The 57,671-nt window shown below is 70.0% G+C and carries 43 protein-coding genes and 3 tRNA genes (1 of these 46 running past the window's edge); 12 read left to right on the plus strand and 34 right to left on the minus strand.

Annotated features, from left to right (window positions below; all coding sequences use genetic code 11):
• Positions 1–170 precede the first annotated feature (170 nt).
• The 3 genes from obgE to rplU all read right to left on the minus strand — a co-directional run bounded on the left by obgE (position 171) and on the right by rplU (position 2,309).
• Entirely contained in the window at positions 171–1,607 is a 1,437-nt protein-coding gene (gene obgE, locus ACFWBD_RS32650) for a GTPase ObgE (RefSeq protein WP_385674832.1), read from the minus strand.
• A 112-nt stretch (positions 1,608–1,719) separates the two neighbouring features.
• The gene (gene rpmA, locus ACFWBD_RS32655; RefSeq protein WP_007381992.1) at positions 1,720–1,974 is read right to left on the minus strand and encodes a 50S ribosomal protein L27; all 255 of its coding nucleotides are present in this window, start codon (positions 1,972–1,974) and stop codon (positions 1,720–1,722) included.
• Between the two features lie 14 nt (positions 1,975–1,988).
• Positions 1,989–2,309: a 50S ribosomal protein L21 gene (gene rplU / locus ACFWBD_RS32660; RefSeq protein WP_006374708.1), complete on the minus strand. Its 321-nt coding sequence runs from the start codon at positions 2,307–2,309 to the stop codon at positions 1,989–1,991.
• A gap of 633 nt (positions 2,310–2,942) precedes the next feature.
• Here rplU and ACFWBD_RS32665 point away from each other — a divergent pair.
• The 5 genes from ACFWBD_RS32665 (at position 2,943) to ACFWBD_RS32685 (ending at position 10,251) form a co-directional block, all read left to right on the plus strand.
• Entirely contained in the window at positions 2,943–4,613 is a 1,671-nt protein-coding gene (locus ACFWBD_RS32665; protein WP_385674835.1) for a D-glucuronyl C5-epimerase family protein, read from the plus strand.
• A 103-nt stretch (positions 4,614–4,716) separates the two neighbouring features.
• Positions 4,717–5,319: an acyltransferase gene (locus tag ACFWBD_RS32670; protein WP_385674838.1), complete on the plus strand. Its 603-nt coding sequence runs from the start codon at positions 4,717–4,719 to the stop codon at positions 5,317–5,319.
• Between the two features lie 233 nt (positions 5,320–5,552).
• Positions 5,553–6,656 (plus strand): non-hydrolyzing UDP-N-acetylglucosamine 2-epimerase, encoded by a 1,104-nt coding sequence (gene wecB, locus ACFWBD_RS32675; RefSeq protein ID WP_385674841.1) that lies wholly within the window; start codon positions 5,553–5,555, stop codon positions 6,654–6,656.
• A gap of 200 nt (positions 6,657–6,856) precedes the next feature.
• Positions 6,857–8,101, plus strand: a complete 1,245-nt coding sequence (locus tag ACFWBD_RS32680; RefSeq protein ID WP_385674946.1) for a glycosyltransferase — start codon at positions 6,857–6,859, stop codon at positions 8,099–8,101.
• A complete protein-coding gene (locus ACFWBD_RS32685; RefSeq protein WP_385674844.1) occupies positions 8,098–10,251 on the plus strand; it encodes a glycosyltransferase family 1 protein in 2,154 nt (717 codons plus the stop codon). Before ACFWBD_RS32680 ends, ACFWBD_RS32685 begins: the two co-directional genes overlap by 4 nt.
• Before the next feature lie 100 nt (positions 10,252–10,351).
• On the opposite strand, the gene galE is transcribed toward ACFWBD_RS32685, so the two are convergent.
• From galE to ACFWBD_RS32730, 9 genes are all read right to left on the minus strand, one after another.
• Entirely contained in the window at positions 10,352–11,320 is a 969-nt protein-coding gene (gene galE / locus ACFWBD_RS32690; protein WP_385674847.1) for a UDP-glucose 4-epimerase GalE, read from the minus strand.
• A 72-nt stretch (positions 11,321–11,392) separates the two neighbouring features.
• Positions 11,393–12,676: a nucleotide sugar dehydrogenase gene (locus tag ACFWBD_RS32695; RefSeq protein ID WP_385674850.1), complete on the minus strand. Its 1,284-nt coding sequence runs from the start codon at positions 12,674–12,676 to the stop codon at positions 11,393–11,395.
• Positions 12,677–12,685: 9 nt separating this feature from the next.
• The gene (locus ACFWBD_RS32700) at positions 12,686–14,395 is read right to left on the minus strand and encodes a glycosyltransferase family 2 protein (RefSeq protein WP_385674853.1); all 1,710 of its coding nucleotides are present in this window, start codon (positions 14,393–14,395) and stop codon (positions 12,686–12,688) included.
• Positions 14,396–14,505: 110 nt separating this feature from the next.
• Positions 14,506–15,531 carry a Gfo/Idh/MocA family protein gene (locus ACFWBD_RS32705; RefSeq protein WP_385674856.1) on the minus strand — a complete coding sequence of 342 codons (1,026 nt, stop codon included), beginning with the start codon at positions 15,529–15,531 and terminating at the stop codon, positions 14,506–14,508.
• The gene (locus tag ACFWBD_RS32710) at positions 15,528–16,643 is read right to left on the minus strand and encodes a DegT/DnrJ/EryC1/StrS family aminotransferase (protein ID WP_385674859.1); all 1,116 of its coding nucleotides are present in this window, start codon (positions 16,641–16,643) and stop codon (positions 15,528–15,530) included. The genes ACFWBD_RS32705 and ACFWBD_RS32710 overlap by 4 nt, the downstream gene beginning before the upstream one ends.
• A gap of 440 nt (positions 16,644–17,083) precedes the next feature.
• Positions 17,084–21,214 (minus strand): Rne/Rng family ribonuclease, encoded by a 4,131-nt coding sequence (locus ACFWBD_RS32715; RefSeq protein WP_385674862.1) that lies wholly within the window; start codon positions 21,212–21,214, stop codon positions 17,084–17,086.
• Positions 21,215–21,491: 277 nt separating this feature from the next.
• Positions 21,492–22,256: a TIGR03936 family radical SAM-associated protein gene (locus ACFWBD_RS32720; RefSeq protein ID WP_385674865.1), complete on the minus strand. Its 765-nt coding sequence runs from the start codon at positions 22,254–22,256 to the stop codon at positions 21,492–21,494.
• 48 nt (positions 22,257–22,304) lie between these two features.
• Positions 22,305–23,459, minus strand: a complete 1,155-nt coding sequence (locus tag ACFWBD_RS32725; protein WP_385674868.1) for a hypothetical protein — start codon at positions 23,457–23,459, stop codon at positions 22,305–22,307.
• A gap of 61 nt (positions 23,460–23,520) precedes the next feature.
• Positions 23,521–24,672: a glycosyltransferase gene (locus ACFWBD_RS32730; RefSeq protein WP_385674871.1), complete on the minus strand. Its 1,152-nt coding sequence runs from the start codon at positions 24,670–24,672 to the stop codon at positions 23,521–23,523.
• A 199-nt stretch (positions 24,673–24,871) separates the two neighbouring features.
• On the opposite strand from ACFWBD_RS32730, the gene ACFWBD_RS32735 reads away from it, so the two are divergent.
• A complete protein-coding gene (locus tag ACFWBD_RS32735) occupies positions 24,872–25,972 on the plus strand; it encodes a hypothetical protein (RefSeq protein WP_385674875.1) in 1,101 nt (366 codons plus the stop codon).
• Positions 25,973–26,248: 276 nt separating this feature from the next.
• On the opposite strand, the gene ACFWBD_RS32740 is transcribed toward ACFWBD_RS32735, so the two are convergent.
• Positions 26,249–26,611: a winged helix-turn-helix transcriptional regulator gene (locus ACFWBD_RS32740; RefSeq protein WP_385674877.1), complete on the minus strand. Its 363-nt coding sequence runs from the start codon at positions 26,609–26,611 to the stop codon at positions 26,249–26,251.
• A 96-nt stretch (positions 26,612–26,707) separates the two neighbouring features.
• Between ACFWBD_RS32740 and ACFWBD_RS32745 the strand changes: the two genes are divergently transcribed.
• Positions 26,708–27,589 carry an NAD(P)-dependent oxidoreductase gene (locus ACFWBD_RS32745; RefSeq protein WP_385674880.1) on the plus strand — a complete coding sequence of 294 codons (882 nt, stop codon included), beginning with the start codon at positions 26,708–26,710 and terminating at the stop codon, positions 27,587–27,589.
• A gap of 405 nt (positions 27,590–27,994) precedes the next feature.
• Here ACFWBD_RS32745 and ACFWBD_RS32750 read toward each other — a convergent pair whose 3' ends face one another.
• From ACFWBD_RS32750 to ACFWBD_RS32800, 11 genes are all read right to left on the minus strand, one after another.
• Positions 27,995–29,935 (minus strand): TIGR03960 family B12-binding radical SAM protein, encoded by a 1,941-nt coding sequence (locus ACFWBD_RS32750; RefSeq protein WP_385674883.1) that lies wholly within the window; start codon positions 29,933–29,935, stop codon positions 27,995–27,997.
• 91 nt (positions 29,936–30,026) lie between these two features.
• Positions 30,027–31,532: a CHAD domain-containing protein gene (locus ACFWBD_RS32755; RefSeq protein WP_385674887.1), complete on the minus strand. Its 1,506-nt coding sequence runs from the start codon at positions 31,530–31,532 to the stop codon at positions 30,027–30,029.
• A gap of 103 nt (positions 31,533–31,635) precedes the next feature.
• The gene (gene rodA / locus ACFWBD_RS32760) at positions 31,636–32,835 is read right to left on the minus strand and encodes a rod shape-determining protein RodA (RefSeq protein ID WP_385674890.1); all 1,200 of its coding nucleotides are present in this window, start codon (positions 32,833–32,835) and stop codon (positions 31,636–31,638) included.
• Positions 32,832–35,081, minus strand: a complete 2,250-nt coding sequence (gene mrdA, locus ACFWBD_RS32765; protein ID WP_385674893.1) for a penicillin-binding protein 2 — start codon at positions 35,079–35,081, stop codon at positions 32,832–32,834. The genes rodA and mrdA overlap by 4 nt, the downstream gene beginning before the upstream one ends.
• 175 nt (positions 35,082–35,256) lie before the next feature.
• Entirely contained in the window at positions 35,257–35,928 is a 672-nt protein-coding gene (gene mreD, locus ACFWBD_RS32770) for a rod shape-determining protein MreD (RefSeq protein ID WP_385674896.1), read from the minus strand.
• 14 nt (positions 35,929–35,942) lie between these two features.
• Positions 35,943–36,881, minus strand: a complete 939-nt coding sequence (mreC, locus tag ACFWBD_RS32775; RefSeq protein WP_385674899.1) for a rod shape-determining protein MreC — start codon at positions 36,879–36,881, stop codon at positions 35,943–35,945.
• Positions 36,882–37,070: 189 nt separating this feature from the next.
• Entirely contained in the window at positions 37,071–38,090 is a 1,020-nt protein-coding gene (locus ACFWBD_RS32780) for a rod shape-determining protein (protein WP_385674902.1), read from the minus strand.
• A 231-nt stretch (positions 38,091–38,321) separates the two neighbouring features.
• On the minus strand, positions 38,322–38,735 hold the full coding sequence (ndk, locus tag ACFWBD_RS32785; protein ID WP_385674905.1) for a nucleoside-diphosphate kinase: 414 nt from the start codon (positions 38,733–38,735) through the stop codon (positions 38,322–38,324).
• An 83-nt stretch (positions 38,736–38,818) separates the two neighbouring features.
• Positions 38,819–39,184: a DUF4233 domain-containing protein gene (locus ACFWBD_RS32790; RefSeq protein WP_171397247.1), complete on the minus strand. Its 366-nt coding sequence runs from the start codon at positions 39,182–39,184 to the stop codon at positions 38,819–38,821.
• Between the two features lie 11 nt (positions 39,185–39,195).
• On the minus strand, positions 39,196–40,722 hold the full coding sequence (locus ACFWBD_RS32795; RefSeq protein WP_385674908.1) for a bifunctional folylpolyglutamate synthase/dihydrofolate synthase: 1,527 nt from the start codon (positions 40,720–40,722) through the stop codon (positions 39,196–39,198).
• 97 nt (positions 40,723–40,819) lie between these two features.
• Positions 40,820–43,471, minus strand: coding sequence for a valine--tRNA ligase (locus tag ACFWBD_RS32800; protein WP_385674911.1), 2,652 nt, complete (start codon positions 43,469–43,471; stop codon positions 40,820–40,822).
• Between the two features lie 135 nt (positions 43,472–43,606).
• Here ACFWBD_RS32800 and ACFWBD_RS32805 point away from each other — a divergent pair, with 135 nt between their 5' ends.
• Entirely contained in the window at positions 43,607–44,614 is a 1,008-nt protein-coding gene (locus ACFWBD_RS32805) for a hypothetical protein (RefSeq protein WP_385674914.1), read from the plus strand.
• A gap of 76 nt (positions 44,615–44,690) precedes the next feature.
• Here the strand turns inward: ACFWBD_RS32805 and clpX are convergent, their stop codons facing one another.
• The 5 genes from clpX to ACFWBD_RS32830 all read right to left on the minus strand — a co-directional run bounded on the left by clpX (position 44,691) and on the right by ACFWBD_RS32830 (position 49,988).
• Complete coding sequence (gene clpX, locus ACFWBD_RS32810; RefSeq protein WP_351754030.1) at positions 44,691–45,980, minus strand: ATP-dependent Clp protease ATP-binding subunit ClpX; 1,290 nt, start codon at positions 45,978–45,980, stop codon at positions 44,691–44,693.
• A gap of 182 nt (positions 45,981–46,162) precedes the next feature.
• Complete coding sequence (locus ACFWBD_RS32815) at positions 46,163–46,843, minus strand: ATP-dependent Clp protease proteolytic subunit (protein WP_385674917.1); 681 nt, start codon at positions 46,841–46,843, stop codon at positions 46,163–46,165.
• A gap of 415 nt (positions 46,844–47,258) precedes the next feature.
• A complete protein-coding gene (locus tag ACFWBD_RS32820) occupies positions 47,259–47,864 on the minus strand; it encodes an ATP-dependent Clp protease proteolytic subunit (RefSeq protein WP_028806515.1) in 606 nt (201 codons plus the stop codon).
• A 415-nt stretch (positions 47,865–48,279) separates the two neighbouring features.
• Positions 48,280–49,665 (minus strand): trigger factor, encoded by a 1,386-nt coding sequence (gene tig, locus ACFWBD_RS32825; RefSeq protein ID WP_385674920.1) that lies wholly within the window; start codon positions 49,663–49,665, stop codon positions 48,280–48,282.
• Positions 49,666–49,911: 246 nt separating this feature from the next.
• A tRNA-Pro gene (locus ACFWBD_RS32830) sits at positions 49,912–49,988 on the minus strand.
• Positions 49,989–50,153: 165 nt separating this feature from the next.
• Between ACFWBD_RS32830 and ACFWBD_RS32835 the strand changes: the two genes are divergently transcribed.
• Positions 50,154–50,224 (plus strand) — tRNA-Gly (locus tag ACFWBD_RS32835).
• A gap of 898 nt (positions 50,225–51,122) precedes the next feature.
• On the opposite strand, the gene ACFWBD_RS32840 is transcribed toward ACFWBD_RS32835, so the two are convergent.
• A tRNA-OTHER gene (locus ACFWBD_RS32840) sits at positions 51,123–51,207 on the minus strand.
• A 316-nt stretch (positions 51,208–51,523) separates the two neighbouring features.
• Between ACFWBD_RS32840 and ACFWBD_RS32845 the strand changes: the two genes are divergently transcribed.
• Positions 51,524–51,856, plus strand: a complete 333-nt coding sequence (locus ACFWBD_RS32845) for a DUF6083 domain-containing protein (RefSeq protein ID WP_385674949.1) — start codon at positions 51,524–51,526, stop codon at positions 51,854–51,856.
• A 283-nt stretch (positions 51,857–52,139) separates the two neighbouring features.
• Here the strand turns inward: ACFWBD_RS32845 and ACFWBD_RS32850 are convergent, their stop codons facing one another.
• Positions 52,140–52,334, minus strand: a complete 195-nt coding sequence (locus ACFWBD_RS32850) for a hypothetical protein (protein ID WP_351754074.1) — start codon at positions 52,332–52,334, stop codon at positions 52,140–52,142.
• A gap of 403 nt (positions 52,335–52,737) precedes the next feature.
• Here ACFWBD_RS32850 and ACFWBD_RS32855 point away from each other — a divergent pair, with 403 nt between their 5' ends.
• Positions 52,738–53,946 (plus strand): acyltransferase family protein, encoded by a 1,209-nt coding sequence (locus ACFWBD_RS32855; RefSeq protein ID WP_385674923.1) that lies wholly within the window; start codon positions 52,738–52,740, stop codon positions 53,944–53,946.
• Here the strand turns inward: ACFWBD_RS32855 and ACFWBD_RS32860 are convergent.
• Complete coding sequence (locus ACFWBD_RS32860) at positions 53,943–54,401, minus strand: HD domain-containing protein (protein WP_385674926.1); 459 nt, start codon at positions 54,399–54,401, stop codon at positions 53,943–53,945. The genes ACFWBD_RS32855 and ACFWBD_RS32860 overlap by 4 nt on opposite strands.
• Positions 54,402–54,482: 81 nt before the next feature.
• Positions 54,483–55,667 (minus strand): PP2C family protein-serine/threonine phosphatase, encoded by a 1,185-nt coding sequence (locus ACFWBD_RS32865; protein ID WP_171397254.1) that lies wholly within the window; start codon positions 55,665–55,667, stop codon positions 54,483–54,485.
• Positions 55,668–55,902: 235 nt separating this feature from the next.
• On the opposite strand from ACFWBD_RS32865, the gene ACFWBD_RS32870 reads away from it, so the two are divergent.
• Positions 55,903–57,138: a GNAT family N-acetyltransferase gene (locus tag ACFWBD_RS32870; RefSeq protein WP_385674929.1), complete on the plus strand. Its 1,236-nt coding sequence runs from the start codon at positions 55,903–55,905 to the stop codon at positions 57,136–57,138.
• A 29-nt stretch (positions 57,139–57,167) separates the two neighbouring features.
• Here the strand turns inward: ACFWBD_RS32870 and ACFWBD_RS32875 are convergent, their stop codons facing one another.
• On the minus strand, positions 57,168–57,671 hold the 3' portion of the coding sequence (locus tag ACFWBD_RS32875; protein WP_385674932.1) for an Fpg/Nei family DNA glycosylase. It continues 303 nt past the right edge of the window; 504 of the gene's 807 nt are visible here — the last part of the coding sequence; the start codon falls outside the window, past its right edge; the stop codon is at positions 57,168–57,170.

The following is a 57,671-nucleotide window of genomic DNA, read 5'->3' on the forward strand; positions in this document are numbered from 1 at the left end:
TCTTTGGGCCGCGGTGATGGTTTGTTTTTTCCCCCCCCGGTGGTTCCCCCAACCCGCCCCCCCAGTTTGCCCGGGGGGGGGCGGGGCCGACGGACGGCCGGCCACCACGGGTCCGGAAGACGAAGCCGGAGGAACCGGCCGGCCCAGAAGGGCTAGAAGGCCCAGAAGGGCTAGAAGGGCTCGAAGCCCTCGAACTCCTCGGCCGCCTCGTCCCGTTCGGCCTGCTTGTCCCGGCGGCGCGTGGTCGCGGGACGCGGCTCCTCGAAGCGGTGGTCCTCGCCTCGGCGGCCGAGCATCTCGGCGCCGGCCGTCACCGACGGCTCCCAGTCGAAGACGACCGCGTTGTCCTCGGGACCGATGGCGACGCCGTCGCCGCCCCGGGCGCCCGCCTTCATCAACGCGGCCTCGACACCGAGGCGGTTGAGCCGGTCGGCGAGATAGCCGACGGCCTCGTCGTTGTTGAAGTCGGTCTGGCGCACCCAGCGTTCGGGCTTCTCGCCCCGGACGCGGTACAGGCCGTCCTCCTCCAGCGTGACGGTGAAGCCGGTGTCGTCGACCGCCTTCGGACGGATGACGATCCGGGTCGCCTCCTCCTTCGGCTTGGCCGCGCGCGCGGCGCCCACCATCTCGGCGATGGCGAAGGACAGCTCCTTCAGTCCCATGTGGGCGACCGCGGACACCTCGAAGACGCGGTAGCCGCGCGCCTCCAGATCCGGGCGGACCATCTCGGCGAGGTCCTTGCCGTCCGGTACGTCGATCTTGTTCAGCACCACGAGCCGCGGCCGGTTGCCGAGTCCGCCGTACTGCTTGAGCTCCTCCTCGATCATGTCGAGGTCGGAGAGCGGGTCGCGCTCGGACTCCAGGGTCGCCGTGTCCAGCACGTGCACGAGGACGCTGCACCGCTCGACGTGGCGCAGGAACTCCAGGCCCAGGCCCTTGCCCTGGCTGGCGCCCGGGATCAGGCCCGGCACGTCGGCGATCGTGTAGACCGTGGAGCCGGCCGTCACGACGCCCAGGTTCGGGACGAGGGTCGTGAACGGGTAGTCCGCGATCTTCGGCTTGGCGGCGGACAGGACGGAGATCAGCGAGGACTTGCCCGCGCTCGGGTAGCCGACGAGGGCCACGTCGGCGACCGTCTTCAGCTCCATGACGATGTCCTGGAGGTCACCGGGCACGCCGAGCAGCGCGAAGCCGGGCGCCTTGCGGCGGGCCGACGACAGCGCCGCGTTGCCGAGGCCGCCGCGGCCGCCCTGGGCGGCGATGTACGAGGTGCCGTGGCCGACCAGGTCCGCCAGCACGTTGCCGGCCTTGTCCTGGATCACGGTGCCGTCCGGGACCGGCAGGATCAGGTCCTGGCCGTCCTTGCCCGAGCGGTTGCCGCCCTCGCCGGGCTTGCCGTTGGTGGCGTTGCGGTGGGGCTTGTGGTGGTAGTCGAGGAGCGTGGTGACCGACTGGTCGACGACCAGGATCACATCGCCGCCACGGCCGCCGTTGCCCCCGTCGGGGCCACCGAGCGGCTTGAACTTCTCACGGTGGACGGAGGCACAGCCGTGGCCTCCGTTACCCGCGGCGACATGGAGTTCGACGCGGTCCACGAAGGTGGTCATGGTAGGTGCCTCCAGCACTGCGAAAACGTACGGGTTTCTTCTTGCCTAACACGCGAAAGGCGGACCCGCCTTCCCACACGGGAAGTGAGGTCCGCCTCGCGAAAGCTTCCGATCAGGCGACCGGAACGATGTTCACGACCTTGCGGCCACGGTGGGTACCGAACTCCACCGCACCGGCGTTCAGCGCGAACAGCGTGTCGTCGCCGCCACGGCCGACGCCCGCGCCGGGGTGGAAGTGCGTGCCGCGCTGGCGGACCAGGATCTCACCAGCGTTGACGACCTGACCGCCGAAGCGCTTCACGCCGAGCCGCTGGGCATTGGAGTCGCGACCGTTCCGGGTGGACGATGCGCCCTTCTTGTGTGCCATGTCTCCTCAGTCCCTTACTTCGCAGCCGCGGGGATCTCAGTGACCTTGATCGCCGTGTACTGCTGGCGGTGGCCCTGACGACGGCGGTAGCCGGTCTTGTTCTTGTAGCGAAGGATGTCGATCTTGACGCCCTTGTGGTGGTCCACGATCTCGGCCTGGACCTTGATGCCGGCCAGCACCCACGGGTCGCTGGTCACAGCGTCGCCGTCGACAACGAGCAGGGTCGAGAGCTCGACCGTGTCGCCAACCTTGGCAGTGGAAATCTTGTCAACCTCAACGATGTCGCCGACAGCAACCTTGTGCTGGCGACCACCGCTGCGCACGATGGCGTACACGCTGATCTCACTCTCTCGCTCTGGGACCGCATCCCCGCAGTCCAGCCGCCCGGGAACGAACACGGACGGCCTCTCCCGACCACCGGGGTAACCGGCACCCGGAAGGAAGAGGGTTTACGGGGATGTGACATGTCAGCCGACACGCCGAGGGTCAAGGCTACGGGCCCCGGCTTGAGGGGTCAAACCGGGCCCGATCCCGCCACCTCGGCTCTGATCGTCTTCCGGCCCCCCGGCCTCGCACGCAGGGGACATGCCGCCGTCGGGACCCTGCCGGAAACCGGAGCTCGGCGTTCCCGATCACCCGCGACACGCGCACGTCTCCACCATCAGCCTCTCCGCCAACCTCTCCGCCGGATCACGGTTCCATCACGGAACCCCCTCGGCCCTCGCCGGATATCCCGCGACGCACCGAAATGCCCCAACTGCCCCTCGATCCCCTTCGATTGAACTTCTCCTGACCGTCACGGAAACACACAGGTTTCACATACGATCCACATTCACTGTCAATCAAGATCAACTATTGATCATGGCCGATCAACACCCTTGGGGGGGACCAGAGTTATGGCTGGAAAGAGGCGTGCCGAAATCGGCCGGAGACGTTTCATACGGCTGGCCGGAGGAGGCGCCGCGGGGGTGGCGGTCGTGGGAGGCGGGGCCGTCACCGCGATGGCCACCGGGGTGTTCGAGTCACCGACGCCGCCGGACCCGTTCGCCAACATGCCGCGGTCGATCGCGCTGAGCCTGCCGTCCGGCACGGGCGGGGAGTCCATACCCGTACCGCCGCTGCCGGACCCGCTGGAAGGCGGCAGCGTCAGCGAGCCGAGCGCCGGCACGCGTATCCCGTACACGGGCGGCACGCCGACCGAGACGGACGTCCCGACCACCCTGCCGTTCGAGTTCCAGAAGGCCGGCTACCAGATCGCCCCCGATCTGCCGGAGGCCATGCGGCCGTGGCGCAACCGGGCCACCACCTGGGCCAACGCCAACCTCTCGGCGGGGGACTACCACCTGAACTCCGACGGCGTGTACATGAAGTACACGGCCGACGGGAAGTCCTACGACCACCCCGTGGGGCAGATCCAGTTCGGCCTCGGCTGCATCACCAGCTACCGCGTCGAGACGGACCCGGCCCGCAAGGCCGTGTTCCTCAAGCGCGCCAAGGCCCAGGCCGACCGGCTGATCGCCAAGCGGGTCGAGACCCGCGGCGCCTGGTACTTCCCGTACCCGTTCGACTTCACCCACGCCGAGCACAGCGGTGTCGTCTACAAGGCGCCCTGGTACTCCGGCATGGCTCAGGGCGAGGCGATCAGCCTCTTCGCCCAGCTCGCCGCCCTGGAGGACGGGCTCAGCGCGGACGAGCGGGCCCTGTACCGGACGGCGGCCGACGGTGCCTTCGCCTCCCTGCTGCGCGCCGACAACACGAACCCGTGGGTGGTGAACAAGGACAAGGCGGGCTACCTCTGGATCCAGGAGTACCCGTTCAAGACGGCCGGCACGGGCGACTACACGTACAACGGCATGATCTTCGCCATGTTCGGCGTCTGGGACTACCACCAGCTGACCGGCAACGAGCTCGCCGCCCAGCTGTACGACGGCGCCTGCACGACGATCGCCCGGTACTTCACCCTGCTGCGCAACCCGCGCTGGTTCTCGTACTACTGCCAGACGCACCGGATTCCGGCGAACACCTATCACCACCACCACATCACGCTGTGGCAGCAGCTGAACTGGCAGACCAACAGCTCGGTCTTCGCCCACCAGCTCGACATGCTGATCGAGGACGTCCCGCCGGGCGTGAAGTCCGGCTCGGTGATCGCGATCGCCGCCGGCACGCACACCCTGTACAAACTGGACACCAAGGCCGACGGCAGCTGGGTCAAGGCCAAGGCGGACAAGATCCTCAGCTCGAAGAAGGTCGTCTTCGCCCGGGCCACCCAGGCTCCGATCGACATGCGGCGGCGCATCCAGGGCGCGGGCGTCTGGTACCGGATCAACGCCGGAGCGTACAAGGGCTACTGGATCGGGGAGGCCTACCCGAAGGTGTTCCTGCGCGGTGAGCACGTCACCGTCGCCTACCGGGTGCCGCGCACGCTCACGATCGCCGCGAACGCCTCCGTCGAGGCGATCAGCTTCGGCACCAACGGTGTGGCCGGCACGCTCAAGACGCTGAAGTACTCCTCGGCGCACACCCTCCAGTTCGACCGCAGGGCGGTCGTGAACGGGCGGTCGATGCTGCGGATCGCCTCGGAGGAGTTCGCCGGGTACTGGATTCCCGCCAACCAGGTCACCACCGACGGACACTGATCGACACGGTTCGAGCCGGTACGCGTCAGGGGCCGCCCCCATCGAACGGGCGGCCCCTCCCCGTATGCTCGCGATGCGTAGCCAGACACCGGAAGGCGGAGAAGTGAACTACAGGGTCCAGCCCAGCGCCCAGGTCGACGCGGGTGCCGAGATCGGCGCCGGGAGCAGCGTGTGGGACCTCGCGCAGATCCGGGAGGGCGCGCGGCTCGGCGAGGGCTGCGTGGTCGGCCGTGGGGCGTACGTCGGTTCCGGTGTCCGCATGGGCGACAACTGCAAGCTCCAGAACTACGCGCTGGTCTACGAGCCGGCCGAGCTCGGCGACGGCGTCTTCATCGGCCCCGCCGTGGTCCTCACCAACGACCACAACCCGCGCTCCGTGGATCCCGAGGGCAAGCAGAAGCGCGGCGGCGACTGGGAGGCCGTCGGCGTGCGGATCTCCGACGGGGCGTCCATCGGGGCGCGTGCCGTGTGTGTCGCGCCCCTCACCGTCGGCCGCTGGGCGATGGTCGCCGCGGGCGCCGTCGTCACCAAGGACGTGCCGGACTTCGCGCTGGTCGTGGGCGTCCCGGCCCGCCGCGTGGGATGGGTCGGACGGGCCGGCGTCCGGCTCGTCGAACGAGAGGGTGAGCCCGGCGTGTGGGAGTGCCCGCAGAGCGGCGCCCTCTTCGACGAGAAGGACGGGACACTGGTCGAGCGCACCGCGTAACGACCCGTCCGTGTTGACCCGGTTTACGTACCTGTAAACGCAAGGTTCACGAAATCGTTATGCGAGTGAGCCGGAGCCCGAAAGCCGTGTTCTGACCACGGCTTGGACGGACATGGACAGGACGCGCTCCCCCCTCAGGGCAACCCACCGCGGATCCGACGCGTCCAACCCTTTGCCTACCATTCCCTTTGCTCACGAACCCCACCTTCCCGCCCCCAGTAGAAGAGTGCTCTGTGAAAGTCATCAGCATCGTCGGTGCCCGTCCCCAGTTGGTGAAGCTCGCCCCCATCGCGGCCGCCTTCGCGGGAACCGAGCACGAGCACGTCATCGTGCACACCGGGCAGCACTACGACGCCGACCTCTCGGACGTCTTCTTCTCCGGACTCGGCATCCCGGATCCCGACGTCCACCTCGGCGTCGGCTCCGGCAGCCACGGCGTGCAGACGGGCGCCGTCCTCTCCGCGCTCGACCCGGTCCTCGACCGTGAGCAGCCCGACTGGGTGCTCGTCTACGGCGACACCAACTCCACCATCGCCGGTGCGCTGTCGGCCGTGAAGATGCACCTGCCCGTGGCACACCTGGAGGCGGGCCTGCGCTCCTTCAACCGGCGGATGCCGGAGGAGCACAACCGCGTCCTCACCGACCACAGCGCCGACCTGCTCCTCGCACCGACCGAGGAGGCCATGCGCCACCTCGCGAACGAGGGCCTCGCCGACCGCGCCCGGCTGGCCGGCGACGTGATGGTCGACATCTGCCTGCGCATCCGCGACCAGGTCCGCGCCGGCGAGTTCCCCGCGCCGGAACTGCCCGAGGGCATCGACCCGACGCAGCCCTTCCTGCTGGCGACCCTGCACCGCCCGGACAACACCGACGACCCCGCGCGGCTCGCCCGGATCGTCGACTCGCTGGCCAAGCTGCCGGTGCCGGTGGCGCTCGCCGCCCACCCGAGGCTCGTCGCCCGCGCCCACGAGCACGGCATCGACCTGTCCCAGGGCAACCTGCACGTCGGCCGCCCGCTGCCGTACGCGAGCCTGGTCGCCGCCGTGCTGGCCTCCGTGGGCGTGGTGACGGACTCCGGCGGTCTCCAGAAGGAGGCGTTCCTGCTGGAGCGCATCTGCACCACGATCCGCCCGGAGACGGAGTGGGTGGAAACCGTCAACACCGGGTGGAACGTCCTTGTACCCGACCCGCACACGCTGTCGCCCCAGGAATGGGCCGAGACCGTGACCCGTGCCGTGCCGACCGACGACCCCGGCATCCCGTACGGCGACGGCCGCGCGGCGCACAACGTCGTCCGTCTCATGGAGGAATGGAAGGGGGGCAGCCGGCTCGCCTGACATGAGCAGCGGAACCGGGGAGCGTGGCCGTCCGCCTGCGAACGGCCACATGTGACCCACAGTCCGTGCATGTCAGCGTGCTAGCGTCAACCGCTATGTCATCGTCTCCCCCGTCCGGGCCGCCTGCGGAAGGCAAGCGACCGCACGTCATCTATCTCGCCATCGGCTTCCCGCCCGCCGCCAAGAGCTCCACCTACCGGATGCGCGAGACCGCCAACCAGTTCGTGAGGGTCGGCTGGGACGTCACGGTCGTCAACATCGCCCGGGAGTCCTGGGAACTCGACTCGGGCATCGACCTCTCGCTGCTGGACCAGGTCGATCCCCAGGTGAAGATCGTCGAGCTGCCGCTGGCGCGCGAGGATCTCGAGACGGACATCCGCCTCTTCGACGAGGCGCGTGCCCTCGACCCCAACGGCTGGGTCGCCAAGCTCCGCAAGCGCCAGACGGAGAACTTCCCCGAGCCGAACTTCGGTGAGTGGCGCGACGACCTCGAGCAGGCCGTGCTGCGCATCCACCGGGAGCACCCGGCGGACCTGGTGCTCGCCAGCTGTGTGCCGTACGTGAACCTCGCCGCGGCCTGGAAGCTGTGGGAGGACGCGAAGGTGCCGTACGCGGTGGACTTCCGCGACGGCTGGTCCATCGACGTCATCGACGGCGTCGAGGCCTTCGCCCGCGACTCCGCCGAGGGCCGCTGGGAGCAGAAGATCCTGGACCACGCGGCGTCGCTGTGGGTCGTCAACGACCCCATCGCCGAGCACTACCGGGCGCGTTACCCCGCGTTCGCGGACCGCGTGCACGTCGTCCGCAACGGCTACGACGCGGACAGCTCGCCGGGCCGGTCGCACAGCCCGGACCCCGACGCCGGACTCGTCTTCGGCTACCTCGGCACGGTCAACTTCACCGTCCCGCACCTGGAGACGGTGCTGAACGCCTGGCGTGCGGCCCGTGCGAAGGAGCCACTGCTGGCGAACGCGCGCTTCGAGCTGCGCGGCCATCTCGGCAACGGCGCCACCCGCGGGGCGAACCGGCACGCCGAGGTCTTCAAGGAGGCCGAGGCCGACGGCGTCGTCTTCGGCGGTCCCGCCGCCAAGGCCGAGGTCTCCTCGATCTACGCCCGCTGGGACGCCATGGTGCTGATCCTCATCGGCGGCCGGTTCGTGACCTCCGGCAAGGTGTACGAGTACATGGCGACCGGCCTGCCGATCGTGTCGGCGCACGCCGTCGAGCACGACGCCTCGAACGTGCTGAGGGGCCACCCGCTGTGGACCGGCGCCCCCGGCATCGACGAGGCGGGCCTGACCGAGTCCTTCATCAAGGCCGCCCGCATGGCGGTCGAGACCACCGACGAGGAGCACGCCGACGCGATGGCCCACGCCGACCAGTTCACTCGTGAGGCGCTGATGTCCGTCGCCGTCAAGAACCTTGTCGAGGAGCTCGCCAAGTGACCGAAGTCCTGCTCGTGGCGTCCGTCAGACCGAATTTCGGCGTGCTCGCCGACACGGTGCGCAAGTTCAACGCCCAGGGCGCGCGCGTGCACCTGGCGGGCATGTTCCACCTGGAGGCCGAGGGCGTCCCGGAGGAACTCGCCCAGGTCGAGCTGGCCGGTGCGCACCAGCTGCCGCGCACGCTCAAGCACCGCAGCCAGGCAGTGCGCCGCCGGCTCGGCAAGGCCCCGCGCGGCCTGCGCAACTGGACCCAGGTACGGAGCGACTCGTGGCTGCGCTCCCACGGCCGCAAGGCCGACGTGCTCGTCGCCCTGGACGTGGCCGCCGTGTACACGGTGTGGCGGCTCGCCGAGTACAACCGCACCGCCGCGGCCAGGTTCGGGCTCGCGCCCGCGCTGAAGGCCGTCGAGGAACTCAAGGCACAGGGCGGCACCACGGCCCGCCACTCCACCGTCCTGCCGCCGCTGAGCGCCGTCGCGCGTGATGTGAAGCGCTCGGTCGACCGGCTGCCCGCGCAGCTGGTGCGCACCGTTACCCCGCGGCCCGTGATGCGTTCCGGCGTCGGCGCCCGACTGTGGCGTTCGGCCGTGACCGCGCCCGGCATGCCCATAAAGGTGCGCGCCGCGACCTCGCGGTACGTCGCCGAGGGCATGCAGTGGGCGGGCCGCACCAGCGGTGCCGCGCTCACCCTCGCGGACGCCGCCTCGAAGATCCCCGACCTCCAGCTGCGGGCGGACCTCTACAACGAGGGCGTCATGCAGGAGCTGAAGAAGGGCATCAGCCCCCGCTTCCTGGGCAAGGCGGTCGCGGCCCAGCTCGCGAACGCCGACGCGCTCTTCGCCGAGGGCAGGACCGCCGAGGCGGCCGAGGCGCTCAACCGCACCCTGTTCCTGCACTTCCACCGGGTGCTGCACATCGACCAGTTGTCGTCGCCGCTGGCGAAGGACGCCGAGGGCTTCGTCGCCCCGCTGCACCGCTCCAAGGCGTTCCAGGCACTGAGCCGCCCGCGCGGCCGCAAGGTGCCCGCCGCGCCCGCCCCCACCGACCGCCCGCTGCGGCTGCTGGTGACGACGAGCGCCAACGACAACTTCCTGCACCTGATCAAGGAGCACTTCGCCGACCACCCCGGCGTCGAGCTGCGCTACCTCGACCTGGCCGCGAACAAGCACCTGAAGCGGATCTCCTGGGCGGCCCCGCGCATGCTCAAGGACCGGCTGACGGGCGACACGAGCGACTACCAGGAAGAGGTGGAGCGTCTGATGCGCCCGCACCTCGACTGGGCCGACACCGTGTTCCTGGAGTGGGCGGCCGGTCCGGCCGGCATGCTCACCTCGATCGACCCGGGCGACACCCGGATCGTCGTGCGCCTGCACAGCTACGAGGCGTTCACGCGCTGGCCGCACATGACGGACTTCTCCCGGATCGACGACCTCGTCTTCGTCGCCCCGCACGTGAAGGACCTGACCGCCTCGCTCGTGCCGACGCTGCGCGGCGAGCAGGCCCCGCGGTTCCACCTCATCGACAACGCCATGGACCTGTCGGGCTTCAACCGCGCGAAGCCGGCCGAGGCCCGCTTCAACCTCGGTCTGATCGGCATCAGCCAGGTCGCCAAGGACCCCAAGTGGGCCCTGGACGTCCTGGAGCGGGTCCGCAGGCACGACGAGCGCTACCGGCTGCTCCTGGTCGGCGGCGACATGGACCCGAAGACCAGCCAGGCCACCAAGGACTACCTGGCCGAGTTCGAGGAGCTGCTGGCCCCGCTGGAGGAGTCCGGCGCGGTGGTCCGGCTCGGCGCGACGGACGACGTCCCGTCGAAGCTCGTCGAGATCGGTACGGTCCTCAGCTCCTCGGTGCGCGAGGGCTGCCACGTCGGCGTGATGGAGGGCGCGGCCAGCGGTGCCGTCCCCGTCGTCCGCGACTGGCCGTTCTACGCGGGCAAGCCCAACAGCGCCCGCACCCTCTACCCCGAGGGCTGGGTCGTGGCCTCCCCCGCCGAGGCGGCCGAGCGGATCCTGAAGATCACGGCCACGGAGGAGTCCTGGCGCGGGGCGGGCAAGCTCGCCAACGAGCACGCGCTGACCGTGTGGGACTGGCCCGTGGTGCGGAAGCACTTCGAGAAGCTGTTCCTCGAAGCGGACCGGACCGGCTGAGAACGAGGCCGGCCCCTTCGCCGCATGAGTGAGGGCGCCGTATGAGTGAGGGCCCCCGGGATGATCCCGGGGGCCCTCACTCATACGCTCACTCGGGCGCTCACGGGTGCCGCAGCCGCCACCCCGCCCACGCCGACTCCACCATCTCCCGCACGCCGCGCTCCGCGCTCCAGCCGAGCTCCTGGTGGATGAGGTCGCCGGAGGCCACGACCCGGGCCGGGTCGCCCGGACGGCGGCCGGACACGTCGGGCTCGATCTCCGGGCGGCCGGCGACGTCCTGGATGACGCCGATCATCTCGGCGACCGAGACGCCCTCGCCACGGCCGATGTTGAGGACCAGCCGGGCTTCGGGATCGGCGGCCAGCCGGCGGGCGGCCGCGACATGCGCGGCCGCGATGTCCTCGACGTGGATGTAGTCGCGGACGCAGGTCCCGTCGGGGGTCGGATAGTCGTCACCGAAGATCCGGGGCGCCTCCCCCGCCTCGAGGCGCTCGAAGACCATCGGGACGAGGTTGAAGACGCCGTCGTCGCCCAGCTCGGGCGTGGCCGCGCCCGCCACGTTGAAGTAGCGCAGCGACGCGGTCGCCATCCCGTGCCGGGCGCCGACCGCCCCGACCAGCCACTCGCCGGCGAGCTTGGTCTCGCCGTAGGGGTTGATCGGCGCGCACGGCGTCTTCTCGGTGACGAGATCGACGTCGGGCATGCCGTACACGGCGGCGGACGAGGAGAACAGGAACCGGCCTACTCCCGCGGCGACGGCGGCGTCCAGCAGGACCCGCATGCCCTCGACGTTCTCGCGGTAGTAGTACAGCGGCCGGTCCACGGACTCGCCCACCTGCTTCTTGCCCGCGATGTGCACGATGCCGGTGATGCCGTGCTCGCGCAGCACCCGCTCGACGGTGTCGCCGTCGAGCACCGTGCCGACCTCCAGCACCACACCGTCCGGGAGCCGCTCGGCCCGGCCCGTGCTCAGGTCGTCGAGGACGACGACCCGCTCACCGGCGTCCGTCATCGCCTTCACGACATGCGAGCCGATGAAACCGGCGCCGCCCGTGATCAGCCAGGACATGGGAAAACCTTCCTGCACCAGGGCCCCGCCCCTGATACGGGACGGGGCCACGAGGTTGTTCGCGTACGAGCGTCAGCCGCCGATGACGACGCGGCGGACGCCCTTCCAGGCCTCCGGGTCCGTCGTACGGCGACCGTCGACCAGGACGGTGACGTCCGGCAGGTCGGCCGGGGTCAGCGTGCGGTACTCGGCGTGGTCGGCCTGGAGGATCGCCGCGGTGACCTTCTCGCCCGCGTGCGGGGTCAGGCCGTGGGCGGCGAGCTCCTCGTCGGTGTACATCGGGTCCGAGACGAAGGGCACCGCGCCCCGCGCCTTGAGGGCCTCGACGGTCGGGAAGACGCCGGAGAAGGCGGTCTCCTTCACGCCACCGCGGTAGGCGGCGCCCAGCACCAGCACGCCCACGCCGGTCAGGTCGCCGTAGGCGGCGGCCAGCAGGTCGACGGCGTACTCGGGCATCGCGGCGTTCGCCTCACGGGCGGAGCGCACGACGGTCGCGGCCGGGTCGTTCCACAGGTACATCCGCGGGTAGATCGGGATGCAGTGACCACCGACGGCGATGCCCGGCTGGTGGATGTGGCTGTAGGGCTGCGAGTTGCAGGCCTCGATGACCTTCTTGACGTCGATGCCGTTGCTGTCGGCGAAGCGCGCGAACTGGTTCGCCAGGCCGATGTTGACGTCCCGGTAGGTCGTCTCGGCGAGCTTGGCCAGCTCGGAGGCCTCGGCGGTGCCCAGGTCCCACACGCCGTTGGCCTGCGGCAGGTCGGCGCGCTCGTCGAAGTCCAGGACCTGCTCGTAGAACTCCACACCACGGGCGCTCGACGCCTCGTCGACGCCACCGACCAGCTTGGGGTAGCGGCGCAGGTCGGCGAAGACCCGGCCGGTCAGCACCCGCTCCGGGGAGAACACCAGGTGGAAGTCCTCGCCCGCGGTCAGCCCCGAGCCTTCGGCCAGCATCGGCGCCCAGCGGGTGCGGGTGGTGCCGACGGGCAGCGTGGTCTCGTAGCTGACGAGCGTGCCGGGCTTGAGGCCTTGGGCGATCGCCTTCGTCGCGGAGTCCATCCAGCCGAAGTCCGGGGTGCCCTCGGCGTCCACGAACAACGGGACGACCACGACGACGGCCTCGGACTCGGCGACGGCGGACGCGGTGTCCGTGGTCGCGCTCAGCAGGCCGGCGTCGACGGCCTGCTTCAGCTTGACGTCGAGGTCGTGCTCGCCGGGGAACGGCTCGACGCCGGCGTTGACCAGCTCGACGACCTTCTCGTTGACGTCCGCGCCGATGACCCGGTGGCCCTTGGAGGCGAACTGCACGGCCAGCGGCAGGCCGATCTTGCCGAGTGCTACTACACAGATGTTCATGGAGGGTCGCTACTTCCTTTTGGAACCGGTCGGCTTCTTGGAGCCGGTCGGCTTGGACTTCTTGGCGCCGGCGGCCCGCTTCAGGCGGCCGGCCCCGGACTTCAGTTTCCGCACGAGTCTCTCCAGCCCCCGGCGGAGCACCGTGATCTTCGGCGGGTACATCTGGGCCGTGTCGATCACGACACGCCCCTTGTCGTTCACCACGGCCGACGCCCGGTAGGGGTCCCCCTCCCGGCCCCACTGGCGGGCCAGCGGCATGGGCAGGTCCTTGCCCCGTACGGGAATCTCGTACGTCGAACCGGCCACGTCCAGGTATACCCGCACGCCCCGCTTCGCGGTGACGTACGCCAGCGGGATCCGGGCGTGCAGCACGGTGGCCGCGCCGTCCTCGGAAGGCTCGAGCGTGACCTCGCCCACCGGCGCCGGCAGGGCGTGGTCCGCCTTCAGCCGGCGCGCGCCGGGCTTGTTCGCCGACTTGGGCATGGCCTTGTCGGCGAGCCGCAGCACCGCGCCGTCGACGTCGCCGAGCACCGGCACCCGCACGGACAGCGTGTAGGTGAGCGCCTCGCCCTGCTGCTCCCAGGCGGAGGCCAGCAGCTCGGTGCCCTGGGCGAGACGGCCGGGCACGGACTCCCCGACCAGCTCGTAGACCCGGTCGGCCAGGCCGATGCGCGGGTCGCGGAAGCCGGCGTACCGGGCGTAGGCGCGTTCGCCCTCGAGGACGAACGGCGGCGCCCCGTGCTCCTTCTCCGAGCTGATCGCCTCGGCGAGCTCGTCGATCGCGCCGGCCCGGGCGAGTGCTATGCGTACCCGCCGCTTGACGTCCATCGCGTCGCGGATGCCGTCGGTGAAGTAGAGGTCGGCGAGCCGCGCGATGCCCGCGCAGATCTGCCGCTGGAGTTCGCGGTCCAGGCCGGGGAAGTCGTCCTGGACGAGCTTGGCGAGCTCCCAGGTGAAGTGCCGGCGCAGCAGCGCGTCCCGCTGGGGGCCCGCCTCGACGAGACCGGCCGTGAACTCCATGATCTCGGCTGCGGCCCGCAGCCGAGCCAGGTGGTCGGCGCGGTACGTGATGTTGCTGGCGTCACCGCGCTTGACCGCGTAGTAGCAGGTGTAGTCGGCCACCACCGAGATCTTCTTCGCGCGGACGCACGCCTCGATGGTGAACGGCTGGTCGCTGCCCACGGGCAGGTGCTCGGGGAAGCGCAGCTTGTACTTCTCGACCAGGTCCCGGCGGAACAACTTGGTGTTGGCCAGCGTGAAGGGCAGCGCGGAGTCGTACAGGCTGACGTCCGGGTCGTTCGCCTTGTACAGCGCCTGGTGCACGTACCGGCCGTTGGTGCCGACCATCTTGCCGACCACGACGTCGGAGCCGTGCTGGTCGGCGCAGTCCACCATCCGCTCCAGCGCTTCCTCACCGAGGTAGTCGTCGGAGCCGATGAAGTACACGTAACGGCCGGTGGCCACGTCCAGCGCCCGGTTGCTGGGCGCGGCCGGGCCGCCGGAGTTCGGCTGGTGCAGCACCTTGACGGTGTCCGGGTACAGCGCGGCGAATCGGTCCAGTTCGGTGCCGCTGTCGTCGGTGGAGCCGTCGTCGACGGCGACGATCTCCAGCCGCTCACGGCCGATGCTCTGCCCGACGAGGGAGTTCAGGCACTCCGTCAGGTACGGCATCGTGTTGTAGACGGCAACGACGACGCTGACGTCAGGCGCAGCACACATTCTCCGGCTCCTGGTCTCCGACAGCCGACGGCCGGCTGGGTCCTGCGGGGAAAGTCTCACAGAACATAGGAGTCCTGCCGAGCACGCACCGTTCCCCCGATGTGTGATGCTCAGCTGCCATCTGCGGCCAGATCCTCCGGCTGAAGGGACACGGTGCGGTTGCTGGTCGCCGACTCGAGGACCGCGGCCGCCACCTCGACGGTACGCATGCCCTGGCGCAGGGTACAGATGTCGGCCTGCTTGCCGAGCACCGCGTCCCGGAACAGCTCGTGCTCGACCTGGAGCGGCTCGCGCTTCGGGATGGCGTACCGGATCATGTCGCCCTCGGACACCCCGCGGAACGCCCGCAGGGCCTCCCACTCGGTGGTCACGGCGGCGTTGGAGTGGAACGTGAGGTCGGCGGTGAGCGTGTCGGCGATGAAGCAGCCCCGGTCACCGGTCACCGAGGTGAACCGCTCCTTGAGCGGGCTCAGCCAGTTCACCAGGTGGTTGACCATGGTGCCGTCGTCGAGCCGCCCCACCGCGGAGACCATGTCCTCGTGCTCACGGCCGCTCTTGGAGACGGTGTGCGCGGCGATGGACGCGTACTGGCGTCCGGTCACCCAGCCGGTGAGGTCGATGTCGTGGGTGGCGAGGTCCTTGACGACGCCGACGTCCGCGATGCGGTGCGGGAAGGGTCCCTGGCGGCGGGTGACGACCTGGTAGACGTCACCGAGCTCACCGGCCTCCAGCCGGGCACGCAGCGACATCAGCGCCGGGTTGCAGCGCTCGATGTGACCGACACCGGCCACCAGACCGCGCGACTCGAACGCCTCGACGAGACGACGGGCGCCGTCGACGGTGTCGGCGACCGGCTTCTCGACCAGCGCGCACACGCCGGCCTCGGCGAGCGCCAGACCGACCGGCTCGTGCAGAGCGGTGGGGCAGGCCACGACGGCGTAGTCCACGCCGAGGGCGATGAGCTCCTCGACGGTGTTCAGGATCGGCGCGCCCTGGGCGGCACCGAACTTGTCGCCCATCGGGTCGACGACGCCGACGAGGTCGACGCCCTCCAGACCCGACAGGACGCGGGCGTGGTGACGCCCCATGGAACCGAGGCCGACGAGTCCCGCTCGCAGCGACTTCCCGGTACTCACAGTTGCTCCCCCAGAGCATTGACGGCGGTGACGATGCGCTCCAGGTCCTGTGCGGACAGGGCCGGGTGCACGGGCAGGGACACGACCTGGGCGGCCGCGCGGTCCGTCTCGGGCAGGTCCCAGTCACGGCCCGCCTTCTGGTCCGGCTCCCAGTACGGCTTCAGCCGGTGGATGGGAGTCGGGTAGTACACGGCGTTGCCGATGCCGGCCTCGGTCAGCTTGGCCATGGCGGCGTCGCGGTCACCCAGGACGCGCAACGTGTACTGGTGGTAGATGTGCCGAGCGCCCTCGGCGACCTTCGGCGTGACCACGTTGGGCGCGGTGATGTGCTCGGTGAGGTACGCGGCGTTGGCGATGCGCTGCTCGGTCCAGCCGGTCAGCTTGCCGCGCTGGACGCGGCCGATGGCGGCGGACACGTCCGTCATGCGCACGTTGGCGCCGACGATCTCGTTGGCGTAGCGCTTCTCCATGCCCTGGTTGCGCAGCAGGCGCAGGGTGCGGGCGGTCTCCGCGTCCCCGGTGGAGATCATGCCGCCCTCGAGGCTGTGCATGTTCTTCGTCGGGTAGAAGCTGAAGGTGCCCGCGGCGCCGAAGGCGCCGACCGGGGTGCCGTGCAGCGCGGCCGCGTGGGCCTGGCAGGCGTCCTCGATCACGGCGAGCCCGTGCTGCTCGGCGATCGCCATGATCTTGTCCATGGCGGCCGGGTGACCGTACAGGTGCACCGGCATGATCGCGGCGGTGCGCGGCGACAGGGCGGCCTCGACCGCGGCCGGGTCCAGGCAGTACGTCTCCGGGTCGATGTCGACGAAGACCACGTCGGCGCCGACCAGCCGCACCGCGTTGGCGGAGGCGGCGAAGGAGAACGACGGCACGATGACCTCGTCGCCCGGGCCGAGACCGAGGGCGAGGAGCGAAAGGTGCAGCGCGGAGGTTCCGGAGTTGACCGCGACGCAGTGACGCCCGTCGACGAACTCCGAGAACTCCTCCTCGAAGGCGGCCACCTCGGGCCCCTGGACGACCATGCCGCTGCGCAGCACGCGCACCGCGGCCTCGATCTCCTCCTCGCCGATCACGGGTTTGGCGGCCGGTATGAACTCATGGGCGTCGGTCATCGACATCCCCTCCTCTACGGCGACCTCTTAGCCGCACCACGTCTTGCATGGTCGGGAAGAGACCGTGTCGATGCTCAGCACGGCCGCATCCCTGGTTGTCCGCCGATGCCGGTGAGCGGGGCGGACGGGTTGTACACAGGACCCCGCCCCCTGAGGGCTCCTTGCGGGAAGTCGGCCGTGTCCGGTTGGAAGACCGGATGTGCTCATCGGCCGGGGTCACGGTGTGCATGTCATTGGCCACCGGGACCACAGTGCACGTTACCAGCACGCGGACGGCGATTTTCCCTAGGGTTACCACAGTGAAACTCACAGAGAGCGTGCGCTCCGTCACAAGCGAGAACCGGACGACACAGAGTAACTCGCTGCTGAACGCAATGCGACGCGGGCACCCGGAGGATACCGGTTGCCCGCGCCGCATCAGAGCCGGAGCGAAGCGGAGGTCACTCCTGCGTCGATACCGAGACGGTCGGGTGGCTCTGCTGGGCCGCCGACGTCGTCGTCTTCGACACCGCCTTCGCGGCCTTCTTCGCCGTCGTCTTCTTGGCGACGGTCTTCTTCGCCGTCGTCTTCTTCGCCGCCGCCGTCTTCTTGGTGGCGGCCTTCTTCGCCGTGGCCTTCTTCGCCGTCTTGCGGGCGGCCGCCTTCTTCGCCGGAGCGGCCTCCGCCTCCTCGGCGGGCGCCTCGCTCTCCTCGACGACGGTCTCCGCCACGACCGACGGCACGACCACGACGGCCGTCTCCTCGGACGCGGTCGGCGCGGTGGCCTTGCGCACGGCACGGCGCCGCGGGCGGGCCGGAGCCGCACTCTCGACGACGGGCTCGGCGACCTGCTCCGCCTCGGGCTGCTCCACCGGAGCGGCCTCGGCGGCCGGGGCCGGCGCGACCGGCTCGGCGACCGTCAGCACGGCGGCCTCCGCCCCGGCGGGCGAACCGGCCGGCGCGGACACCTTGCGGGTGGCGCGACGACGGGCCCGGCCCTTGGGCGCGGCCTCGTCGACGACCGGGGCCTCGACGACCGGCGCCTCGACGACCGGGTCCTCGACGGCGACCGGCTCGGCCTGGGCGGTGACCGCCTCGGCCGGCTGCACCGGACGCTCGGTCTCCGCCTCGGCGGTGACGTCCTGCGCGGTGGGCGCCTCGACGACCGCCTCCGCGGCAGCCTCGGCGGACTCCTCCGCGGCGCTCGCCTCGGAGCCGCCCGCCCTGCGCGACGCGCCGCCCCTCGGCGCACCCGCCGGAGCGGACGCCCGGCGGCTCGCCCGGCGACGGCCCCGGCCACGCGTGGCAGCGGCCTCCGCCTCGGCGATGCTGCTGTACAGCTCCTCGTCCGGCGCGAACTCGGGGGCCTCGAGCGCGACCGGCTCGGCCACCTCCGCGGCGACCTCGGCCTCGCTCTCCGTTTCCTGCCCGACGCCCACGAACGGCTCGACGACATCGGCCGTCACCGTCTCGTGCTCGTGGTCCTGTCCGTCGCCGCCGCGGCCGCGCTTCTTGCGTTTGCCGCCGCCACCGACCGCGGTCGGCTGCTCCATGTGGACGATGACCCCGCGCCCGTTGCAGTGCACACAGGTCTCGGAGAAGGACTCCAGCAGCCCCTGGCCCACCCGCTTGCGGGTCATCTGCACGAGCCCCAGCGAGGTCACCTCGGCGACCTGGTGCTTCGTGCGGTCACGGCCCAGGCACTCCAGCAGGCGCCGCATCACCAGGTCCCGGTTGGACTCCAGCACCATGTCGATGAAGTCGATCACGATGATGCCGCCGAGGTCGCGCAGCCGCAGCTGACGCACGATCTCCTCGGCCGCCTCCAGGTTGTTCCTGGTGACCGTCTCCTCGAGGTTGCCGCCCTGTCCGGTGAACTTGCCGGTGTTGACGTCGACGACGACCATCGCCTCGGTCCGGTCGATCACCAGCGAACCGCCGCTGGGCAGCCAGACCTTGCGGTCCAGCGCCTTGGCGAGCTGCTCGTCGATCCGGTACGTGGCGAAGACGTCGACCTCGGAGGTCCACCTGGACAGGCGGACGGCCAGGTCGGGCGCGACGTGCGAGACGTACCCGTGGATGGTCGACCAGGCCTCGTCACCGCTGACGATGACCTTGGAGAAGTCCTCGTTGAAGATGTCGCGCACGACCCGGACGGTCATGTCCGGCTCGCCGTACAGCAGCGTCGGGGCGTTGCCGCCGTTCTTCGCCTTCTTCTGGATGTCCTCCCACTGCCCCTGCAGACGCTCGACGTCGCGGCGCAGCTCGTCCTCGCTCGCGCCCTCGGCGGCGGTGCGCACGATGACGCCCGCGTCCTCGGGGACGATCTTCTTGAGGATCGTCTTCAGCCGGGCCCGCTCGGTGTCGGGCAGCTTGCGGCTGATACCGGTCATCGAGCCCTCGGGCACGTACACGAGGTAGCGGCCCGGCAGCGAGACCTGGCTGGTCAGCCGGGCGCCCTTGTGGCCCATCGGGTCCTTCGTCACCTGGACGAGGACCGGCTGACCCGACTTGAGGGCGGCCTCGATGCGGCGCGGCCCGTTGGCCATGCCGAGCGCCTCGAAGTTGACCTCACCGGCGTACAGGACGGCGTTGCGCCCCTTGCCGATGTCGATGAAAGCGGCCTCCATCGACGGCAGCACGTTCTGGACCTTGCCCAGGTACACGTTGCCGACGTAGGAGGTGGCCTCCTCCTTGTTGACGTAGTGCTCGACGAGCACGTTGTCTTCCAGGACGCCGATCTGGGTGCGCTCGCCGCTCTGGCGGACGACCATCACCCGCTCGACGGCCTCGCGGCGGGCCAGGAACTCGGACTCGGTGATGATCGGCACCCGTCGGCGGCCCTGCTCACGGCCTTCCCGACGGCGCTGCTTCTTGGCCTCGAGACGGGTCGAGCCCTTGATGGACTGCACCTCGTCGGACGGCTCGGAGGGCTTGCGCGGCTCACGGACCTTGACGACCGTGCGCTCCGGGTCCCCGTCGCCCGGCTCGGCGTCGGGAGAGGAGTCGCCGGCGCGACGACGCCGGCGACGGCGACGACGACTGCCGGCGGTGGAACCACCGGCGTCCTCGTCGGTGTCCTCCGCGTCCTCGTCCTCCTGCTCGGCCGTGTCCTCGGCGTCCTGCGCGGCCTGTTCGGCGGCGAACTCGTCGGACTCGGCGTCCCCCTCGCCGTCGGCGGCATCGCCACGACGACGGCGACGGCCGCCACGACGGCGACGGCGGCGCGACCCGGTCTCCTCGGTCTCGTCGTCACCGTCGACGACGTCCTCGGCCTCGTCGGCCTCCTCCGGCTCGGTCTCCGGCTCGTCCGCGACAGCGGGCGCGGCGGGTGCGGCGGGTGCGGCGGGTGCGGCAGCCGCGGCGGTCCGGCCGGTCTCGGCCTCCTCGCCGAAACCGGATCCCCGGCGACGACGGCGACGACGCGACCCGGTCGGCTCCTCCTGAGCCTCCGGAGCCTCCTGAGCCACCTCGACTTCCTCGGGCTCCTCGGTCTCCGTCTCCTCGACCCCGGCGGCGGCAGCCTCGGCTGCGGCCCGCTGCGGCGTCTGGAACTGCGGCTCGGCGAACACGGGCGCCTGGAACACGGCGACCGCGGGCCGCGCCGGACGACGCGTCGCGTCGCCCTCCGTGCTCTCCTGCGAGGGCGCGGAGAAACCTCCGGCGGCCCGACGGACCACACGACGACGCCCACGACGGGAACCGGCGTCCTCGTCGGCCTCGGCGGCGGGCGTGGCCTCGGCCGGAGCGGCAGGAGCCTCGGGAGCCTTCGCCTCCTCGACGGGGGCGACGGCAGCGGTGACGGCCGGCTCGGGAACCTCGGCCTCGGCGGGCGCGGTCACCCGACGCGTGGCGCGACGGCGGGTCCGGGGAGCGGGCTCGGCGGGCGCCTCGTCGGTCACGGCCGGAGCCTCGGCCTCGGCGGCGACGGCGGGCGTCTCGGCCTCCGGCGCACCGGCGGGCGCGGTCGCCCGGCGGGTGGCCCGGCGGCGCGTACGGGGCGCGGCCTCGGCGGGCGCCTCGTCGGCCGGCCGGGCGACGGGCTCGGACTGCGCGGCGGGCTGCTCCACGGCTGCGGGCTCGACGATCTCGGCCTGAGGCTCGGGAGGCGTGGACACGCGACGCGTGGCCCGGCGACGGCTACGGCGAGGGGCAGCGTCCTCGGCGGCAGCCTCCTCGGCGGGGGCTTCCTCCACGGCGGGCGCGCTCACCTCGGCGGCGGCCGCGGGCAGAACGGTCTCGGCGGCCTCGTCGGCGGCCGGAGCCCCGGCGGGCGCGGAGGCACGGCGCGTGGCCCGGCGCCGGGTACGCGGCGCGGCCTCGGCGGCTTCCCCGGCCTTGGTGTCGGCCGTGCCGTCGGCCTGAGCGGCCTCGGCGGTCTCGTCTTCGAGAGCCTCCTGCGCCAACTGTTCGGCGGACTCCACGGCCGGTATGGCCGGCGTGGTGGTCTCGGCCGAGGTGTCGGCGGCGGCGACCGGCGGACCCGCCGGCCGGGAAGCGGCACGGCGCCGACGACGCGGCGGCAGGGTGTCGCTGGGGGTGTTCGCTTCGGAGTCCGTGGCGGACTCTGCGGATTCGGTTGGCTCGAGCATGCGGGCGTTTCTCCCGTCAGGCTCCCGGGCGCCGCACCCGGTCCGGCGTCGATCACGAGGGATCGATCGCCGTTGACGTCCGCGGCTCGCGCGATGCGCGGTGCCGCCGTCCGGGGCGCGGGCGCCGCACGGGAGCTCTCTGTGTCCTGTCTCGCCGGTTCCGTACGCCGAATGCGTACGGCCTGGCGAAAGTCTTCTGGTCGGTTCGCCGCCCGACCCAGGTGGCTCCCGAGTCCGAGGGCGGCGCTACGACGTTCGTTCCTTCGCGGAACCTTCCCTACGCGGTCGCCTTCGCGGCGGCAGCGGGATCGGCCGTTGTGGGGGCCAGAGCTGCCTCGCGGTCGGGCGCGAGCGGGTCGGTCACCGTGCCGGTCTCTTCATCGAGCAGCCCCTGCGCCAGCCTGGTCACCGCTACGGGGACCGGCGGCGCCAGGTCGGCCACGGCGCGAAGACCGGACAGGACGTCGTCGGGTCGTACAGCAGGCGTCACGTGCCGAACAACCAGCCGCAGTATCGCACAGGGCTGGTCCGTCGGCCTATCGGCAGGTTCACTGTGCGTCTCGAGTTGTACGACAGCGGCGCGGGCGTCGAAGGTACGAACGCCGTTCTTGGCCATGCGCTGGACCTCGACGGCGTCGGCCTTGTTGAAGGCCTCGACCGCGCGATCGGCGTCGGCCGGGTCCACCCCGTCCAGCCGCAGCTCCCATACGGAGGCCGTCAGCCGGTCGGCGAGACCCGAGGTCCGCACCTCGACCGCGTCGACGACATCGAGCCCGGCGGGCAGCGACTCGTCGAGGAGGATTCTCAGCTTCTCCGGGTCACGCGCCGCGGAGAGCGCGATCTCCAGATACTCCGCCTCACTGCCCGTGCCGGTGGGTGCGGCATTGGCGTACGACACCTTCGGATGCGGCGTGAACCCCGCCGAGTACGCCATCGGCACCTCGGCACGGCGCAACGCACGCTCGAAGGCGCGCTGGAAGTCACGGTGGCTGGTGAACCGGAGGCGGCCGCGCTTGGTGTAGCGCAGTCGGATGCGCTGCACCGAGGGTGCGGGCGGCGGGCCTTCGGGCTGTCGCTTGCCCAGTGTCGTTCAGTCCTTCGTGAGAGCGGTCGTACTCCTACCAAGAGTACGTGTCTCGCCCTCCGATGGTTCCCGCCGGCCGACCGCCGCCCGCTCCCGCGACTCCCCGAAAAGCATCCGGCGCACGTCCGCGCGGGCCTGCCGGGCGGTCTCCCGGGCGGCGGCCAGGGTCTGCCGGGTGGCCCGGCCCACGCTGCGCGCGGCCCGCGCGGCGGGACGCAGCACGGCGTCCCGGACGACATGCCCGACCGGCGTGAGGACGGTCCGGTACGCCCAGCGCACGGGCTCCACGAAGATCCACCGGAAGAGCGTCCCGAGGAACCGCCCGACGGCCCGCGAGATCCGCCCGGCGATCCGCCAGGCGTGCCCGAGGGCGTCCCCCACCTCCCGCGCGACGACCGCCAGGAAGCGGCCGACGGGAACAAGTACCCAGCGCCACAGGGCGAGCGCGGGCAGCACGACCAGGATCCGGGCGGCCCAGTACAGGACCAGGCCGATCCCGGTGACGAGCAGCGCCAGAAGCCGCCACACCCCCCGCGCGCACCAGGCGATCGCCCGCCCGACCGGCGCGAGGATCCACCGGTGGACCCAGCGGGCCGGAACGACGACGAGGTACCGCACCAGCCACGCCACGGCGGTGTACGCGCCGACACCGACGGCGGCGAGCAGGGCGCCGATGCCTTTCAGCAGCCACCGGCACGCGTGCCCGACCGGCGTCAGCAGACGCGCGTACAGCCACGCCAGCCCGGCCCCGATCCCGCGCGCCAGCCACGCGATGCCGTGCCCGACCGGAGTCAGGACGTACCGGTAGGACCACACCACCGGCATCACGAGCAGCACCTGTACGAGCCATCCGAGCGCCTTGCCCAAGGGGACGACGACGTACCGCCACAGCCCGATCAACGGCAGGACGAACAGCGCCTTCCCGAGCCACAGCAGGGCCCGCCCCAACGGCCGGAGCACCGTGTCCCGGAGGAACCGCCCCACGACGACGAGCGCGTCCCACACCATCCGCACGGGCACGACCAGCACGAGCACGACGATCCGCACGGGGAGCCGGATCGCCACGACGAGACACCCCTCGGGCTCCCGTGCGGGCTCCCGCACGGGCGGCTGCGCGGGCGGTCCGGCGGGCGGTCCGGCGGGCGGTTTCTCCAGGTCCATAACGACGTAGACGCTACAACCGCCCCGGTGGATGCGCTGCTGAGGGTGGGTCAGGGGCCGGCTACTTCTTCCGGGGCCGCGCCGCCTTCCCCGCCCGGGACGCCTTCGGACGGCGTTCCGGGCCGGCCGGCCGGGGGACGGCCTTGACGTGGGGCGCGGAGAACTCGCGGTTGGTCTCCGTCTGACGGCGGACGGCATCGGGCAGGTCCGGCATCGCCAGCAGCGTGTCGCACGCCCGGACGGCGGCCTGGTGGTCGCCGACCCAGTAGGCGCAGATGGCGAACTCGAAGAGCAGGCCCCACCGGTACACCCAGGACCTGGTGAAGAGCAGGTCGTCGGGCTCGCCCCTGCCGACGACCGCGCCGAGCAGGGCGTACGCGGTGTGGTAGCGGCTCTGGCGACGCAGGCGCGAGGCCAGTTCGTAGACGGCTTCGAGGCGGGCCGGGCGGGAGTCCCAGGCCCGGGAGAACGCGTTCATGGCTCCGGGCCAGTCGTCCGTCTTCTCCGCCCGCAGGATCCCGGCCTCCAGCAGCGAGCAGTAGACCTCCTCACCCCAGCCGCCCAGCTCGGCACGCCGCTCGTACAGTGCGATCGCCTCGTCCGCGTGGCCCAGGTCGCGCTCGGTGTTGGCCAGGTAGAAGACGGTGCGCGGATTGGCGGGGTCGCGCTCCAACTCGCCCCGCAGCAGGCGCGCGTCGCGCTCGAACTTGTCGCTGCGGCAGCCGCCGTCCGCATGGTCCTCGATGACGAGGGCGTCCAGGTTCTCCTGCCGGTCGGGGCCGTCGGTGCACGGGTACTCGTGGGTGACGCCCTCGTAGCGCCAGGCCCGGTCGCCCCGCATGAGGTGCTTGAAACGGTGCTGGGTGCCCGGGGTGTCGTAACGCAGCATGTACGAGTCTGCCGTCAGCCGGGGCAGCGGGGCGTCCTGGCGCATGACGTGGTCGGCGTCGAGAGTGAGCAGGTAGTCGGCCTTGCCGCGGGCGTGCTGGATGTTCCGCGTCCGGTTGTGCCCGAAGTCGACCCAGGGCTCTTCGTGGAGCTCGCCCGGGATGCCGTCCAGCACCTTGCGGATCAGGTCCTGTGTGCCGTCCGTCGAGCCGGTGTCGGAGATCACCCAGTGGTCGATGAGGGGCCGTACGGACTCCAGGCAGCGTTCGATCACGCACGCCTCGTCCTTGACGATCATGCACAGGCACAGGGTCTGGTGGGTCACGGGCGTCAACCTGACACAGGTCCGCTCCCCGGCCCCCCGCTCCACGCGAGGAGTACCCCGTCAGTACGCATCGATTAGTCCGATAAGTCTATTAAAAGTATCTTTTGGACCTTGTGCCTCGCGTGAACCGGTCTGCCCGGGTCAAGCTCGCCATCAGGTTCGGGGAGTGCCCGGACCGAACAATGCAAGGAGCACGCAAATGCGACCTGAGTTCGGACCGTACTCCCTCCTCGGACCGGTAGCCCGACACAGATGCAAGCAGGCCGGCATGGTGGCCTCGCTCGCGGTGATCCTGGCGGCCGGCGTGATCAGCCCGGCCGCGGCGGCGGCCCGCAGCGTCACCGAGCGGGTACAGGCGGAGCTGCCCTCCCCCGGTGACAAGTGCAAGCCGGGACACCACAAGCCGGAGCACCACAGTTCGAGGGCGATCGAGGCCGGCGGCAACGACCAGTGCAAGGGCCCGACCGGCCCCACCGGGCCCAAGGGTCCGAAGGGCCCCAAGGGTGACAAGGGAGCCACCGGCGCGACCGGAGCGACGGGAGCCACCGGCGCCCCCGGTACGGACGGCATCGACGGCGTCGACGGCGCGACCGGAGCGACCGGCGCGGACGGCGTCGACGGCGCGACGGGAGCCACCGGCGCCACCGGCACGGACGGCGTCGACGGAGCCACCGGGGCCACGGGTGCGACCGGCACGGACGGCACCGACGGAGCCACCGGAGCCACGGGCGCCACCGGCACGAACGGCGTCGACGGAGCCACCGGAGCCACCGGCACGAACGGCGTCGACGGAGCCACCGGAGCCACGGGCGCCACCGGCACGAACGGCGTCGACGGAGCCACCGGACCGACGGGGGCGACCGGAGCCACCGGGGCGACGGGCCCCTGCTCCGACATCGACGCCGCGCAGGACTCCAACAACTTCGAGCTGAGGGTCGCACTGACCGGCGGAAACACCTTCGCCGGTATCCACGACCTCCGCGGCATCGCGCCCCGCCCGTTCCTGTGGACCGACCTCAGCACCCACGCCAACTATCCCGCAGGCGGGGTGGACGCCAACGGACGTGACGTCGGCTTCGTCTGCGGCGCCGCCGTCAACGGGCACAACGCCAATATCGGGAACCCCATCAAGTTCGACGTCGTGACCACCACCGGCCAGGTCTGGGAGACCACCTGCGTCGCGGTCGGCGGCACCAACCCGGCCACTCTGGACTGCAACGACCCCGTCACCGGCTTGCCCAACCCCTGGACCAAGGTGATCCTGCAACCGTTGGCGAACGTCATCAACGGCGGCTCGTGACGGACCCCGCACCACGCTGGACATGATGCCCGGAGGTCCGCCGACCGACCTCCGGGCATGTGTCGCGATACCCCGCAGGGCCACTGCGAATCCTCAGTGGCCGTGCGCCGCGCTCCCCACCGCCTGCTTCACCGTCCAACCACGCTGTCAGCCGGCTGCGACTGGCATGGTTGCCGTGTGGCGGACGGCATGGTTGTCGTATTGGCAGGCGGTGAGGCTCGCGAGTGGAACGCGTCCTCACGAGTGGCTGTGACCAGCACTTTCACCACACGGTCTCTAGCCTGCTCGCTCTTCCGGCCGTCGAGTGTTCGGCCGCCCGCGTCCCCAGGCGGCCAGCGGCTGGAGTGCGTCGTTGAGGCGTGTGCCGTCCTCGGTCAGCGAGTATTCGACGCGGGGCGGCACCTCGTCGTAGGAGACGCGGTGCACGACGCCGTCCGCTTCCATCTCACGTAGGTGAGAGGTCAGCACCTTCTCGGTGACCCCCGGAAGCAGGCGACGCAGTTCGCCGAAGCGGCGGCAGGGGTGCTCGTGGAGTGCCCAGAGGATCAGCACCTTCCACTTGCCGCCGATCACCTCCATCGCGGTGTCGATCCCGCAGGCGTGTCCGTCTGGTGCAACCGGCCGGTTCAGCGTCGTCATGCCCCACCCTTCTGACGTGCTCGCTCCCCCCGGGGTAACCACCCACTCCGAAGTGCGTACTTGATCACCTCCGGGCCTGGGACCAGCCTAATCGGCATGGCACAGAACACTGTTGAGAAAGCCTCCGTCACGCTGCTGGGCCTCGGCGCGATGGGCACCGCGCTGGCCCGTACCTGGCTTGCCGCCGGCCACCCGCTCACTGTCTGGAACCGCACCCCGGCCCGTGCGGCGGCGCTGGCCGCCGAGGGAGCCACCGTCGCGGACAGCACCGCTGAGGCGGTTGCAGCGCACACCCTGGTCGTCGTCTGTCTGTTGGACGACGCCTCGGTCGATGAGGTACTGGCCGGCACCGACCTGGCCGACAAGGACCTGGTCAACCTGACCACCAGCACCCCTGCCCAGGCCCGAGCCCGCGCCGAGTGGGCCCGCGAGCGCGGCGCCCGCTACCTGGATGGCGGGATCATGGCTGTCCCTCCGATGATCGGCGTCCCGCAAGCCGGTGGCTACGTGTTCTACAGCGGTTCGCGGGAGCTGTTCGAGCGGCACAAGGACACCCTGGGCGTCCCGGCCGGCACCACCTACGTCGGCGAGGACGCGGGCTTCGCGACCCTGCACGACGTCGCCCTGCTCAGCGCCATGTACGGGATGTTCGCCGGAGCCGCGCATGCCTTCGCCCTGATCCGCAAGGAGGACATCGACCCTGCGGCGCTCGCCCCGCTGCTCGCCGACTGGCTCGTCGCGATGGCCCCGGCAGTTCACCAGACCGCCGACCAGCTACGGAGCGGCGACTACACCAAGGGGGTCGTCTCCAGTCTCGCCATGCAGGTGGCCGGCACGCCGACCTTCCTGAGCACCGCCGAGCAGCAGGGTGTCAGCCCGGAACTGCTCAGCCCTTACTTCCGGCTCATGCGCCGTCGCCTGGCCGAGGGCAGCGGTGAGGAGGACCTGACGGGCGTGATCGACCTGCTGGTGCACTGACCGGCCGCTGGCCAGAAGGAGGGCCATCACCTGAGCTTCCCCACCGCGGGCCGCTCGCAGGCTTTTCGCTCGCCGGCATGCCCACCTCCTCCCTAGCGGATATCAACACGCCAGGAAGCAAGGAAAAGCCGCGCGAACCGAGAGCAGCCACTCAGGCGACGCCGTCATGGGCGCCCATCCCGGGATCGGTGTCAGTTGCCGACCCATTCCACTTCGGACCGGATCCGCGAAGAGCCCTCGGGCGACGGCAGCGGCGTTCTCAGCATGTTGGTGGCCACGGCACGCCGTTCCCGCCCTCTCGGCGCCCCAAGCGACCCGAGCGCTGCGGCCACCTCGTCCTCCGTGACGTCAGCCACGGCCTCCGCGGTCCGCCGCAGCGCCTCACTCACCCTCGCACGCCCCGTTTCAGCTGGTCGGAGCGGGCTTCTTGACCTCCAGCGGCAACAGCTTCTTGCCGGTCGGACCGACCTGGATGTGGGTGTCCATCGCCGGGCACACCCCGCAGTCGAAGCACGGCGTCCAGCGGCAGTCCTCGACCTCCGTCTCGTCGAGGGCGTCCTGCCAGTCCTCCCAGAGCCAGTCCTTGTCGAGGCCCGAGTCCAGGTGGTCCCAGGGCAGGACCTCCTCGTAGGACTTCTCACGTGTCGTGTACCAGTCGACGTCCACGCCGAAGGCGGGCAGCGCCTTGTCCGCGCAGGCCATCCAGCGATCGTAGGAGAAGTGCTCGCGCCAGCCGTCGAAGCGGCCGCCGTCCTCGTAGACGGCCCGGATGACGGCGCCGATACGGCGGTCGCCGCGCGAGAGGAGGCCCTCGACGATGCCCGGCTTGCCGTCGTGGTAGCGGAAGCCGATGGAGCGGCCGTACTTCTTGTCGCCGCGGATCTTGTCCCGGAGCTTCTGCAGACGCGCGTCGGTCTCCTCGGCGGAGAGCTGCGGCGCCCACTGGAACGGGGTGTGCGGCTTCGGCACGAACCCGCCGATCGACACCGTGCAGCGGATGTCGTTCTGGCCCGAGACCTTGCGGCCCTCGGCGATCACCTTCATCGCCATGTCGGCGATCTGCAGGACGTCCTCGTCCGTCTCCGTCGGCAGACCGCACATGAAGTACAGCTTCACCTGGCGCCAGCCGTTGCCGTACGCGGTGGAGACCGTCCGGATCAGGTCCTCTTCGGAGACCATCTTGTTGATGACCTTGCGCATGCGCTCCGAGCCGCCCTCGGGGGCGAAGGTCAGGCCGGACCGACGGCCGTTGCGGGTCAGCTCGTTCGCCAGGTCCACGTTGAAGGCGTCCACGCGGGTGGAGGGGAGGGACAGGCCGATCTTGTCCTCCGTGTAGCGGTCCGCGAGGCCCTTCGCGACCTCGCCGATCTCGCTGTGGTCGGCGCTCGACAGCGAGAGCAGTCCGACCTCCTCGAAGCCGGTCGCCTTCAGACCCTTCTCGACCATGTCGCCGATACCGGTGATCGACCGCTCTCGCACCGGGCGCGTGATCATGCCGGCCTGGCAGAAACGGCAGCCGCGGGTGCAGCCGCGGAAGATCTCCACCGACATGCGCTCGTGCACCGTCTCGGCGAGCGGAACCAGCGGCTGCTTGGGGTAGGGCCACTCGTCCAGGTCCATGACCGTGTGCTTCGACACGCGCCACGGAACGCCCGACCTGTTCGGCACCACTCGGGCGATCCGGCCGTCCGGCAGGTACTCCACGTCGTAGAAGCGCGGGATGTACACCGCACCCGTCTTCGCGAGACGGAAGAGGACCTCCTCGCGGCCGCCCGGCCGGCCCTCCGCCTTCCACTCGCGGATGATCTTCGTCATGTCCAGCACGGCCTGCTCGCCGTCGCCGATGACCGCCGCGTCGATGAAGTCGGCGATCGGCTCGGGGTTGAAGGCCGCGTGGCCGCCCGCGAGCACGATCGGGTCGTCGAGACCGCGGTCCCTGGACTCCAGCGGGATACCCGCGAGGTCCAGCGCCGTCAGCATGTTCGTGTAGCCCAGCTCCGTGGAGAAGGACAGTCCGAAGACGTCGAAGGCCTTCACCGGACGGTGGCCGTCCACGGTGAACTGCGGGACCGCGTGCTCCCGCATCAGCGCCTCCAGGTCCGGCCACACGCTGTACGTGCGCTCGGCCAGAACCCCCTCCTGCTCGTTCAGCACCTCGTAGAGGATCATGACGCCCTGGTTGGGCAGCCCGACCTCGTACGCGTCCGGGTACATGAGCGCCCAGCGGACGTCGCAGGACTCCCAGGGCTTGACGGTGGAGTTGAGCTCGCCGCCCACGTACTGGATCGGCTTCTGCACATGCGGGAGCAAGGCTTCTAGCTGCGGGAAGACCGAATCGACAGACATCGCGGCGTTACCTTCGTGAGCTGACGGGGACAGGGGTGACCATCAAGCGTAACCCGCTCGGAGGACTGCCCCGTCCGCGAAAATCCGGCTCCTAAACCTCCATCGAACCGCTGGTCTTCTTCCACTCGGCCGGCAGGGCCTCCTCCACCCGCTCCGCGCGCCGCTCCTCGTGGGCGTACAGCACGCCGTACGTGAAGGCGCTCTCCCCCGCCGCGTGCGCCACCGCGGACAGCTCCCGCAGGGTGGTGCGGGCCATGACGCTGTCCTGGTGGTCGCCGAGCAGACTCTGGAGCGACTTCATGGACTTGACCAGGGTCTTGGCCGTGCCGCCGAGGGCCGGGCCGGCCGTCTCGGCCGCGTACCGCGTCCGCTTGGCCTTCTTGCGGGCCTCGTGCAGCGCGAGATCGCGGTCGGTGCCCGGTGGCTGCTCCATGGCCTCCTCGACCAGCGCGGACACCTTTCCGAAGTCCTTGCGTACGGCCTTGGCGAGCACCTTGTCCGGCTTCCTGACGGCCGCCCTGAGCATCGGCGGGTGGGTGACCACGGCGTCCAGGCTGTCGAGGAGCGTCAGATAGCGCTGCGAGTCGAGCACGCCGAGCAGCCGGCGGCGGGAACCGTGCTCCCCGGCCTTGGCCCAGGCGCGCAGCCGGTCGTGGATCGGGCCGGAGACCAGGGTGGAGGGCAGTTCGCCGAGGCCGGCGTTCAGCCGTTCGGCCAGCACCTCGTGGTCGCGGCCCACGCCCAGCTCCCCGGCCAGCCATTTCAGTTCGGCGCCGATCGGGTCGGTGACCTCCCGGTCGAGGACCTTGCGGAAAGAGCGGAACGTGCTGCGTAGCCGGCGGGTGGCGACCCGCATGTCGTGGATCGACTCCTCGGCGTCCTGGCGCACGGCCGGGTCCAGTTCGACGATCGCGTCCCGCTGGGCACGGATGTACGCCAGGACGTGGTCACCGGCGGTGACGGGCTCGACGGGGCCCTCGTCCTTCGGCCGCGGATGCCCGCCCTTCGTCTCCGCCAGCGCCCGCGCCAGCTTCGACGCCGACTTCGACGGCCGTACGCCCGCCTTGCGCAACCGCTTCTCCACCTTGTCGAGCAGGACCGGATCGCCGCCGTCGGCGAGCTCCACCTCGATCTCGGTCCACTGGGCGCTGCCCTCGCCGCCGAACTTCCGGTCCGCGCGTACGGCGTCCACGCTCGCCTCGGCGAGCAGCCTGCCCTGGGCGTCGACGAGTTCGCGGATGTCCCGGCTGGAGCGCAGCCGCACCACGGGCACGAGCTGACCCTCACGCACACGGGAGCGGACCAGCCCGACGAGCTCGTCGGGTACGGCGTCGGAGAGCGGGGCCCGGATCTCGTCCCGGACGCCGGGTGCCACCGGCAGTTTCAGGTGCCAGCCGGCGTCGGAGCCGCCGGTGCGGCGACGCAACGTGATCGAGGCCGAGGCCAGACGTAGGTCGGAGGTGTCGTAGTAGGTCGCGTCCAGCTCGGTGACGCCCTTGTCGAGGACGGACGCGACCCCGGCGACACCGGTCAGGTCGGGCAGCCCGCTCTCATCGGATTCGTACTTGCGCTCGATCTCGCGTTTCGTCTCCGTCATGAATCGAACCTAGTCGGAGTCGGGCCCGAACGGCAGTGCGCACGAGACCCGAATCACGACCCGACCAGGGGAAAACAGAAGGTCTGGCGCCTTCTCGCGCCTCCTAAGCCGACATGGGCCGCTGCACCCGGATGGACTGGAGCAACCCCACCGCCACCCAGACCGCGAACATCGACGTGCCGCCGTAGGAGACGAACGGCAGCGGCAGACCCGTCACCGGCATGATCCCCAGGGTCATCCCGATGTTCTCGAAGGACTGGAAGGCGAACCAGGCCACGATGCCCGCGGCGACGATCGTTCCGTACAGCTCCGTCGTCTCGCGAGCTATGCGGCTGGCACGCCAGAGAACCACACCGAGCAGAACGATGATCAGGCCCGCGCCCATGAAGCCCAGCTCCTCGCCCGCGACGGTGAAGACGAAGTCCGTCTGCTGTTCCGGGACGAACTGGCCCGTGGTCTGTGAGCCGTGGAACAGCCCGGCGCCGGTGAGGCCGCCGGAGCCGATCGCGATCCGCGCCTGGTTGGTGTTGTAGCCGACGCCCGCGGGGTCGAGGCTGGGGTTGGCGAAGGCGGCGAAGCGGGCGATCTGGTACTCGTCCAGGATGTGCAGCTGCCAGACGGCGATCGTGCCGGCCGCGCCCGCGCCGAGCAGTCCGAAGACCCAGCGGTTGGAGGCGCCGGAGGCCAGCAGCACGCCCAGCACGATCATCACCATGACCATGACCGACCCGAGGTCGGGCATCAGCATCACGATCAGCATGGGGATGGCCGCGAGCCCGAGGGACTGCAGCACCGTGCGGTGGTCGGGGTAGAGCTTGTCGCCGGCGTCGACCCGGGCCGCGAGCAGCATCGCCATGCCCAGGATGATCGTGATCTTCACGAACTCCGAGGGCTGGAGCGAGAAGCCGCCGCCGACCACGATCCAGGAGTGCGCGCCGTTGACCGTCGAACCCAGCGGCGTCAGCACCGCGAGGATCCCCATGAGCGAGAGGCCGTAGAGGACCGGTACCGCGTTGCGCAGGGTGCGGTGGCCGAGCCAGATCGTGCCGATCATCAGGCAGATGCCGATGCCGGTGTTCATCAGGTGCCGGACGAGGAAGTAGTACGGGTCGCCCTGGTTGATCTCGGTGCGGTTGCGGGTCGCCGAGTAGACCAGGAGCGAGCCGATCAGCGACAGGGCGACCGCCGACATCAGTATCGGCCAGTCCAGCCGCCGGGCCAGCGAGTCACGGGCGAGGACCCGGGTCCAGCCGGCCCGCGCGGGCCCGTATCCGGAGACGGAGAAACCATTCGCGCCGCTCATGTGCACATCCTCCGGCTTCCCCTCTTCCGCCGTCGCCTGCGGGTGTCTCGGTTGGTGCTCGTGTTCTGCTGCACGGTGGCCGCCGACTGCGTCTCGTCCGGCTCCGGCGCGCCCTCCTGGCTGACGCGCTGCTCCTTCGCCGGGTCCTTGGAGACCTTCGGGGCCTTGATCGTGCCGTCCGCCTGGACCTTCGGCAGGCTGGTCTGCGGGGTGGGCAGCAGGGCGTTCTTCTTGTCGATCTTGCCGTCGTCGGCGACGCCGTACATCGCGTTGTAGATGTGCCGCACGGCCTCACCGGAGGCGCCCGAGCCGGTACCGGCCTGAGCGATCGTCATCACGACCGTGTAGTCCTTGCTGTACGTGGCGAGCCAGGACGTCGTCTGCTTGCCGTAGACCTCCGCGGTACCGGTCTTGGCGTGCAGCGGGATCTCCGCCTGCGGCCAGCCGCCGAACTTCCAGGCGGCGGTACCGCGCGTGACCACGCCCTCCAGCGCGGCGTCCATGCCCTTGACCGTCGCCTTGTCGACCGGCAGCTTGCCCTGGACCTTGGGCTTGATCTCCTGGACGGTCTTGCCGTCGGCGCTGACGATCGCCTTGCCGATGGTCGGGGTGTACATCGTGCCGCCGTTGGCGAGCGCCCCGTAGATCACGGCCTCCTGGATCGGGGTGACGAGGGTGTCGCCCTGACCGATGGAGTAGTTGATCGAGTCACCCTCGCGCATCTTGTTGCCCTCGAGGCAGTTCTCGTACGCGATCATCTCGACGTAACTGCCGTTCTTCTTGCCGTACTTGCACCAGGAGTCCTTGTTGGCCTTCCAGTAGGACTCCTTCCACTGGCGGTCCGGGACGCGGCCGGTGACCTCGTTGGGCAGGTCGATGCCGGTCTCCTTGCCGAGACCGAACTGGTGGGCGGCCTTGTAGAAGTAGTCCTTGGGCTCACCCTTCGCCGGGTTGATGCCGCCGTCCTTCTTCCACTCCCGGTCCGCGAGGCCGTAGAAGACGGTGTCGCAGGAGACCTCCAGGGCCCGGCCGAGCGAGATGGGGCCGAAGCTCTCCCCCTCGAAGTTCTTGAAGACCTGGCCGCCCACCGAGTACGAGCTGGTGCACGGGTAGCCGCCGTCCCACTCGTAGCCCGCCTCGACCGCGGCGGCCGTGGAGACCACCTTGAAGGTCGAACCGGGCGCGGACTGACCCTGTATGGCCCGGTTCAGCAGCGGGTAGTCGGAGTTCTTACCGGTGAGCTTCTTGTAGTCCTTGGCGGAGATGCCGCCGACCCAGACGTTGGGGTCGTAGGCCGGTGCGGACGCCATCGCGACGACACGGCCCGTCTTGGCCTCCATCACCACGACCGCTCCGGAGTCGGCCTTGTAGTTCTCGCCGGTGATCTTGTCGAACTGGGTGCGGGCGATCTTCATCGCGTTGTTCAGTTCGTACTCGGCGACCCGCTGGACGCGGGCGTCGATGCTGGTGACGAGGTTGGAGCCGGGCTGGGCCGCGTCCGCCTCGGCCTGGCCGATGACACGGCCGAGGTTGTCCACCTCGTAGCGGGTGACGCCGGCCTTGCCGCGCAGTTCCTTGTCGTACTGGCGCTCCAGGCCGCTGCGGCCGACCTGGTCGGAGCGCAGGTAGGGCGAGTCGGTGTCCTGGGCCTTGGTGAGCTCGTCGTCCGTCACCGGGGAGAGATAGCCGAGTACCTGGGCGGTGTTGGCGTTGCCGGGGGCCGCGTAACGGCGCACGGCCTCGGGCTCGGCGGTGATGCCGGGGAAGTCCTCGGCGCGCTCGCGGATCTGGAGAGCCTGCTTGGCGGTGGCCTCGTCGGTGATCGGGATCGGCTGGTAGGGCGAGCCGTTCCAGCAGGGCTGGGGCGTCTTCGCGTCGCACAGCCGGACCTTCTGCTCCACCTCCTCGGCGCTCATGCCGAGGACGCCCGCGAGCTTGGCCAGGACCGCCTTGCCGTCGTCCTTCTGCTTCAGCAGGTCGGTGCGGGAGGCGGAGACCACGAGCCGTGTCTCGTTGTCGGCGAGGGCCACCCCGCGCGCGTCCAGGATCGAGCCGCGCACGGCGGGCTCGACGACCTGCTGGACGTGGTTGCCGGAGGCCTCCTTGGCGTACTCCGCGCCCTCCCGGATCTGCAGGTACCACAGGCGGCCGCCGAGGGTGCCGAGCAGGGAGAGGACGAGGATCTGGATCACGACGAGCCTGATCTGGACCCGTGGGGTCCGACCGGTCTCGGGAATGTTGGTCACTGCGGTGCCTCCCCCTCTCAGTACGCGGACGTGTGCACGCGGACAGGTGTGCGTACGAAGGATGAACGACGGGCCTGTGAGGCCACGTTCCGCCAGAACTTCCCCGTTCGGGTGAACCTACGGGGGAACCTACGGGCGAGCCATCGGGTGGACATTCGGGTGAACTCGCCCGCGTTCACAGCCGCTTGACCCCCTTGATACGACCGGCGCGCGCCCCGCGTGAGCGGGCCGCCTTCAGCTTCAGCCCGTTGCGCTGCCCGCCGATCCTGAGACCCGTCCCGGAGGAGCGCCAGCCGGAGGAGATGTCCGGGCCCTTGGCGGCGGAGTTGGTCTCCGCGAGGGGGTCGTTGTCGGCGCGTCGTGCCAGGAACATGACCGCGGGGACGACGAACGGGGCCAGCAGCAGGTCGTACAGTCCGGCCGTGAACAGCAGGCCGGTGAGGCCGACATGGCGGGCGGCGGTGTCGCCGACGAGGGCGCCCACCCCGGCGTACAGCAGGGTGGAGCCGATCGCGGCGCCGACGACCACGACCATCGGGCCGGTGGCCGACTTGATCTGCCCGCTCTCCGGCTTGATGAGCCCGGCGAGGTAGCCGATCACGCACAGCACGAGTGCATAACGCCCGGCGGCGTGGTCGGCGGGCGGCGCGAGGTCGGCGAGCAGACCGGCGCCGAAGCCGATGAGGGCGCCGCCGACATGGCCGTAGACCATGGCGAGGCCCAGCACGGTGAGCAGCAGGAGGTCGGGGACGGCGCCCGGGAGGTGGAGGCGGGCGAGGACGCTCACCTGGATCACCAGGGCGACGACGACCAGCGGGACGGAGAGCAGGATCCGGTTGACGCGCATGGGGTTGTCAGCTCCTACTGCTGCTGGCCGTCTACGGGTGCGTTCGCGTTCGGAGTGACCGTGACGGTCACCGTCGGCGTGGGGACCGGCTTGGGCTTCGAGGGGAGCACGGTGTCGCGCGGGTCCTTCTTCGGAGCCTCGACGACCACGCCCACGATGTCGAGCTTGGTGAAGCTGACGTACGGCGTGACGTAGAGGGTGCGGGTGAGGTCGCCGCCGGAGGGGTCGACGCGGGAGACGACGCCGACGGGGACGCCGGGCACGAAGGGCTTGTCGGCCTGCGAGCCGAAGGTGACCAGCCGGTCGCCCTTCTTCACCTCGGCCTTGCCGTTGAGGAGTTCGACGCGCAGCGGCCGGTCGCCCTGCCCGGAGGCGAAGCCGAGCTCGTCGGACGCCTCCATCCGGGCGCCGACGGTGAAGTCGGGGTCGCTGGCCAGGAGCACGGTCGCGGTGTCGGGCCCGACGGTGGTGACCCGCCCGACCAGACCGTCCCCGTTGAGGACCGTCATGTCGCGCTTGACGCCGTCGTTCGCGCCGACGTCGATGGTGATGGTCCAGGAGAAGCCCTGGGCCGCTCCTATCGCGATGACCTCCGCGCCCTTGATGCCGTACTGGCCCGTGCCGGCGATCTTCAGCATCTTGTCGAGCTGCGCCAGCCGGCTGCGGTTGCGGTCGTCGCTGCCGAGTTTCGCCTTGAGAGCCGCGTTCTCCTTCTCCAGACCGGTGAGCCGGTCATGGCGTTCACCGGAGTCCCGGACGGCGGAGACGGCGTTGCCGACGGGATCCACCGCCGACGCCACGCCGTTCTCGATCGGGCCGAAGGCCGCGGCCGCGGCCTGCCGGGCACCGTCGACCGGGGAATCCTCCCCACCCCGGATATCCACCGTGATCAGCGCGAACGCTACGGCGATCAGCAGCACCAGGAGCAGCCGACTCTCTCGTGTGTCCCTCACGTGCGGCGGCCGTGCCCTTCCTCGAGAAAAAACCAAGAACAGGAATCAGGAATCAGGAATCAGGATCAGGAATCGGGGGTAGCCCCGGGCCAGGATGACCAAGGGCGCTTTGTGGGAGCTTATGCCTGGATATCAACGATCCGCCGCACGAGAGGAGATCATCCCGTACGGCGGAATCGAAGCGTTACGTCATCTGCGGGGCGCGGCGTCCAGGACCTGCTGGAGCGCCTCGAACTCCTCCACGCACTTCCCGGCGCCGAGCGCCACGCTGTCCAGCGGGTCCTCGGCGATGTGGATGGGCATGCCGGTTTCCCGGCGCAGCCGCTCGTCCAGACCACGCAGCAGGGCTCCGCCGCCGGTAAGGACGATCCCGCGGTCCATGATGTCGCCGGACAGCTCCGGCGGGCACTTGTCGAGCGTGGTCTTCACCGCGTCGACGATCGCGTTGACCGGCTCCTCGATCGCCTTGCGCACTTCGGCGGCCGAGATGACCACGGTCTTGGGCAGTCCGGAGACGAGGTCCCGGCCACGGATTTCGGTGTGCTGGTCGTCGTCGAGGTCATACGCGGAACCGATCGTGATCTTGATCTGCTCAGCCGATCGCTCACCGAGGAGGAGCGAGTACTCCTTCTTGATGTGCTGGATGATCGAGCTGTCCAGCTCGTCGCCCGCGACGCGGATGGACTGGGCGGTGACGATGCCGCCGAGGGAGATGACCGCGACCTCCGTGGTGCCGCCGCCGATGTCCACCACCATGTTGCCGGTGGCCTCGTGGACCGGCAGGCCGGAGCCGATGGCCGCGGCCATCGGCTCCTCGATGATGTGCACCTGACGGGCGCCGGCCTGGGTCGACGCCTCGATGACGGCGCGGCGCTCGACGCCCGTGATGCCCGAGGGCACACAGACGACGACCCGCGGACGAGCCAGGTACCGCCGCTTGTGGATCTTCAGGATGAAGTAGCGGAGCATCCGCTCGGTGATCTCGAAGTCGGCGATCACGCCGTCCTTCAGCGGACGCACGGCAACGATGTTGCCGGGCGTGCGCCCGATCATCTTCTTCGCTTCCGAGCCGACCGCGAGGATGCCACCGGTGTTGGTGTTGATCGCGACGACGGACGGCTCGTTGAGTACGATCCCGCGACCCCTGACGTACACCAGCGTGTTGGCGGTCCCGAGGTCGACAGCCATGTCACGGCCGATGAACGACATTGAGTTCCCCATCAGGATTCGACTGGCCTTCCATGAGCTTTGAGGGCTTATCAGGTCGGCGAGGTGGGTGCTGTGACGTGAAGGCTTCCATCGTAAACGCGCCTGCACGAACACTGCGGAGCGGTCTCCGCCATTGTTTGCAGATGCTGTGAGGGTTCGCTTCTGGAGACGGGCGTTCGGGGGCTCACGTTCCCTCGATCGCCCGCTACAGCCGCTCCGGCCGCCGTCGGATCAGACTCGGCCGGGGAAGAAGATCTTCACCTCGCGCTCGGCGGACTCCTCGGAGTCGGAGGCGTGGATCAGGTTCTCGCGGACGATCACACCGTAGTCGCCGCGGATGGAACCGGGGGTCGCGGCGATCGGGTCGGTCGGACCCGCGAGGCCGCGCACACCCTCGATGACCCGGTCGCCCTCGACGATCAGCGCGACGACCGGACCGGAGGCCATGAACTCCACCAGCGGCTCGTAGAAGGGCTTGCCCTTGTGCTCGCCGTAGTGCTGCTCCAGCGTGTCCTGATCCAGGGTCCGCAGTTCCAGCGCGGTGATCTGCCAGCCGGCCTTGCGCTCGATACGGCTGATGATCTCGCCGGTCAGGCCACGACGGACGGCGTCGGGCTTGAGCAGGACGAGGGTGCGCTGGCTCACGAGGTGACTCCTTCTACTGCCGGTGTGTTTCTACTGCCGGTGTGTGCGGTGGGATGAGGTTACAGGGCATGTCCTGCCACCTGTTACGCAGCGTCAGCGGTATCCGGAGAGCCTGCGGCGGCCTGGGCCGCGAAGCGCGCCTTCGCCTCGTCGACCTTCCGCCCGAAGTGCACGGACGCCCACCACAGGGCTCCGAAGAGCACCCCCAGGAAGAACATGATCGGAACGAAGAAGCCGGAGGCGACGAGGGCGATCTGAAGCGCCCAGCCGAGGGCGACGCCCCCGGGCCGGGTGACCATGCCGCACAGCAGCACGCTGAGGAACATGGCGATGCCGCACACCGTCCACACCGTGGCGGTGGACAGGTCGGCGTCCTTCATGGCGACCAGACCGGCGAAGCCGATGACGAAGAACTCGCCGATCAGGGTCGAGGAGCAGAGCGTACGCATGGTGGGGGACCTCAGCCCTTTCCGAGGAGGAGCAGCCGGGCCTCGCCGACCGTGATGACGGAACCGGTGACCAGCACCGCGCCGCCCGCGAACTCGCCCTCCTCCTCGGCGAGCGTGACCGCCGCCTCCAGAGCGTCGGGCAGCCTCGGCTCTACCTGGACGCGGTCGTCGCCGAACACCTCGACGGCGATAGCGGCCAACTCGTCGGCGTCCATCGCGCGGTGGCTGGAGTTCTGGGTGACGACGACCTCCGCGAAGATCGGCTCGAAGGCCTCCAGGAGCCCTCGCACGTTCTTGTCGCCGCTGGCCCCGACCACACCGATCAGCCGGCTGAAGTCGAAGGCCTCGCCGACGGCCTCGGCGGTGGCGCGGGCGCCGGCCGGGTTGTGGGCGGCGTCGAGGACCACGGTCGGGGAACGTCGTACGACTTCGAGACGGCCCGGCGAGGAGACGGCCGCGAAGGCCTTGCGGACCGTGTCGATGTCGAGCGGCTCGGGACGCTGCGAGCCGACGCCGAAGAACGCCTCGACGGCGGCGAGCGCGACGGCCGCGTTGTGCGCCTGGTAGGGACCGTGCAGGGGCAGGTACACCTCGGGGTACTCGCCGCCCAGGCCACGCAGGGTGACCATCTGTCCGCCGACGGCGACCTGGCGGGCGACGACCCCGAACTCCAGCCCTTCGCGGGCCACGGTCGCGTCGACCTCGACGGCCTTCTTCAGCAGCACCTGGGCCGCGTCGACGGGCTGCTGGGCCAGGATGACGGTCGCGTCCTGCTTGATGATCCCGCCCTTCTCGGCGGCGATCTCGGCGGTCGTCTCCCCGAGCCGGTCGGTGTGGTCCAGGTCGATGGGCGTGACGACGGCGACGTCACCGTCGATCACGTTGGTCGCGTCCCACGAGCCGCCCATCCCCACCTCCACGACGGCGACGTCGACCGGGGCGTCCGAGAAGGCGGCGTACGCCATGCCGGTGAGCACCTCGAAGAAGGACAGCCGGTACTCCTGCATGCCGTCGACCATCTCGACGTACGCCTTGATGTCCTCGTACGTCTCGATGAACCGCTCGGCGGAGATCGGCGCGCCGTCCAGGCTGATCCGCTCGGTGATCGACTGGACGTGCGGGGAGGTGTACCGGCCCGTGCGCAGGTCGAAGCCGTTCAGCAGGGCCTCGACCATGCGGGCGGTGGAGGTCTTGCCGTTGGTCCCGGTGATGTGGATCGAGGGGTACGACCGCTGCGGGTCCCCCAGCACGTCCATCAGCGCGGCGATGCGGTCGACCGAGGGCTCCAGCTTGGTCTCGCCCCAGCGGGTGGCCAGCTCCGCCTCGACCTCGCGCAGGGCCTTGTCGACCTCGGGGTCCCCGGGGCGCGTGGGCACATCGGCCTGCGGCGCGCCGCCCTGGGTGCGGAGGGTACGGCTGCCGGCTTCGATGACCGCGAGATCGGGGTCGCGGTCGGTCTCCTCCGCGATGATCTCGTCGAAGGGATCGAGGGGGTCGGGCAGGTCGTCTTGGTTGCCGTTCGGGGGGAGCTCGCTCACGGGGCCAGTCTACGGACGGCCGGTGACAGACGTAGGCGAAGGCCCCCGGAACCGTACCGGTCCCTGGGGCCTTCTTCGTCATGGCGCCTTACGGTGCCTACGCCTGCGGCAGGCGTTCCAGCTGGGTGCGGATGCGGGCGATGTCCTCGTCCGCCTTGGTGAGGCGGCCGCGGATCTTCTCGACCACGTTGTCCGGGGCCTTCGCCAGGAACGCCTCGTTGCCGAGCTTGGCGTCGGCCTGGGCCTTCTCCTTCTCGGCGGCCGCGAGGTCCTTGGCCAGGCGCTTGCGCTCCGCGACCACGTCGATCGTGCCGGACAGGTCCAGCGCGACCGTGGCGCCCGCGACCGGCAGAGTCGCCGTCGCCGAGAAGGCGTCGCCCTCCGGCTGGAGACGGAGGAGCTGGCGGATGGCGGTCTCGTGCGGCGCCAGCGCCGTGCCGTCGAGCGTCAGCCGGGCCGGGACCCGCTGGCCGGGCTGGAGGCCCTGGTCGGCGCGGAAGCGGCGGACCTCGGTGATCACGGACTGGAGGCTCCGGATCTCCTGCTCGGCGACCGTGTCCCGGAAGCCGCCCGGTGCGTCGGCACCGGGAACGGACACAGCCTCGGGCCACTCGGCGATGACGAGGGACTCGCCACCGGTGAGCGTGGTCCACAGCGTCTCCGTGACGAACGGGACCACCGGGTGCAGCAGCTTGAGGGTGACGTCGAGGACCTCACCGAGGACGCGGCCGGAGACCTTCGCGGCGTCGCCGCCGGCCATGAACGTCGTCTTGGACAGCTCGACGTACCAGTCGAAGACCTCGTCCCAGGCGAAGTGGAACAGCGCGTCGGAGAGCTTCGCGAACTGGAAGTCCTCGTAGAGCGCGTCCACTTCGGCGACGACGGAGTTGAGCCGGGAGAGGATCCAGCGGTCGGTCGCCGACATCTTCGAGGCGTCCGGCAGCGGCCCGTCGACCGTGGCGCCGTTCATCAGCGCGAAGCGGGTCGCGTTCCAGATCTTGTTGGCGAAGTTGCGGGAGCCCTGGACCCAGTCCTCGCCGATCGGGACGTCGACCCCGGGGTTGGCGCCTCGGGCCAGGGTGAACCGGAGCGCGTCGGAGCCGTACTTGTCCATCCAGTCCAGCGGGTTGACCGCGTTCCCGAAGGACTTCGACATCTTCTTGCCGAACTGGTCGCGGACCATGCCGTGCAGGGCGATGGTGTGGAACGGCGGGGTGCCGTCCATCGCGTACAGGCCGAACATCATCATCCGGGCGACCCAGAAGAAGAGGATGTCGTAGCCGGTGACCAGGACCGAGTTCGGGTAGAACTTCGCGAGCGACTCGGTCTGTTCGGGCCAGCCGAGCGTGGAGAACGGCCACAGGCCGGAGGAGAACCAGGTGTCGAGGACGTCGGTGTCCTGACGCCAGCCCTCGCCGGTCGGCGCCTCGTCGTCGGGACCGACGCAGACGATCTCGCCGTTCGGCCCATACCAGACCGGGATCCGGTGACCCCACCACAACTGCCGCGAGATGCACCAGTCGTGGAGGTTGTCGACCCAGTCGAAGTAGCGCTTCTCCATCTCCTGGGGGTGGATCTTGACGCGGCCGTCGCGGACGGCGTCACCGGCCGCCTTCGCCAGCGGGCCGACCTTGACCCACCACTGCATGGAAAGGCGCGGCTCGATGGTGGTCTTGCAGCGCGAGCAGTGTCCGACGGAGTGGCTGTAGGGCCGCTTCTCGGCGACGATCCGGCCCTCGGCGCGCAGGGCGGCGACGATGGCGGAGCGGGCCTCGAGCCGGTCCAGGCCCTGGAAGGGGCCGTGGGCCGTGATGACGGCGTGCTCGTCCATGATGGTGAGGGACGGCAGGTCGTGGCGCTGACCGATCTCGAAGTCGTTCGGGTCGTGGGCCGGGGTCACCTTGACCGCGCCGGTGCCGAACTCCGGGTCGACGTGCGTGTCCGCGACGACCGGGATGGAGCGCTCGGTCAGCGGAAGGCGGATCTCCTTGCCGACCAGGTGCTTGTAGCGCTCGTCGTCGGGATGGACGGCGACGGCCGTGTCGCCGAGCATCGTCTCGGCGCGGGTCGTGGCGACGACGATGGTGTCGTCCCCCTCGCCGTACTTCATGGAGACGAGCTCGCCGTCGTCGTCCTGGTACTCGACCTCGATGTCGGAGATCGCGGTGAGACAGCGCGGACACCAGTTGATGATGCGCTCGGCGCGGTAGATCAGCTCGTCGTCGTAGAGCCGCTTGAAGATGGTCTGGACGGCCTGCGAGAGACCCTCGTCCATGGTGAAGCGCTCACGCGACCACGCGACGCCGTCTCCCAGGCGGCGCATCTGGCCGCTGATCTGGCCGCCGGACTCGCCCTTCCACTGCCAGACGCGCTCGACGAACGCCTCACGGCCGAGGTCGTGCCGGGACTTGCCCTCCTTGCCCAGCTCCCGCTCGACGACGTTCTGCGTGGCGATGCCGGCGTGGTCCATGCCGGGCTGCCACAACGTCTCATGGCCCTGCATGCGCTTGCGGCGGGTGAGGGCGTCGATGAGGGTGTGCTCGAAGGCGTGCCCGAGGTGCAGGCTGCCCGTGACGTTCGGCGGCGGGATGACGACGGTGTACGGGGGCTTCTCGCTCTTCGCGTCGGCCTCGAAGTAGCCCCGCTCCACCCAGCGCTCGTACAGCGGCCCCTCTACGTCGGCCGGCGCGTACTGGGTCGGCAGTTCGGTGTGGGGCGCTGATGGCTGCTGCTGAGCGTTCTCGGTCACGCGCCCAGTTTAGGGGTGTCACGGCGCCGTCCCGAAACGTGTTTCCTCTGTAACGGTGGGGGCCCCGCCGCCGTACCGGTGTTGGCTTTGGGTCAGGATGTGAAAATCACATAAGCACTGGAGGGGAACCCAGAAATGAGTCACAACCAGCCGGGCCCGTACGGCGGGCCGCCCCAGCAGCCCGGACCGTACGGCCAGCCCGGTCCGTACGGTCAGCCGCCGCAGGCGCCCCAGCCCGGCTACGGCTACCCCCAGCAGCCTCCCGCCCCGCAGCCCGGCTACGGCCACCCGCAGCAGCCCCCGCAGGGCGTCCCCCCGCAGACCCCGCCCTACGGCCAGCAGCCGCAGCCGCCGTACGGCCAGCAGCCGACGCCTCCCTACGGCCAGCAGCCGCCCTACGGCCAGCCTCCCTACGGCGTCCCGCAGCCCCCGGCGCCGGGCGGCGGCGGAAAGAAGGCCGGCATCATCATCGGCGCGGTCGCGGTCGTCGCCGCGATCGGCGTGGGCGCGTACTTCGTGATCGGCGGAGGCGGCGGCGCCGGCGGCCTGGAGGACGACGGCGCCCACAAGCTGGCCACACCGACGAAGGTGCTCACCGAGTACACGCGGGCCTCCGACGACGGCGCGACCGCGGGCGACGACACGGCGGCGGACCTGGAGAAGAGCGGCGTCAAGGACGGCAAGACCGTGATCGGCGTCTACTCGACGGCGGACCTGAGCGGGTACGACCCCGAGGACCCGAGCACCGTCCCCGACGCGTCCGAGCTCGCGACGGCCAAGGGCATCACCTACGCCGGCGCCTACGGCACGATCGCCGACCCCGAGACGGCGCTCGACACCTTCTTCGCCGGCTTCAAGAAGTCGTCCGAGGAGAGCTCCTCCGAGTCCAGCAGCAGCGGCGCCGACACCGAGCTGGTCGGCGAGCCCGTTGCGGCCGACCTCGACGGCGCGGTCATGAAGTGCCAGGCGGCCAAGGGCACGGACACGGTCAGCAAGCAGGAGAAGACCGACTGGTTCTGCGCCTGGGCCGACTACAGCACCATCGCCATGGTCTCGCCGGGTGACGCGACGAAGGGCATCACCAAGGACGTGGCGATCGACATCACCACCAAGCTGCGCGACCAGATCCGCGTCAAGGCCTGACGCTCTGGACCGCTCGACCCAACGACGAAGGGGCCCCGGTCGGTCGACCGGGGCCCCTTCGTCGTACGGGTGTGGATCAGGCGGTCTTCTGCTCGCCCGGGCCGCGGCCGCCGCGCGCGTCGCGCGGGATCAGGGTCGGGTTCACGTTGGAGAGGACCACGTCCGCCGTGATGACGACGCGGGCCACGTCCTTGCGGGACGGGACCTCGTACATGACCCCCTGGAGGACTTCCTCCATGATGGCGCGCAGGCCGCGCGCGCCGGTCTGGCGGAGGATGGCCTGGTCGGCGATGGCCTCCAGGGCCTCCCGCTCGAAGTCCAGCTCCACACCGTCGAGTTCGAAGAGCCGCTGGTACTGCTTCACCAGCGCGTTGCGCGGCTCGATGAGGATCTGGAGGAGCGCCTCGCGGTCCAGGTTGTGGACCGAGGTGATGACCGGGAGACGGCCGATGAACTCCGGGATCATGCCGAACTTGACCAGGTCCTCCGGCATGACGGCCTCGAACTGGTCCTTGGACTCCAGCTCACGCTTGGAGCGGATCGTCGCGCCGAAGCCGATGCCCTTGGCGCCGGCCCGGGTCTCGATGATCTTCTCCAGGCCCGAGAAGGCACCGCCCACGATGAAGAGCACGTTCGTCGTGTCGATCTGGATGAACTCCTGGTGCGGGTGCTTGCGGCCGCCCTGCGGCGGGACCGAGGCGGTGGTGCCCTCCAGGATCTTCAGCAGGGCCTGCTGCACGCCCTCGCCCGACACGTCACGGGTGATGGAGGGGTTCTCGCTCTTCCGCGCGACCTTGTCGATCTCATCGATGTAGATGATCCCGGTCTCGGCCTTCTTGACGTCGTAGTCCGCGGCCTGGATCAGCTTCAGCAGGATGTTCTCGACGTCCTCGCCGACGTAGCCCGCCTCGGTCAGCGCCGTGGCGTCGGCGATCGCGAACGGGACGTTCAGCATGCGCGCCAGGGTCTGTGCCAGGAGCGTCTTGCCCGATCCCGTGGGGCCGAGCAGCAGGATGTTGGACTTCGCCAACTCGATGGCGTCCTCGCGGCCTTGGGCGCCGCCGTTCTCACCCGCCTGGACGCGCTTGTAGTGGTTGTACACCGCGACCGACAGGGCCTTCTTGGCGGGTTCCTGGCCCACCACGTACCCCTCGAGGAACTCGTAGATCTCGCGCGGCTTCGGGAGTTCCTCCCAGCGGACCTCGCTCGTCTCCGCGAGCTCTTCCTCGATGATCTCGTTGCAGAGGTCGATGCACTCGTCGCAGATGTACACACCGGGCCCTGCGATGAGCTTCTTGACCTGCTTCTGGCTCTTGCCGCAGAACGAGCACTTGAGCAGATCGCCGCCGTCACCGATGCGTGCCACGGTGTGCTTCCCCTTCGCCTGGGAGACGACTGGACGCTTTCGAATCCAGCGGCTCCTGGTGCTGCCTTATCCCGACGGTACCTTGCCGGGCCCCCCGTTCGGGCCCCCCTTGGCACGGTTCACTGTGACGTGGACCGTGTCACACCGTGCCGAGGGGGGCCCGAACGGGACGACCCCGTGCGCTAAACGAGCGAGTTGTTGTTCAGCTTGCGGGTGGAAATGATCTGGTCGACCAGACCGTACGCCAGGGCGTCCTCGGCCGTGAGGATCTTGTCGCGCTCGATGTCCTCGCGGATCTTCTCGATCGGCGTGGTCGAGTGCTTGGCCAGCATGTCCTCCAGCTGCGCACGCATCCGGAGGATCTCGTTGGCGGCGATCTCCAGGTCGGAGACCTGACCGCGGCCGGTCTCGCTGTAGGGCTGGTGGATCAGCACACGCGCGTTCGGCAGCGCCATGCGCTTGCCCGGCGTACCGGCGGCCAGCAGGATCGCGGCGGCGGAGGCCGCCTGACCCATGCAGACCGTCTGGATGTCGGGCTTCACGAACTGCATCGTGTCGTAGATCGCGGTCAGCGCCGTGAAGGAGCCGCCGGGGCTGTTGATGTAGACCGAGATGTCCCGGTCGGGGTCCATCGACTCCAGGCACAGCAGCTGCGCCATGACGTCGTTGGCGGAGGCGTCGTCGATCTGCACGCCCAGGAAGATCACGCGCTCCTCGAAGAGCTTCGCGTACGGGTCGTACTCGCGGACGCCCTGGGAGGTGCGCTCGACGAAGCGCGGGATGACGTAGCGGGATTCGGCGCGAGGGCCGGTGTATTCGGCCTCGGTGCGGGCGTAGGTGCCGCTGCCGGGGAAGTCGTTCACGGTGTCTCCTGAAAAGAGGACTGGGGCGGTGGGCTGGAGGGGCTGGATGGGGCGCTGACGGCTTCCGGGGGCCTCGGTGACCCGGGGAGCCCGGCATGGCCTCGAAGTGGCTCCGAGCGGCCCCCCAGGGCTCCCAGGGACTTCCAGGAGCTTCGGGGGCCTCCGGGGAGGATCCGAGGGAGCTCCTGGAAGTCCGGGAGTCCGGAAGGGCCTCCCAGGGGCTCCGGAACTCCCGGTGCCTCTGAGTGCCGCCGGGTGCCTCGGCGCGTTCCCGGGGCTTCCGGGGTCTCCGGGGGCCTCCGAGGGCTTCGGAACTCCGCAGGGTCCAGCGGGCTCCCGGAGACTCCGGAAGGGGCTCAGGGACTCAGGGGGCTCCGCGAAGCGCCCTGCGTGGCCCTGCTGCCGTCAGTGGTCCTCAGGCCGCCCCGGTACCGCCGCCGCCCGGCATGCCGGCAGCCGTCGGGATGACGTCGTCGATGAGGCCGTACTCCTTGGCCTCGAACGCGTCGAACCAGCGGTCGCGGTCCGAGTCGCGGGTGACCTGCTCGACCGTCTGGCCGGTGTGCTGCGAGGTCAGCTCGGCCATGCGCTTCTTGGTGTGCAGCAGCCGCTCGGCGTGGATCTTGATGTCGGAGGCCGACCCCGCCAGACCCGCGGAGGGCTGGTGGATCAGGATCTCGGCGTTCGGCAGCGCGAAGCGCTTGCCGGGAGTGCCCGCGCTGAGCAGGAACTGCCCCATGGAGGCCGCGAGGCCCATGGCGATGGTCACCACGTCGTTCTTGATGAACTGCATCGTGTCGTAGATCGCCATGCCGGCCGTGATCGAGCCACCGGGGCTGTTGATGTAGAGGTAGATGTCCTTGTCCGGATCGGCGGCAAGGAGCAGCAGCTGTGCGGTGATCTTGTTGGCGATGTCGTCGTCGACCGCCTGGCCGAGGAAGATGATCCGCTCGCCGAGCAGCCGGTTGTAGACCTGGTCGCCGAGGCCACCACCGATGGGGTCGCCGGCGGCTGTGGGCATCAGATTCGTCACGTATCCACCTGCTCGTCTTACGACGGCGCCGGGCCGTCTCACGTGTACTGCTGGGGGCAACGGAGACTCCCCTGCCCTCGTACTCATGGACCCTAACGCGCGGGTCCCTTCGGAGAATCCCGGAGAGGAGGGTGTTCGCCGGGGGCGTAGACGTGGGGCTCCCGTTCGTGCGTGGCCGCGGGCCGTCACGCGGACGGTCGTGGCCGGTCGCGCTCCGCAGCGGAGCCGCACACCGGCACCCCGCCCGCACCCCCCTGGGCAGGCCGTCCGCCGACCGCCCTGAGGACCGCCCCTCCGCCCTCCCGCATCCTCCCGCCGGTCATCCCGCCGGATGCCAGAAGGGCCCCGGAGCGCATAACGCTCCGGGGCCCTCATGTCTGCGTCAGAGGTGACGCGAGGCCGGTCAGGCCTCGGTCTTCTCCTCGGCGCTCTCCTCGGAGGTCTCCGCCTCGGCAGCGGCCTCCTCGGTGTCCTCCTCGTCGTCCAGGTCGATGACCTCGCCGTTCGTGTCCTTCACCGTGGCGGACTCGACGACCGTGGCCAGAGCCTTGCCGCGGGCGACCTCGCCGACCAGGAGCGGAACCTGGCCGCCCTCGACGACCGCCTGGGCGAACTGGTCGGGGGACATGCCGGAGGAGGCGGCACGGCGCATGAGGTGCTCGGTGAGCTCCTCCTGGTTGACGTTCAGCTTCTCGCGCTTGACGAGCTCGTCGAGCACGAACTGGGTCTTGATGCCCTTGACCGCGGCCTCACGGGTCTCGGTCTCGAACTCCTCGGCGGTCTTGCCCTGGATCTCCAGGTACTTGTCGAGTTCGAGGCCCATCTGGCCGAGCTGGTGGTGCTCCAGGTTGTGCTTGCGGGTGTTGACCTCGTCCTCGAGCAGCTTCTCGGGGACGGGCACCTCGACGAGCTCCAGCAGCTTCTCCAGGACGCGCTCCTGGGCCTGCGTGGCCTGGTCGTACTGCTTCATGTCCTCGAGGCGCTTGCGGCTGTCCGCCTTGAGCTCCTCGAGGGTGTCGAACTCGGAGGCGAGCTGCGCGAACTCGTCGTCCAGCTCGGGGAGCTCGCGGGCGGCGACCTGGGTGACCTTGACGGTGACCTCGGCCTCCTTGCCGGCCGCCGAGCCGCCCTTGAGCTCGGAGGAGAAGGTGGCCTCGCCACCGGCCTCCAGGCCCTTCACGGCCTCGTCGATGCCTTCCAGCAGCTCGCCCGAGCCGATGGTGTAGGAGACGCCGCTGGCGACGCCGTCCTCGAGGATCTCGCCGTCGACCTTGGCCTCCAGGTCGACGGTCACGACGTCGCCGTCCTCGGCGGCCCGCTCGACCGGGGAGGTCGAGGCGAAGCGCTCGCGGAGCTGCTCGACCGACTTGTCGATGTCCTCCTCGGACACCTCGACGGCGTCGACCTCGACCTCGATGGAGGAGAAGTCCTCGGGGAGCTCCAGGGACGGGCGGATGTCGACCTCGGCGGTGAAGTTCAGCGTCTCGCCGTCCTTCAGCTCCGTGATGTCGACCTCGGGCTGGCCGAGGACGTCGATCTCGGCCTCGTTGACCGCCTCCGTGTAGAACTTCGGCAGCGCGTCGTTGACGGCCTCCTCCAGCACGGCGCCACGGCCGAAGCGCTGGTCGATGACCCGGGCGGGGATCTTGCCCTTACGGAAGCCCTTCACCGTGACCTGCTGGTTGATCTTCTTGTACGCCGCGTCGAGGCTGTCCTTGAGCTCCTCGAAGGGCACCTCGATGCTGAGCCGAACCCGAGTCGGGTTCAGGGTCTCCACGGCGCTCTTCACGGTTCGGTCTCCTTGGGGGCTGACTTCTTGGTTTCTGCCGGAGCCAGACCGGCTCCCGCGGATTCGCCGCCCGGAGGACTTACCAGAGGATGAGGCATACGGGCGTGCAGCTTGCATAGTAACGGCAGCGACGACACGCCCCAAAGGCGATCAAGCGAGGTGACCGCGCAGATGGCCGGTGACGGCCGGTGATGGCCGTTCATCGACCACCGATGGCCGAGTCGATGGCCGGTGGTGGCCGGTCGTTGGTCGGGGTGGCGGGATTTGAACCCACGGCCTTCCGCTCCCAAAGCGGACGCGCTACCAAGCTGCGCCACACCCCGTCTGGTGCGACACGAAGGGTACATGGCCGCAGGCCGCCTGACCGCCGCTTTTACCCAGTCCCGGCGCGCGCCGCGGCGGGCCCGGCAAACGGGGTGTGCGCGGCAGGTCGCCGACCCGCTACGATGCCTGAAGTGCCGCGGTCACCGACCTGCGGCGCGTCGCGTGCGGGCGTAGCTCAATGGTAGAGCACTAGTCTTCCAAACTAGCTACGCGGGTTCGATTCCCGTCGCCCGCTCTGTACGACGAAGGCCCGGGTGAGAGGTCGGTTTCCTCTCCCCGGGCCTTCGGCATTCCTGGGGCCGTTTCAGTCCTTCGTGCCCCTCCCGTCCCCTTCGAGCGCGGCCGGCGCTTCAGAGCGTCCACGATCATGGCGTCGATGCCGTCCACGATCTCTCGTTCACGCTTGCGGGAACCGTGCTGATGGATCAGCGCGGCACGGGTCGAACTCCGGCGCGAGTGAGATCATCACGTATGACGCTGATTAAGTACATGACAAAGGCCAGAGATGAGCGATGGTGGATACAAGGTCTCGGGCTCATGGCCGCAGCGGCCTGGGCCGGCTTCCGCGCTTTGAGTAACGGACGACCGCCACTACTGAGGGTGGGTTTCGGCGTAGCGGCGATCGGCTTCCTGGCTGCAACTGCGGGACTCATCATCGACCAAATTCGGGCAACCAGGCGAGGCCGCGGAAGTTCCACGGATGACACTGCCGCAGGCGAGCCGCAAGAGCTTTGATCGATGCCGGTTCGAGGGGGCCGCGAAGCGTGCCACTTCTGTGCCAGAACGGGCGGGGACTCACGGGGAATCGAGGTGCGCCAGGGTGCGCACTTCCCCACGTCGCCCAAGGCTGGGATTCCCAGGTCAGACCACTGAGATCGGTGCTGTACAGCAGCGAAGTACAGCAACCGTCGCGACCAGCCCCGACCACCACCGGCACTGAGCGACCGTCTGACGTGCCCGGCGGACCTCAGCGACGACCATGCCCGCAGTTCGCATCGAGAGGGCAGGCCGGCGGATCGCCTCGACTCAGAGGTCGAGGCTCCACAGGCCTCCATAGCGCACGATCGCCAAATGAGGCCAAATCGCCACTAGGACCCGGGCCCGCCCCCGGGCAGGGGCAGACGCGCCAAGGGTGGCCACGGCCCGGATTCGAACCGGGGTTTCCGCGTCGGGGCGAACCCGAGCGCGACGTCTTGGGCCGCTAAACGACTCATGGCCAGGCGGACCGTACCGACTCGGCGACTGGACAGCCCACTTCTTTTCGAGGGGTGACGCCTCAGGGCACCGGCTCAGGTCGAGCTCATCACCGGACATGGCTGGCCATCTGGACCCGTGATCGTCGAATACGGCCAAATCGCGACCTACTGGGATCCGGTCAGATTCGCTCACACTCAAGCACATGGGGGCGATTCGGGATCGTGACCAGTTGGCATGCCATCGCTGCGGGGAGGCCGGCCACGCCGTGCGTGAGCGCGGACGGTTCGGCCTCATGGCGAGCTACTGCGAAAGGTGCTGGAACACCTTCGCCAACGAGATGGCCGAAGCCGATGGGGCCACAGCCGCACCCAGACCGGATCCCGACCCCGACGGCGTGGCATGGATCGAGCCACCACTTTGCACCAAATGTGGCGTATTGGTTCGCATATATCCCACCAACTACGACCGGTGGGTCAGTCTCGCCATGGTGGAGTTACCCGCCAAGGACGTCCCAGAGGCCTTCAGGTGGCGTTTGGCGAGGGTTCCGGGCCGATCCCCCATCCCCACGGATATCGTGGCCGTACGGGTCCGTGGAATCGATCCGCTACCGAGCGAACCCGTCGTGCCGGCTCACCGCATGATGTGCATCCCCGAGTGGGGTGAGCCGTAGATCACACGGCCGCGAGCAGGAGGCCCGGCCCCGTGCCCTCTGCGTGCCCGATCGAGCAGCGACCGGCGGGGAGTAGCGGGGAACGCCGGGGAGGGACCCGAGAACCCGCACGTCAGCGACTTGGCAGCTCAGCCGCGGTCCGCATACGCGATCTTCCGAACTAGCTACGCGGGTTCGATTCCCGTCGCCCGCTCCGTACGGCCCGGGCCGGGTCGGAGATTCACTTCTCCGGCCCGGCCCTCGTCGTGTCCGGGCTGCCCGCCCGGACGCGCGGGGGCGGGCCTCAGAAGCTGATCGAGTTGATGGTGTCCGCGAGGGAGTCCAGGAAGCGGTTGATCGACGGGGCCATGCCGGTCGAGGCGAGGAAGAAGCCGAACAGGATCGCGACTATCGCCGGCCCGGCCTTGATCGACCCCCCTCGGACGAGCACCACCAGGATGATCGCCAACAGCAGCACCACTGACAGTGAAATGGCCACAACTGATCACACACCCTCGGGTCGGTCCGCACTCCCGAGACCATCGTGCCACCAACGGGGCCTCCCTATGCGGCCCGTGACACATCATCGCGCGGGCCCGTCCGGCCGGGGGTGCGCCGCACAGCAATTCGAGCACGTGCCCGTACAGGGAATTGGGGCAGGTCGTTGCCGTGTCCACACAACGCCTGCGCAGGTAATTCGAATTATGTCCGCAGCCACATCAACTACAGACACACAACCGGCGTTATGCACCTTTTAGTCGGGATGAATCGTGACATCAAGGCCGAGTGCGACCTGTAACGACCGCCCCCGGCGGCGGATCGGTGAGCAATCCCGAAGGCAATAACAAGGAATGACCTGGGGCGTTTTACGAATACGCGCGCGCGACGCTAGGGTGCCTCAAATGTTCCACGCCGCCTCGTCTCTCGTTCCGAGCCTCCGCTCGTCCCAGGACCAGAACGATCAGCACGACCAGTCCGGGGACAGATCCGCCGAACGACCGTCCCCGCGGCCCGCCGCGAAGCGGGACGCCTTCTTCGACAACGCGAAGTACCTGGCGATCGTGCTGGTGGCGATGGGGCACGCCTGGGAGGCGCTGAAGGGCGACAGCCGGGTGCTCACGGCGGCGTACGTGCTGCTGTACACGTTCCACATGCCGGCTTTCATCGTCATCTCCGGCTTCTTCTCCCGCAGTTTCGACGGGAGCCCCGGCAAGCTCAAGCGGCTGGTGACGGGCGTCGTCGTGCCGTACATCGTCTTCGAGACCGCCTACCCGCTCCTGAAGACGTACGTCGACGGCGCTCCCCAGGACATCAGTCTGCTCGACCCCTATTACCTGACCTGGTTCCTGTGCGCGCTGTTCATCTGGCGGCTGACCACGCCCATCTGGAAGCTGGTCCGTCATCCGCTGCCGCTCGCGCTGGGCATCGCCATGCTGGCGTCCGCCACCCCGGACATCGGTGGCGATCTGGACCTCCAGCGCGTCCTTCAGTTCCTGCCGTTCTTCGTGCTGGGCCTGAACCTGAAGCCGGAGCACTTCGCGCTGGTGCGCCGGCGCTCGTGCCGGATCGCGGCGGTCCCGGTGTTCGCCTTCGCGCTGGCCTTCTCCTGGTGGGCGGTGCCGCGGATGAACAGCGGATGGCTCTACCACCGCAACTCCGCGCAGGAACTGGGCGTCCCGTGGTGGGTCGGTCCCGTCATGCAGCTCGCCCTGTTCGGCTGCTCCCTGCTGCTGACCGCCTGCTTCCTCTCCTGGGTGCCGGGTCGCACGATGTGGTTCACGGCGCTGGGCGCCGGCACGCTCTACGGCTATCTGATGCACGGCCTGCTGCTCAAGACCGCCGACTACCGCGGCTGGTTCGACCACCCCGCGCTGCACCGTCCGCTCGGGGAGATCGCCGTCACCGTCGTCGTGGCCGTGGCCGTCACCGCGTTGTGCACCAGGCCCGTCCGGCAGGTGCTCCGGTTCGTGGTGGAACCGAGGATGGACTGGGCCTTCAGGCGGGACGCCGCCGAACTCGCCCGCGAGCGCGGGAAGCCGGAGAAGGGCGAGCAGCGGCAGAGGACCGGTGTCCGCGATCAGCGGGAGCGATCGGCGGACGCCGCGGGCTAGGCGCTCTCGTCCCGGCGGGCGGTGAGACCGAGGAGTGCGCGCATCCGTGCGTACTTCTCGGTCAGTCGTACCCGGGTCGGTGGGTCCAGGACCGCGAGCCGCGCCGGGTCCGCGTTGTGCGCCAGGTCCGCCTCCTTCACCAGCAGCGCGCCCGGCGTGGCCAGGATGCGTCCCGCGTACGCCTCCGGCGTCTCCCCTGCCCGTTTGGTCACCGCCAGGACGACGGCCTTCGTACGGTCGCTCAGCGCCGCCTCGTCGAGCCAGGTCTCGGACAGGGCGTCGTCCTCGACGGCGTCGTGCAGCCAGGCGGCCGCGATCTGCTCGGCGTCGCCGCCGCGCGCGCGTACGCCCTCGGCGACCGCCTGGAGGTGCTCGGCGTAGGGCCGGCCGGCCTTGTCGGTCTGTCCCTGGTGGGCGGCGCGGGCGAGGCTCTCGACCTCGGACAGGGTGAGCATGGTCGATGGTCCCCCTCGGGAGCCTCAGGAGTCTCAGGAACCTCAGGAGTCCCGGCAGCGCTCAGGACGGTTCGGGAGAGCTCAGGACAGTGGGGCCGACTGGGCCGTGGGGCCCTCGCGGCAGACGAGCAGCAGGGCACGGTCGTCGTTGACGTCCTTCGCCACCGCTTCGATCAGGTGCCAGGCGGCGCCCTGGAAGCCGCCGGCCACATACCGGTCGGCCTCACCGGTGAGGCGGTCGATGCCCTCGACGATGTCCCGGTCGGAGGTCTCCACCAGGCCGTCGGTGAAGAGCATCAGCACGTCGCCCGGGCGCAGCGAGCCCTTCACGGGGTCGAACTGGGCGCCGTCGTACACCCCGAGGAGGGGGCCCTCGGCGGCCTTCTCCTCCCAGCGGCCGCTGCCCGCGCTGAGCTGGAGGCCCGGCGGATGGCCGGCCGAGTAGAGCTCGTAGTCGCCGGAGTCGAGGTCGAGGACCAGGTGGATGGAGGTCGCGAAGCCCTCGTCCCAGTCCTGGCGGAGCAGATAGCCGTTGGCGGCGGGGAGGAAGGCGTGCGGCGGCAGCGAGCCGAGCAGGCCGCCGAAGGCGCCCGACAGCAGAAGGGCGCGGGAACCGGCGTCCATGCCCTTGCCGGAGACGTCCGTGAGGACGACCTCCATGGTCCGGCCGCCGTTCGTCCGGGCCGCGACGACGAAGTCACCGGAGAACGACTGGCCCCCCGCCGGCCTCAGCGCCATCTCGCGGTGCCAGCCCTGCGGCAGGCTCGGCAGCTTGCTCTGCACCCGGATGCGTTCGCGCAGGTCGAAGAGCATGGTGCCGCCGCGCCGCCAGGGCACGCCGACCCGGCTGCGGAACTGGGCGATGAGCAGTCCGAAGAAACCGCATGCTGCGACGACCAGGACCACGCCCGGGGTGACTCTGGACGGGCCCTCGGTGTACGGGCCCAGTTGCACCGACTCCACGATGAGGGCCGTGGCCGCCGCCGCGTACAGGCCGAGCAGGCTCGACGGGCGCAGCAGCAGTCCGCCGGCGACGATCGGCAGGACGAGCGCGGCCGGTGAGCACCACACCGAGTTGGCGAGTGTGGTGACGGCGATCAGCGGGACCGTGAGCAGCAGGAAGGCCAGCGCGATCCAGTCCGAACCGTCGCCCCGGAAGTAGTCCACGGCGCTTCTGCGCAGGCCGGTGCGGACCCGGTGCATCAAGTGCTTCAACCGGGCCGTCAACGTCTCGGCTTCCGCGCGCCGCTGCCGTCCTACTGCCATTAGTTCGGGACCCTATCCATCGAACCCGCCGCTTGGCACGGGAGGTCCCACTTGTCCCCCCTCCGAGGCTCAACTTCACAGTGAACTTCACGGAAAGCGCTCGCGCCCCGAGGAGGGCGAAATTGGCTGGCTCGTCCTGCGGGGGACTGCTAGGCATGAGCCCATCACGAGTGAGGCGACGGGCCGTGCGACCTCTTCCGCGGCCGGGCGCCAAGAACAGCGGAAGGTGCGGGAGATGCGGGAGTCGCGGGAACCACGGGTGCTGCGCCGGGACGAATGGGACGAGTGGTACGACACCCTGCTCCGCGCCTTCGGCGGGACCGGGGAGTCGACCGAGGAACGGGAGCTGTTCAGGGCGCTCACCTCGTACGAGCGCTCCCTGGGCGTGTGGGACGGCGACCGGTGCGTGGCCACGGCCGGGGCGTACGACTTCCGGCTGACGGTACCGGGCGGGGCCTCGGTTCCGGCGGCGGGCGTGACGATGGTCGGCGTGAGCGCGACCCATCGGCGGCGCGGGGTGCTCACGTCGATGATGCGGCGACAGCTGGACGATGTGCGGGCGTGGGGCGAGCCGCTCGCGATCCTCACCGCCTCCGAACCGGACATCTACGGACGGTTCGGGTACGCGGCGGCGACCTTCGGGCTGCATGCCGAGATCGACACCAGCCGGGTACGGCTGTCCGTCCCGGCCGGCACGGACGACGTACGGCTGCGGTACGCCGACCCCGGTGCGGAGCTCGAGGTGTGCGAGTCGGTGTACGCGCGGACCGTGCCCGTCCGGGCCGGGATGCTCGCGCGCCGGCCCGGTTGGGAGCGGCTGGGGCTGCTCGATCCGGAGAGCGAGCGGGCCGGGGCGTCGCCGCTGCAGTGCGTGCTCGCCGAGCGGGACGGGGAGGTCACGGGGTACGTCCGCTTCCGGGTGCGGTCCGAGTGGCGGGACAGCGGGCACAACGGGCGGGTGCTGCTCCAGGACCTGGCGGGGGTCGATCCGGTGTCGGAGGCGGCGCTGTGGCGGTTCCTGTTCGGGATCGACCTCACGTCCACGCTGAAGGTGCGGGGGCGGCCGATGGACGAGGCGTGGCAGCATCTCGTCTCCGACATCCGGCGGTGCGAGCTGCGGGTGCGGGACTCGCTGTACGTGCGGCTGGTCGACGTGGGTGCGGCGCTCGAGGCGCGGACGTATCAGGCGCCGGTGGACGTGGTGTTGCAGGTCGAGGACGCCTTCTGCCCCTGGAACTCGGGTCGTTGGCGGCTGTCGGGGGACGCCAAGGGCGCGGTGTGCGTCCCCACCTCCGACGTCGCCGATCTCGCGCTGTCCGTACGGGAGTTGGGGGCGGCGTATCTCGGGGGCGTCAGCCTCGCCTCGCTGGGCGGGGCCGGGCGGGTGCGGGAGCTGCGGCGGGGCGCGCTGGCGGAGGCCGCGGTGGGGTTCGGGGCGAGCACCGCCCCTTGGCTGCCGCACGGGTTCTGACGTTCCGACGGGATCCGCGCGGTCGGCGGTCAGTTCTTCTGACAGGTCGGGCACCAGAAGAGGTTGCGGGCGGCGAGGCCGGCGGTGCGGACGGCTTCGCCGCAGAGGTGGCAGGGCTGGTGCGTACGGCGGTAGACGTACACCTCGCCGCCGTGGTCGTCGACTCGGGGCGGGCGGCCCATCGCCTCCGGGGTGTGCTGCGGGCGGACCGTGTCGATGCGGTTGTTGCGGACGCCCTCACGCATCAGGGCGACCAGGTCGGCCCAGATCGCGTCCCACTCGGCGGGGGTGATGTCCCTGCCCGCGCGGTACGGGTCGATGCGGTGCCGGAAGAGGACTTCCGCCCGGTAGACGTTGCCGACGCCGGCGATGATCTTCTGGTCCATGAGGAGGGCGGCGATCGTCGTACGGCTGCGGGAGACGCGGCTGTACGCGGCCAGGGGGTCGGCGTCGGCGCGGAGGGGGTCGGCGCCGAGGCGGGCGTGTATCGCCCGCTTCTCGTCGCCCGTGATCAGGGCGCAGGTGGTGGGGCC

It is taken from the genome of Streptomyces sp. NPDC060002, from assembly GCF_042737245.1.
Classification (GTDB): domain Bacteria; phylum Actinomycetota; class Actinomycetes; order Streptomycetales; family Streptomycetaceae; genus Streptomyces.

Coding starts and splice junctions, on each gene's coding strand:
- ACFWBD_RS32855 (WP_385674923.1), top strand. CDS start 52,738: ATGTTCCACGCCGCCTCGTCTCTCGTTCCGAGCCTCCGCTCGTCCCAG.
- ACFWBD_RS32735 (WP_385674875.1), top strand. CDS start 24,872: ATGCGACCTGAGTTCGGACCGTACTCCCTCCTCGGACCGGTAGCCCGA.
- ACFWBD_RS32745 (WP_385674880.1), top strand. CDS start 26,708: ATGGCACAGAACACTGTTGAGAAAGCCTCCGTCACGCTGCTGGGCCTC.
- ACFWBD_RS32750 (WP_385674883.1), bottom strand. CDS start 29,935: ATGTCTGTCGATTCGGTCTTCCCGCAGCTAGAAGCCTTGCTCCCGCAT.
- ACFWBD_RS32695 (WP_385674850.1), bottom strand. CDS start 12,676: ATGAACATCTGTGTAGTAGCACTCGGCAAGATCGGCCTGCCGCTGGCC.
- ACFWBD_RS32725 (WP_385674868.1), bottom strand. CDS start 23,459: ATGGACCTGGAGAAACCGCCCGCCGGACCGCCCGCCGGACCGCCCGCG.
- ACFWBD_RS32860 (WP_385674926.1), bottom strand. CDS start 54,401: ATGCTCACCCTGTCCGAGGTCGAGAGCCTCGCCCGCGCCGCCCACCAG.
- ACFWBD_RS32710 (WP_385674859.1), bottom strand. CDS start 16,643: ATGACCGACGCCCATGAGTTCATACCGGCCGCCAAACCCGTGATCGGC.
- obgE (WP_385674832.1), bottom strand. CDS start 1,607: ATGACCACCTTCGTGGACCGCGTCGAACTCCATGTCGCCGCGGGTAAC.
- ACFWBD_RS32790 (WP_171397247.1), bottom strand. CDS start 39,184: ATGCGTACGCTCTGCTCCTCGACCCTGATCGGCGAGTTCTTCGTCATC.
- ACFWBD_RS32755 (WP_385674887.1), bottom strand. CDS start 31,532: ATGACGGAGACGAAACGCGAGATCGAGCGCAAGTACGAATCCGATGAG.
- ACFWBD_RS32700 (WP_385674853.1), bottom strand. CDS start 14,395: ATGTGTGCTGCGCCTGACGTCAGCGTCGTCGTTGCCGTCTACAACACG.
- ACFWBD_RS32820 (WP_028806515.1), bottom strand. CDS start 47,864: ATGCCCACAGCCGCCGGCGACCCCATCGGTGGTGGCCTCGGCGACCAG.
- ACFWBD_RS32740 (WP_385674877.1), bottom strand. CDS start 26,611: ATGACGACGCTGAACCGGCCGGTTGCACCAGACGGACACGCCTGCGGG.
- ACFWBD_RS32870 (WP_385674929.1), top strand. CDS start 55,903: ATGCGGGAGTCGCGGGAACCACGGGTGCTGCGCCGGGACGAATGGGAC.
- galE (WP_385674847.1), bottom strand. CDS start 11,320: ATGTCCTGGCTGATCACGGGCGGCGCCGGTTTCATCGGCTCGCATGTC.
- ACFWBD_RS32805 (WP_385674914.1), top strand. CDS start 43,607: ATGAGTCACAACCAGCCGGGCCCGTACGGCGGGCCGCCCCAGCAGCCC.
- ACFWBD_RS32865 (WP_171397254.1), bottom strand. CDS start 55,667: ATGGCAGTAGGACGGCAGCGGCGCGCGGAAGCCGAGACGTTGACGGCC.
- ACFWBD_RS32845 (WP_385674949.1), top strand. CDS start 51,524: ATGGCCGAAGCCGATGGGGCCACAGCCGCACCCAGACCGGATCCCGAC.
- rodA (WP_385674890.1), bottom strand. CDS start 32,835: ATGAGCGGCGCGAATGGTTTCTCCGTCTCCGGATACGGGCCCGCGCGG.
- ACFWBD_RS32780 (WP_385674902.1), bottom strand. CDS start 38,090: ATGTCGTTCATCGGCCGTGACATGGCTGTCGACCTCGGGACCGCCAAC.
- mreD (WP_385674896.1), bottom strand. CDS start 35,928: ATGCGCGTCAACCGGATCCTGCTCTCCGTCCCGCTGGTCGTCGTCGCC.
- rpmA (WP_007381992.1), bottom strand. CDS start 1,974: ATGGCACACAAGAAGGGCGCATCGTCCACCCGGAACGGTCGCGACTCC.
- ACFWBD_RS32680 (WP_385674946.1), top strand. CDS start 6,857: ATGCGCGAGACCGCCAACCAGTTCGTGAGGGTCGGCTGGGACGTCACG.
- ACFWBD_RS32715 (WP_385674862.1), bottom strand. CDS start 21,214: ATGCTCGAGCCAACCGAATCCGCAGAGTCCGCCACGGACTCCGAAGCG.